This is a genomic window from Caballeronia udeis (genome assembly GCF_001544555.2).
Lineage (GTDB): Bacteria > Pseudomonadota > Gammaproteobacteria > Burkholderiales > Burkholderiaceae > Caballeronia > Caballeronia udeis.
The window spans coordinates 1-55,514 of the sequence record NZ_FCOK02000050.1; the positions used below are offsets into that span (position 1 = coordinate 1).

Annotated in this window: 59 protein-coding genes (1 of these 59 running past the window's edge); 28 read left to right on the forward strand and 31 right to left on the reverse strand. The window is 59.3% G+C overall.

Going from position 1 to position 55,514, the window contains the following annotated elements; all coding sequences use genetic code 11:
• Positions 1-198 precede the first annotated feature (198 nt).
• On the forward strand, positions 199-1,812 hold the full coding sequence (locus AWB69_RS28840; RefSeq protein WP_062090247.1) for an NAD(P)/FAD-dependent oxidoreductase: 1,614 nt from the start codon (positions 199-201) through the stop codon (positions 1,810-1,812).
• A gap of 122 nt (positions 1,813-1,934) precedes the next feature.
• Here the strand turns inward: AWB69_RS28840 and AWB69_RS28845 are convergent, their stop codons facing one another.
• Genes AWB69_RS28845 through AWB69_RS28855 form a run of 3 tightly spaced genes read right to left on the reverse strand, consistent with a single transcriptional unit; the run spans position 1,935 to position 5,649 of the window.
• Complete coding sequence (locus AWB69_RS28845) at positions 1,935-3,476, reverse strand: UxaA family hydrolase (RefSeq protein ID WP_062090248.1); 1,542 nt, start codon at positions 3,474-3,476, stop codon at positions 1,935-1,937.
• 12 nt (positions 3,477-3,488) lie between these two features.
• Positions 3,489-4,607, reverse strand: a complete 1,119-nt coding sequence (locus tag AWB69_RS28850) for a mannitol dehydrogenase family protein (protein WP_062090249.1) — start codon at positions 4,605-4,607, stop codon at positions 3,489-3,491.
• A 19-nt stretch (positions 4,608-4,626) separates the two neighbouring features.
• Complete coding sequence (locus AWB69_RS28855; protein ID WP_062090250.1) at positions 4,627-5,649, reverse strand: zinc-binding alcohol dehydrogenase family protein; 1,023 nt, start codon at positions 5,647-5,649, stop codon at positions 4,627-4,629.
• A gap of 171 nt (positions 5,650-5,820) precedes the next feature.
• On the opposite strand from AWB69_RS28855, the gene AWB69_RS28860 reads away from it, so the two are divergent.
• The gene (locus AWB69_RS28860; RefSeq protein ID WP_062090251.1) at positions 5,821-6,528 is read left to right on the forward strand and encodes a FadR/GntR family transcriptional regulator; all 708 of its coding nucleotides are present in this window, start codon (positions 5,821-5,823) and stop codon (positions 6,526-6,528) included.
• Positions 6,529-6,601: 73 nt separating this feature from the next.
• On the opposite strand, the gene AWB69_RS28865 is transcribed toward AWB69_RS28860, so the two are convergent.
• Positions 6,602-6,922 (reverse strand): hypothetical protein, encoded by a 321-nt coding sequence (locus tag AWB69_RS28865; protein ID WP_031362147.1) that lies wholly within the window; start codon positions 6,920-6,922, stop codon positions 6,602-6,604.
• Between the two features lie 447 nt (positions 6,923-7,369).
• Between AWB69_RS28865 and AWB69_RS28870 the strand changes: the two genes are divergently transcribed.
• On the forward strand, positions 7,370-8,266 hold the full coding sequence (locus AWB69_RS28870) for a class I SAM-dependent methyltransferase (protein WP_082913638.1): 897 nt from the start codon (positions 7,370-7,372) through the stop codon (positions 8,264-8,266).
• Between the two features lie 15 nt (positions 8,267-8,281).
• Here AWB69_RS28870 and AWB69_RS28875 read toward each other — a convergent pair whose 3' ends face one another.
• Complete coding sequence (locus AWB69_RS28875; RefSeq protein ID WP_062090252.1) at positions 8,282-8,836, reverse strand: DUF1415 domain-containing protein; 555 nt, start codon at positions 8,834-8,836, stop codon at positions 8,282-8,284.
• Entirely contained in the window at positions 8,833-9,483 is a 651-nt protein-coding gene (locus tag AWB69_RS28880) for a TetR/AcrR family transcriptional regulator (RefSeq protein ID WP_062090253.1), read from the reverse strand. The genes AWB69_RS28875 and AWB69_RS28880 overlap by 4 nt, the downstream gene beginning before the upstream one ends.
• Positions 9,484-9,613: 130 nt before the next feature.
• On the opposite strand from AWB69_RS28880, the gene AWB69_RS28885 reads away from it, so the two are divergent.
• The gene (locus AWB69_RS28885) at positions 9,614-10,897 is read left to right on the forward strand and encodes an MFS transporter (RefSeq protein WP_062090254.1); all 1,284 of its coding nucleotides are present in this window, start codon (positions 9,614-9,616) and stop codon (positions 10,895-10,897) included.
• 142 nt (positions 10,898-11,039) lie between these two features.
• On the forward strand, positions 11,040-11,636 hold the full coding sequence (locus AWB69_RS28890; protein ID WP_062090255.1) for a nitroreductase family protein: 597 nt from the start codon (positions 11,040-11,042) through the stop codon (positions 11,634-11,636).
• Between the two features lie 73 nt (positions 11,637-11,709).
• On the opposite strand, the gene AWB69_RS28895 is transcribed toward AWB69_RS28890, so the two are convergent.
• Positions 11,710-13,188, reverse strand: a complete 1,479-nt coding sequence (locus tag AWB69_RS28895; RefSeq protein WP_062090308.1) for an MFS transporter — start codon at positions 13,186-13,188, stop codon at positions 11,710-11,712.
• Between the two features lie 198 nt (positions 13,189-13,386).
• On the opposite strand from AWB69_RS28895, the gene AWB69_RS28900 reads away from it, so the two are divergent.
• Positions 13,387-14,637 carry an Hsp70 family protein gene (locus tag AWB69_RS28900; protein WP_062090256.1) on the forward strand — a complete coding sequence of 417 codons (1,251 nt, stop codon included), beginning with the start codon at positions 13,387-13,389 and terminating at the stop codon, positions 14,635-14,637.
• 133 nt (positions 14,638-14,770) lie between these two features.
• On the opposite strand, the gene AWB69_RS28905 is transcribed toward AWB69_RS28900, so the two are convergent.
• Positions 14,771-14,974, reverse strand: coding sequence for a cold-shock protein (locus AWB69_RS28905; protein WP_035936159.1), 204 nt, complete (start codon positions 14,972-14,974; stop codon positions 14,771-14,773).
• Positions 14,975-15,396: 422 nt separating this feature from the next.
• Between AWB69_RS28905 and AWB69_RS28910 the strand changes: the two genes are divergently transcribed.
• Positions 15,397-16,989 (forward strand): APC family permease, encoded by a 1,593-nt coding sequence (locus tag AWB69_RS28910; protein WP_062090257.1) that lies wholly within the window; start codon positions 15,397-15,399, stop codon positions 16,987-16,989.
• A gap of 105 nt (positions 16,990-17,094) precedes the next feature.
• Here AWB69_RS28910 and AWB69_RS28915 read toward each other — a convergent pair whose 3' ends face one another.
• From AWB69_RS28915 to AWB69_RS28945, 7 genes are all read right to left on the reverse strand, one after another.
• Positions 17,095-17,880, reverse strand: a complete 786-nt coding sequence (locus AWB69_RS28915) for a DODA-type extradiol aromatic ring-opening family dioxygenase (RefSeq protein ID WP_062090258.1) — start codon at positions 17,878-17,880, stop codon at positions 17,095-17,097.
• A 97-nt stretch (positions 17,881-17,977) separates the two neighbouring features.
• The gene (locus AWB69_RS28920; protein ID WP_231937277.1) at positions 17,978-18,559 is read right to left on the reverse strand and encodes a UbiX family flavin prenyltransferase; all 582 of its coding nucleotides are present in this window, start codon (positions 18,557-18,559) and stop codon (positions 17,978-17,980) included.
• A 35-nt stretch (positions 18,560-18,594) separates the two neighbouring features.
• A complete protein-coding gene (grxD, locus tag AWB69_RS28925) occupies positions 18,595-18,906 on the reverse strand; it encodes a Grx4 family monothiol glutaredoxin (RefSeq protein WP_062090260.1) in 312 nt (103 codons plus the stop codon).
• 176 nt (positions 18,907-19,082) lie between these two features.
• Positions 19,083-19,910 (reverse strand): peptide chain release factor N(5)-glutamine methyltransferase, encoded by an 828-nt coding sequence (gene prmC / locus AWB69_RS28930; protein ID WP_062090261.1) that lies wholly within the window; start codon positions 19,908-19,910, stop codon positions 19,083-19,085.
• A complete protein-coding gene (gene prfA / locus AWB69_RS28935; RefSeq protein WP_062090309.1) occupies positions 19,907-20,989 on the reverse strand; it encodes a peptide chain release factor 1 in 1,083 nt (360 codons plus the stop codon). The genes prmC and prfA overlap by 4 nt, the downstream gene beginning before the upstream one ends.
• Positions 20,990-21,088: 99 nt before the next feature.
• Positions 21,089-22,402, reverse strand: coding sequence for a glutamyl-tRNA reductase (gene hemA / locus AWB69_RS28940; RefSeq protein WP_062090262.1), 1,314 nt, complete (start codon positions 22,400-22,402; stop codon positions 21,089-21,091).
• Positions 22,403-22,452: 50 nt separating this feature from the next.
• Positions 22,453-23,202, reverse strand: coding sequence for a response regulator transcription factor (locus AWB69_RS28945; protein WP_062090263.1), 750 nt, complete (start codon positions 23,200-23,202; stop codon positions 22,453-22,455).
• Positions 23,203-23,403: 201 nt separating this feature from the next.
• On the opposite strand from AWB69_RS28945, the gene AWB69_RS28950 reads away from it, so the two are divergent.
• From AWB69_RS28950 to AWB69_RS28960, 3 genes are all read left to right on the forward strand, one after another.
• A complete protein-coding gene (locus AWB69_RS28950; RefSeq protein WP_062090264.1) occupies positions 23,404-23,667 on the forward strand; it encodes a hypothetical protein in 264 nt (87 codons plus the stop codon).
• Between the two features lie 77 nt (positions 23,668-23,744).
• Positions 23,745-25,565, forward strand: coding sequence for an aminopeptidase P family protein (locus AWB69_RS28955; RefSeq protein WP_062090265.1), 1,821 nt, complete (start codon positions 23,745-23,747; stop codon positions 25,563-25,565).
• Between the two features lie 16 nt (positions 25,566-25,581).
• Complete coding sequence (locus AWB69_RS28960; RefSeq protein ID WP_062090266.1) at positions 25,582-26,205, forward strand: HAD family hydrolase; 624 nt, start codon at positions 25,582-25,584, stop codon at positions 26,203-26,205.
• Here the strand turns inward: AWB69_RS28960 and AWB69_RS28965 are convergent, their stop codons facing one another.
• The 6 genes from AWB69_RS28965 to ychF form a co-directional block, all read right to left on the reverse strand.
• Positions 26,206-27,324: a DUF748 domain-containing protein gene (locus tag AWB69_RS28965; RefSeq protein WP_062090267.1), complete on the reverse strand. Its 1,119-nt coding sequence runs from the start codon at positions 27,322-27,324 to the stop codon at positions 26,206-26,208.
• A 69-nt stretch (positions 27,325-27,393) separates the two neighbouring features.
• Positions 27,394-29,061: an energy-dependent translational throttle protein EttA gene (ettA, locus tag AWB69_RS28970; RefSeq protein WP_062090268.1), complete on the reverse strand. Its 1,668-nt coding sequence runs from the start codon at positions 29,059-29,061 to the stop codon at positions 27,394-27,396.
• Positions 29,062-29,275: 214 nt separating this feature from the next.
• Positions 29,276-29,566, reverse strand: coding sequence for a DUF3761 domain-containing protein (locus tag AWB69_RS28975; RefSeq protein ID WP_062090269.1), 291 nt, complete (start codon positions 29,564-29,566; stop codon positions 29,276-29,278).
• Between the two features lie 88 nt (positions 29,567-29,654).
• The gene (gene dinD / locus AWB69_RS28980; RefSeq protein WP_231937278.1) at positions 29,655-30,356 is read right to left on the reverse strand and encodes a DNA damage-inducible protein D; all 702 of its coding nucleotides are present in this window, start codon (positions 30,354-30,356) and stop codon (positions 29,655-29,657) included.
• Positions 30,357-30,374: 18 nt separating this feature from the next.
• Positions 30,375-30,497: a hypothetical protein gene (locus tag AWB69_RS50435; protein WP_269447500.1), complete on the reverse strand. Its 123-nt coding sequence runs from the start codon at positions 30,495-30,497 to the stop codon at positions 30,375-30,377.
• A 136-nt stretch (positions 30,498-30,633) separates the two neighbouring features.
• Entirely contained in the window at positions 30,634-31,728 is a 1,095-nt protein-coding gene (gene ychF / locus AWB69_RS28985) for a redox-regulated ATPase YchF (RefSeq protein ID WP_062090270.1), read from the reverse strand.
• 264 nt (positions 31,729-31,992) lie between these two features.
• On the opposite strand from ychF, the gene AWB69_RS28990 reads away from it, so the two are divergent.
• The 4 genes from AWB69_RS28990 to AWB69_RS29005 all read left to right on the forward strand — a co-directional run bounded on the left by AWB69_RS28990 (position 31,993) and on the right by AWB69_RS29005 (position 36,652).
• Entirely contained in the window at positions 31,993-33,165 is a 1,173-nt protein-coding gene (locus AWB69_RS28990; protein WP_062090271.1) for a UbiH/UbiF family hydroxylase, read from the forward strand.
• 46 nt (positions 33,166-33,211) lie between these two features.
• On the forward strand, positions 33,212-33,943 hold the full coding sequence (locus tag AWB69_RS28995) for a DsbC family protein (RefSeq protein ID WP_031364561.1): 732 nt from the start codon (positions 33,212-33,214) through the stop codon (positions 33,941-33,943).
• A gap of 159 nt (positions 33,944-34,102) precedes the next feature.
• Positions 34,103-35,902: a M61 family metallopeptidase gene (locus AWB69_RS29000; protein WP_062090272.1), complete on the forward strand. Its 1,800-nt coding sequence runs from the start codon at positions 34,103-34,105 to the stop codon at positions 35,900-35,902.
• Between the two features lie 153 nt (positions 35,903-36,055).
• On the forward strand, positions 36,056-36,652 hold the full coding sequence (locus tag AWB69_RS29005; protein WP_062090273.1) for an FMN-dependent NADH-azoreductase: 597 nt from the start codon (positions 36,056-36,058) through the stop codon (positions 36,650-36,652).
• Between the two features lie 62 nt (positions 36,653-36,714).
• On the opposite strand, the gene AWB69_RS29010 is transcribed toward AWB69_RS29005, so the two are convergent.
• The 8 genes from AWB69_RS29010 to rpe all read right to left on the reverse strand — a co-directional run bounded on the left by AWB69_RS29010 (position 36,715) and on the right by rpe (position 43,950).
• Positions 36,715-37,488, reverse strand: a complete 774-nt coding sequence (locus AWB69_RS29010) for a uracil-DNA glycosylase (RefSeq protein WP_062090274.1) — start codon at positions 37,486-37,488, stop codon at positions 36,715-36,717.
• Entirely contained in the window at positions 37,485-38,141 is a 657-nt protein-coding gene (locus AWB69_RS29015; RefSeq protein WP_062090275.1) for a CYTH domain-containing protein, read from the reverse strand. Before AWB69_RS29015 ends, AWB69_RS29010 begins: the two co-directional genes overlap by 4 nt.
• A 21-nt stretch (positions 38,142-38,162) precedes the next feature.
• Positions 38,163-38,948 (reverse strand): indole-3-glycerol phosphate synthase TrpC, encoded by a 786-nt coding sequence (trpC, locus tag AWB69_RS29020; protein ID WP_062090276.1) that lies wholly within the window; start codon positions 38,946-38,948, stop codon positions 38,163-38,165.
• 12 nt (positions 38,949-38,960) lie between these two features.
• On the reverse strand, positions 38,961-39,992 hold the full coding sequence (gene trpD / locus AWB69_RS29025) for an anthranilate phosphoribosyltransferase (RefSeq protein WP_062090310.1): 1,032 nt from the start codon (positions 39,990-39,992) through the stop codon (positions 38,961-38,963).
• A gap of 14 nt (positions 39,993-40,006) precedes the next feature.
• Entirely contained in the window at positions 40,007-40,591 is a 585-nt protein-coding gene (locus AWB69_RS29030) for an aminodeoxychorismate/anthranilate synthase component II (protein WP_062090277.1), read from the reverse strand.
• Between the two features lie 15 nt (positions 40,592-40,606).
• Entirely contained in the window at positions 40,607-42,103 is a 1,497-nt protein-coding gene (gene trpE, locus AWB69_RS29035; RefSeq protein WP_062090278.1) for an anthranilate synthase component I, read from the reverse strand.
• 405 nt (positions 42,104-42,508) lie between these two features.
• Positions 42,509-43,258: a phosphoglycolate phosphatase gene (locus AWB69_RS29040; RefSeq protein WP_062090279.1), complete on the reverse strand. Its 750-nt coding sequence runs from the start codon at positions 43,256-43,258 to the stop codon at positions 42,509-42,511.
• Entirely contained in the window at positions 43,255-43,950 is a 696-nt protein-coding gene (gene rpe / locus AWB69_RS29045; protein ID WP_062090311.1) for a ribulose-phosphate 3-epimerase, read from the reverse strand. Before rpe ends, AWB69_RS29040 begins: the two co-directional genes overlap by 4 nt.
• Positions 43,951-44,236: 286 nt before the next feature.
• On the opposite strand from rpe, the gene apaG reads away from it, so the two are divergent.
• Positions 44,237-44,611 carry a Co2+/Mg2+ efflux protein ApaG gene (apaG, locus tag AWB69_RS29050; RefSeq protein ID WP_062090280.1) on the forward strand — a complete coding sequence of 125 codons (375 nt, stop codon included), beginning with the start codon at positions 44,237-44,239 and terminating at the stop codon, positions 44,609-44,611.
• 45 nt (positions 44,612-44,656) lie between these two features.
• Here the strand turns inward: apaG and AWB69_RS50440 are convergent, their stop codons facing one another.
• Both AWB69_RS50440 and AWB69_RS29055 read right to left on the reverse strand, forming a co-directional pair.
• Positions 44,657-44,779 carry a hypothetical protein gene (locus AWB69_RS50440; RefSeq protein ID WP_047898369.1) on the reverse strand — a complete coding sequence of 41 codons (123 nt, stop codon included), beginning with the start codon at positions 44,777-44,779 and terminating at the stop codon, positions 44,657-44,659.
• Between the two features lie 147 nt (positions 44,780-44,926).
• A complete protein-coding gene (locus AWB69_RS29055; protein WP_062090281.1) occupies positions 44,927-45,745 on the reverse strand; it encodes a hypothetical protein in 819 nt (272 codons plus the stop codon).
• A gap of 241 nt (positions 45,746-45,986) precedes the next feature.
• Between AWB69_RS29055 and AWB69_RS29060 the strand changes: the two genes are divergently transcribed.
• The 13 genes from AWB69_RS29060 to AWB69_RS29120 form a co-directional block, all read left to right on the forward strand.
• Positions 45,987-46,487 (forward strand): hypothetical protein, encoded by a 501-nt coding sequence (locus tag AWB69_RS29060; RefSeq protein WP_062090282.1) that lies wholly within the window; start codon positions 45,987-45,989, stop codon positions 46,485-46,487.
• Positions 46,488-47,087: 600 nt separating this feature from the next.
• The gene (locus AWB69_RS29065) at positions 47,088-48,338 is read left to right on the forward strand and encodes a hypothetical protein (protein ID WP_062090283.1); all 1,251 of its coding nucleotides are present in this window, start codon (positions 47,088-47,090) and stop codon (positions 48,336-48,338) included.
• A 227-nt stretch (positions 48,339-48,565) separates the two neighbouring features.
• Positions 48,566-48,784, forward strand: a complete 219-nt coding sequence (locus AWB69_RS29070; RefSeq protein ID WP_062090284.1) for a hypothetical protein — start codon at positions 48,566-48,568, stop codon at positions 48,782-48,784.
• Between the two features lie 4 nt (positions 48,785-48,788).
• Complete coding sequence (locus AWB69_RS29075) at positions 48,789-49,292, forward strand: hypothetical protein (protein ID WP_062090285.1); 504 nt, start codon at positions 48,789-48,791, stop codon at positions 49,290-49,292.
• A 3-nt stretch (positions 49,293-49,295) separates the two neighbouring features.
• Complete coding sequence (locus AWB69_RS29080) at positions 49,296-49,739, forward strand: hypothetical protein (RefSeq protein ID WP_062090286.1); 444 nt, start codon at positions 49,296-49,298, stop codon at positions 49,737-49,739.
• Positions 49,740-50,134: 395 nt separating this feature from the next.
• Positions 50,135-50,452, forward strand: coding sequence for a hypothetical protein (locus AWB69_RS29085; protein ID WP_062090287.1), 318 nt, complete (start codon positions 50,135-50,137; stop codon positions 50,450-50,452).
• Positions 50,453-50,524: 72 nt separating this feature from the next.
• On the forward strand, positions 50,525-52,741 hold the full coding sequence (locus AWB69_RS29090) for a lysozyme family protein (RefSeq protein ID WP_062090288.1): 2,217 nt from the start codon (positions 50,525-50,527) through the stop codon (positions 52,739-52,741).
• A gap of 2 nt (positions 52,742-52,743) precedes the next feature.
• Positions 52,744-54,000: a hypothetical protein gene (locus tag AWB69_RS29095; protein ID WP_062090289.1), complete on the forward strand. Its 1,257-nt coding sequence runs from the start codon at positions 52,744-52,746 to the stop codon at positions 53,998-54,000.
• Complete coding sequence (locus AWB69_RS29100) at positions 53,997-54,725, forward strand: hypothetical protein (protein ID WP_062090290.1); 729 nt, start codon at positions 53,997-53,999, stop codon at positions 54,723-54,725. The genes AWB69_RS29095 and AWB69_RS29100 overlap by 4 nt, the downstream gene beginning before the upstream one ends.
• Positions 54,726-54,767: 42 nt before the next feature.
• Positions 54,768-55,022 (forward strand): hypothetical protein, encoded by a 255-nt coding sequence (locus AWB69_RS29105; protein ID WP_062090291.1) that lies wholly within the window; start codon positions 54,768-54,770, stop codon positions 55,020-55,022.
• Positions 55,023-55,032: 10 nt separating this feature from the next.
• The gene (locus AWB69_RS29110) at positions 55,033-55,221 is read left to right on the forward strand and encodes a hypothetical protein (protein WP_062090292.1); all 189 of its coding nucleotides are present in this window, start codon (positions 55,033-55,035) and stop codon (positions 55,219-55,221) included.
• Positions 55,222-55,231: 10 nt separating this feature from the next.
• Positions 55,232-55,492, forward strand: a complete 261-nt coding sequence (locus tag AWB69_RS29115; RefSeq protein ID WP_062090293.1) for a hypothetical protein — start codon at positions 55,232-55,234, stop codon at positions 55,490-55,492.
• A gap of 9 nt (positions 55,493-55,501) precedes the next feature.
• A protein-coding gene (locus tag AWB69_RS29120; RefSeq protein ID WP_062090294.1) for a hypothetical protein crosses the window boundary here: on the forward strand, positions 55,502-55,514 show its 5' end (the start). Its footprint extends 332 nt past the window's final position; 13 of the gene's 345 nt are visible here — the first part of the coding sequence; its start codon is at positions 55,502-55,504; its stop codon lies beyond the right edge, outside the window.

Sequence of the window (55,514 nt, forward strand, 5' to 3'; positions counted from 1 at the left end):
AGGCTCCTCATGCGCTGCCAAGCAACTCCGCAGCTATACAAAAACCCCACCCCTCAAAGGTGGGGTTTTTGCGTTTCAGGTTCCACAATTGAACCAACTCGCGCTGAACATCCCGCCATCACCGGCTTACGCTTTCTTCAACACGCTAAAATAGCGCTTTAGCCGGATGTCCTTACGGCTTTTGCAAAACAGGTCCCCATGCTACGTCTAAGCGAAATCAAGCTGCCGCTTGAGCATTCGGAAAGCGAACTCGAGTCGGCAATTCGCTCACGTCTCGCGCTTATTCATGTCCCTGCCGATGGCCTGATCCGCTATACGGTATTCCGGCGTGCGCACGATGCGCGCAAGCGCTCCGACATCAAGCTCACTTACATTGTCGATGTCGACGTGAAGGACGAAGTCACCGCGCTTCGTTATCTGAACGATCAGCCGCATTGCAGTGTGACGCCGGACATGGCGTACAAGTTCGTCGCGAAGGCGCCGGCACAAATGACATCGCCGAGACCCGTCGTGATCGGCATGGGACCGTGCGGCTTGTTCGCCGGTTTGATCCTGGCACAGATGGGTTTTCGTCCCATCATCCTGGAACGTGGCAAGGCTGTTCGCGAACGGACCAAGGACACCTGGGGTTTGTGGCGGAAAAACGTGCTGAACCCAGAGTCGAATGTGCAGTTTGGTGAGGGCGGTGCCGGGACGTTTTCGGACGGCAAGCTATACAGCCAGATCAAGGACCCGAAACACTATGGCCGAAAGGTGCTCGAAGAGTTCGTGCTTGCCGGTGCTCCCGAGGACATTCTGTATCTGAGCCGGCCGCATATCGGTACCTTTCGACTGGTGGGGATGGTCGAGAAAATGCGTGCGACGATTCATCAACTCGGCGGCGAAGTACGCTTCGAATCGCGCGTTGAAGATATCGAGATCGAAGGAGGCAAGGTTCGCGGCCTCACGCTTTCCAGCGGCGAAACGCTACCTTGCGAGCACGTCGTGTTGTCGGTGGGGCATAGCGCCCGGGATACGTTCGAGATGCTGCGCGATCGCGGCGTCTACATGGAAGCAAAACCCTTTTCGCTCGGGTTTCGGATCGAGCATCCGCAAGGACTGATTGATCGGAGCCGGTTTGGCAAATTCGCGGGACATAAACTGCTGGGCGCGGCCGATTATAAAGTCGTCCATCACTGCAGTAACGGTCGAGCTGTCTACAGCTTTTGCATGTGCCCGGGCGGAACGGTAGTGGCGGCAGCGTCTGAACCAGGACGGGTGGTCACGAACGGCATGAGTCAATATTCGCGCAACGAGCGTAATGCGAACGCCGGGATCGTGGTCGGAATTACGCCGGAGGATTTTCCCGGTGGCCCGCTCGCGGGTATCGCGTTTCAAAGACGTTGGGAAGAGCGGGCGTTCGAGCTGGGCGGGGGTGACTACTCCGCACCAGCGCAGTTGGTCGGTGATTTTATTGCGAGACGGGCATCGACATCGCTAGGGACAGTCGAACCGTCGTACAAACCCGGCGTGCGTATGACCGACCTGACCAGCGCATTGCCGGAGTATGTGGTCGAGGCGATTCGCGAGGCGTTGCCGCAGATCGACAAAAAGATCCCCGGGTTCGCCATGCACGACGCGGTGCTGACGGGCGTCGAGACGCGCACGTCATCGCCAATACGGGTTCGTCGAAAAGACGATTATCAAAGCGTCAATGTCGATGGGCTCTATCCTGCGGGCGAAGGTGCTGGATATGCCGGTGGTATTTATTCGGCCGCAATCGATGGGATAGAAGTGGCCGAGGCGCTAGCGTTGAAAATGATGGCGGGTTGAGGCGTCGCGTCGACTACGGTTGGTACGTTGATTCACCAGCGATCGTTAGGTCACGCCCAAATAGCCGAGGCGCTGCCGCTAAACACGACGGCCGCTTAGCGCCTCGCGCCAATCGAAGACCCTCAGGTAATCACACCTACCTGCCACGGTACGAACTCGTTCTGCCCGTAACCGTGCGCCTCGCTCTTCGATGCCACCCCCGACGCGCAATCCAGCATCATCTGGAAAATAGCTTCTCCCAACTGATCGATGGACGCCGTTCCGTCGACAACCCCGCCGCAGTTGATATCGATGTCTTCTTCCTGCCGCTCCCACAGCGCCGTGTTCGTAGCGAGCTTTAGCGACGGCGAGGGCGCACAGCCGTAAGCCGACCCACGTCCGGTCGTGAAGCAGATCAAATTCGCACCCGAAGCAACCTGGCCCGTTGCCGAGACGGGGTCGTAGCCAGGCGAATCCATGAACACAAAACCCTTCGCATTAATAGGTTGAGCGTATTCATAGACCTCCACGAGCTTCGTCGTACCGCCTTTCGCCACCGCGCCTAGCGATTTTTCGAGAATTGTCGTCAAGCCGCCGACCTTGTTTCCCGCCGATGGATTGTTGTCCATCGCCGCGCCGTTTCGCGCGCAATACTCCTCCCACCACTTGATGCGCGTAAGGAGTTTTTCGCCGACTTCCCGGCTTACTGCACGTCGCGTAAGCAGATGTTCCGCACCGTAGACCTCGGGCGTCTCCGACAGAATCGCTGTGCCGCCATGCTGTACGAGACGGTCGACGGCCGCGCCTAGCGCCGGATTCGCCGAGATCCCCGAATAACCGTCCGAGCCCCCGCACTGCAATCCGACCACCAGGTGCGACGCCGGCACGGGTTCGCGTTTGACGCGGTTGGCATCGGCGAGCAGCTCTTTCACCATTGCAACACCGCGTTCGATGGTCTTGCGCGTGCCGCCGCTGTCCTGGATCGTGAAGCTGCGCAGTTTCGCGCCGTTGTCGTTTAAGCCAGCCGATCCGAGGATGCCCGAGATCTGATTCGTCTCGCAGCCCAGGCCGATGAACAACACCGAATGGAAGTTTGGATGCACGGCGTAACCGGCGAGGGTGCGACGCAGGATAGCGATGCCATCACCAAGTGAGTCGATGCCACAACCCAGCCCATGCGTCAACGCGATCACGCCATCCACGTTCGGATAATCGGCGAGCGCTTCAGGACGAACATCGCGGCGAAAGTGATCTGCTATAGCCCGCGCCACCGTGGCCGAGCAATTCACACTCGTCAGGATACCGATGTAATTTCGCGTGGCCACGCGTCCATCCTCGCGACGAATACCCATGAATGTAGCGGGTTTATCGACGAAATGGGTTTCGCGCATGTCGACACCGAATTCATGCTCGCGCTCGAAATCGGCCATGCCCAGGTTGTGGACATGCACGTGCTGGCCGCGCGAGATGGCATCCAGCGCGACGCCGATAATCTGGTTGTAGCGCTTCACGGGCTCGCCTTTGGCGATGTCGCGTGTAGCGATCTTGTGGCCCGGCGGGATCAGTCCGCTCACCACGAGGGGTTCGGCTTCAGACGTAATGCGTGCGCCCGACACGAGCTGGCGCGTCGCGATCACGACATCGTCGTTGGGATGTAGGCGGATAACAGTGTGATCAGCAGGCATGGTAGGTATTCCTCAAGACAGCGCAGCTATAAGCCGTCGCTGTTCAATATTCAAACCGAGTTGATGCGCAAGCTCGACAGCCTGTTTGAAGCGGCGTTGTTTTTTCTCTGCGTGATTTCGCGCGATGTCGGAGAGCCGGTGATCCAGGAACGGATTCTCGAAGCGGTCGCGGACATCGACGAGATAGGCGCGTGCGACGTCGTGTTCGCCGAGGGCATCGAAGACGGGGAGCACTTCGTCGCGCCACGTCGATTCCAATGTCGTGCGCCAGGCTTCGTTGCGCATGGCGTCGCGGACGTTGGTGTCGGCGGGGGCACGATCCTGGAGCCAGAGTTCGGCGAGCATCGTATGGCCGAGGTTGAGCAGCAGAAGCTTGAGGCGCTCGTAGCGGGCCAGATCGTCGGTGAGGACGATGTCCTCGTGCTCGCACGGCAGGACCATGCCGGGTTGGCGCTCGATTGCCCACAACGCGTAGGGCTCGGCAATGGCGCCAACAGGATGAATTGGCTCGGAGACAATGCGGTCGACCAGCGAATTTACCCAAATGCAATCGTTCTGCAGATAGCGGATGAAAGCGTCGTCCGCTTGCCGCTGCTTTGCAATATCGATAACGATATCGCGCAATGTATCGCCGTTGCGCGATATCAGTTCGCAAGGGAGCAAGGTCACCGGTTCTGCGCCCGCGATAAACCGGTCGTGCAGCAAGACCGCGAGCTTGACCGGAAAACCTCGTGGGACGGAGTTCTCCTGAAGGTTTCGCACAATGTCTTCGTCAAAGGAAGCGTAGCCGGTGTCGCCGGTATTCGACACGATCGCCTTGACGTCGTGCCGCACGCGTTCGCGCAGCGTCGACCAGTCATCCGCGGCGTTCAGGGCTTCAGTGATCGCGTCGCATTGAACGGTGACGTCAATGGTCGCATTGCCCTGCCGGCCGCGAATTCGCACGGGGTACACGCTCGAAGCCCGCAACGTATCGATCCGCGCCCGGCTTGCCGCATTCGATGTGCTCTGCACGACGGTAATCCGTCCGAGCGCCTTCGATGGCTCACGTCGCGCAGCTTCCGCAACGAACAAATCGACGTGCGCTTGAAGAAAACGGCTCGTGCCGAACTGGAGAATCGGATTACTCATCGTTGTCTATATCGGCGTGTCAGCACTCGACCAGTGCTTTGATCACACCTGCCGACGGATCGAGCAGCTTGGAGAATTCGCTCGGCAAATCGCTTAACTTGAGCGTATGCGTGTTGAGCGCCGCCGTCGGAATGAGGCCTGCACGCATTGCGGAAAGCACGGTTTCGAAGTCGTCTGGCGTGGCGTTACGGCTGGCAAGCAGGGTAGTTTCGCGTTTGTGAAACTCGGGATCGGCGAACGAGATCCGGTCGCTAACAATCGATATCAACACGTATTTCCCGCCATGTGCGACGAATTCCAGGCCGCGTTCCATCGCTTTCACGTTGCCCGTGGCGTCGAAGACAATATCGAAAAACTCGTTGCCGGTGAGATCCGCAAGCTGTTTTGCGTCTGCGGCGGCGCCGGTCGTATCCAGGCGCACAATATGGTCGGCATTCAGCAGCGTCTCGCAGAATCGCAACCGATCCTCGCGGCCATCCAGTACGGTCACTTCCGCGCCGCGAAGCTTGGCGAAGATCAACGCCGCCATTCCGATCGGCCCGGCGCCAACCACCAGGGCCCGCTGCTTCGGCTGCACGTCGGCTCGGGCGACCGCGTGCGCCCCAATGGCCAGGAATTCGATCATCGCGGCCTGATCGAGCGTCACGCCATCGGCTTTGAACACAAATGCCTGCGGTACGGCGAGTTGCTCGACCAGGCCACCGTCGGTATGGACGCCCAGGACGCGAATGTTCATACAGCAATTAGGCTTTTTAGCCCGGCACGCGATACATTTCCCGCACGCAAGATAAGGCATCACGTAGACCTGATCACCCTTCGCGACGCGTGCGCCAGCGGGCGCCGATTCCACGATTCCCGACAACTCATGCCCCATCACCCGCGGATACGATAGATACGGCTGATTCCCCGTGTAGATATGCAGGTCCGTACCGCACACGCCGACACGCTTGATGCGGATCAAGACGTCGTCGACACCGGGCTCGGGCGATGGCCGGTCAATCAGGACGAGCGAGCCGGGTTGTTCGCAGATAACAGTTTTCATGGGGATAGGATGATTTTTTTGGCCTTACCAGAATGCATGTTAATTTCATAAAACGGAACTGGTCAAGCCAATTGGCTTCGGGTAGGGGTTTGGCCTGACCATCAGCAGCATCCTTGTTTAGAATTCAGCCTCTCCGCCAATGCGGCCAGCCTGTCCAGGAAAGGAGCTTTTGTGGCTGTCAAACCCATTGAGACGCGTCGTCTCTACCTCCAGATCGCCGATAAACTGCGCGCGCTGATCGAGGAGCAAGGCTTTGCGCCGAATGGCCGCTTGCCGTCCGAGCGCGAACTGGCGTTGATGCTGGGGGTGTCGCGGCCGTCGGTGAGAGAGGCGCTGGTCGCGCTGGAACTGGAAGGTCGTGTTGAAATCCGGATGGGGTCGGGCGTTTATATCTGTGCGCCGTCCGCCTCTGGTTCGGGCCCAAATCTGCCGCCGGGAACGGAGTTCGGCGAAAGTCTGCTTGAAATCATGACTGCGCGAATGGTGATCGAGGGCGCTATCGCGGCGAATGTGGCTGCGTTTGGCAAACCGAAGGCGCTCAAGGCGTTGCGCGAGATTTACGAAAACATGGCGCGGGAAGTGGCAAACGGACAGATTCCGCTGGCCGCGGACCGTGCGTTTCACTTAGCTATAGCGCAGATGTCGGGAAACGATGTGCTGGTGCGCACGGTAGCGGGACTTTTCGATGAACGGCATAGTCCGCTGTCGTCGAAATTGCGTGTGCACTTTGAGGGGGAGGAAACCTGGGCGGCTGCGTTAAGCGAGCACAAGGACATACTGGACGCGCTCGAAGCACGCGATGCCATTCAGGCCCAGGCTTCGATGCAGCGCCATTTGAAGGCGTCGTACGAGCGGCTGATGACGCGCCGCAAGCATTGACATACATCAGGCCAGTCCGTGATCAATCGGGACTGGCCGCCGAACAACGTACAACCAGTATGCAAGCAGCGGTTCAACCAGGATAAGCCTCGTCCACTTTCAGCCCGGCGAGCTTGAAGATTACGCGCAGCGTCTGCGGCGCGATCTCGCGCCGCGAGGCGAGGGTCGTCAGCACGAAATCCATCACTTTCGCGTACTTGAGCATGGTCAGGCACGTTTCCATGTCGGTGGTGCCGTCGCGCATGACTTCTGCGAGCCGTAGCATTTCGCCGGAAATTTCTCGGGCCATTTCGAGTTCAAGCTGCTGCTTTTCGCTCCACTCGGGCATTGACGTGAGCTTTGCAAGCATTTCCTGAAACTGCTGTTCGGCTTTACTGTCTCGGATTGGGTCCATCGCCGTCCTCATTTTGTGTTCGCGTGTTCCCCGCGGGAACGCGCCGTGTGCGTTAGGTGTTACGTAACAGGCTGTACGTCGACATTCACCGGTGCGTTTCACCGGCCGTTGCCTCAAGCGTTGCCGAGGTCATCGATTCGTCGCGCCTGCCTTGCTACCAGGGCGTCTTGCTATGAAAGTCGCGGCCTTGTGCCGCCGTAATATCCGTCCATCCCGTTGGTTGTCCCGTTCTAAATGCACGAAATGTTCCATCTGAAACCGAGGCTCCTCAGTACCGTGTCGAGGCGACTCGAAACCTTTGTCAGTTCCCGATGCTGCGTCATGCGGGAGCGTCTATGCGCTTTTGGGTAAACTTGCCGATTTACATCGATACAACCAGCGGTTAGCGCACACTTCGCGCCGAAATTCCGCGTGCCCCGCCTACAGAATCACTACGGTATCCAGACGATGGCCAAGAAGTCCCGGGCGCCGAACGCGCCAATTGCATCAACGGATTCGTCCGACAAAACGCCGGAAACATCGGCCAAGCACGACATTCGTCCCGGTCAGTCCCTCGAACTTTTGAAGGAGCTGCACATCTTGACGCGCGACGGCAAGATGAATCAAGACAGCCGTCGAAAGTTGAAACAGGTCTACCACCTGTTTCAGTTCATCGAACCCCTGCTTGCGGAAATTCATGCAAAAGAGGGTTCGGTGACGCTGGTCGATCATGGAGCGGGAAAGTCTTACCTTGGGTTCATTCTCTACGATCTCTACTTCAAGGCTCTGCGCGATCGGTCACATATCTTTGGCATTGAGACACGTTCGGAGCTGGTTGAAAAGTCGGAGGAATTGGCCGCACGGCTGGGATTCGAGGGTATGTCGTTCCTGAATCTATCGGTGGCCGAATCGATTACGTCAGACCGTTTGCCCGCGACCGTGGATGTCGTCACTGCACTGCATGCATGCAATACCGCGACCGACGACGCGATTCATTTCGCTTTGCAGAAGAAAGCGAAAACCATTGTGGTGGTGCCGTGTTGTCAGGCTGAGGTGGCCGCAGTTTTACGTAAGAACAAAGGCCATTCGCTCTCGAAGAACGTGCTGACGGAGATGTGGCGGCACCCGTTGCACACGCGCGAGTTCGGCAGCCAGATCACGAACGTGCTGCGCTGCATGCAACTGGAGTCGCATGGGTATCAGGTCAGCGTGACGGAACTCGTCGGCTGGGAGCACTCGATGAAAAACGAGTTGATCATCGCGCAGTTCAAGGATCTGCCGCGCGGAAAACCGGCCCAGCGCTTGTCCGACGTGCTTGAAACGCTCGGTCTGGAAGAGATGCGCGAGCGGTTTTTTACGACCTGATGTTATGGCTCGATTTCAAGAGCTGACGCCGGGGTCGCGTTTCATATGTTCGAGCCAGCCGGCGTGGCCGAGACGGCGCAGCGTGGCCATGTTGCGCTCGTAGATATCGGCGGCATCGGGGAACGCTTCGACCGCACGTTCAATGCTGGCCTCACGTAGCAAATGGAAGATCGGATAGGGTGCGCGGTTCGTGAAATTTTCGATGTCGTCGGGTTCGGCGTCATCGAATTGATAGTTCGGATGAAAGCTCGCGATCTGTAGTTCACCTTCCAGCCGAAGCTGTTTCAGGAGCGTATCGGCGAAATGGAGGGCGTCGTTGTAGTCGCTGAAACGGCCGAGCGCGTGCGGGACGATCAACAACGTGGTGTCGGTTTGTTCCGGATCCGTGTCCGCCAGTTGCTTCAGTTCGGTTTCAATATCGGCGAGCACATCTTCTAACGTGTGCGCCTCGCTGACGGCGTAGCGGATCTGGTCCTTCACATACACGGCTTTGGCAAACGGACACAGGTTCAGGCCGATAACGGCGCGTGTGAGCCAATGCCGCGTTGAATCGATAATTTCTTCGTTCACGGTTCGATCCTGTCTTCACCGCAGGCCGCCTTCACGAGCAGTGCGGCCGTGGCGGGCGCTGTACGCATCGGTCCGCAGCCCGGGCCGAAAGTCTGACTCGCGGTGTACACGCCCTCTACCAGCAACGCGAGGGAATCGGCCAGAAATTGAGGATCGGCCGCACCCGCCGCGGTCGATAACTCCAGCAACCGGGCAATCAGATACTGCTTGTTGTGCGCCACCGAGACCCGCGCCGGATGCTCCCGGTCTGCGAATTCGCAGGCCACGTTCACAAACGGACAACCGCGATAATCCGGATTCGATGCCCGCTCTACAAGGTCAGTAATGCTTTGCACGAGCGCCTTGGCCGGTTGACCCGGATGCTTCGCGATGCTGCCTTCAATCCGTTCCCGGAAGCGCGTGTCCATGCGCGTGAGGTACGCCACCACCAGGTCGTCTTTTGACGAAAACTGCCGGTACACGCTCATCTTGTTCACGCCGGCGCGTTCGACCACCGCGTCTACGCTGATCGCCCGGATGCCATCGCGATAAAAAAGATTCTCCGCGGCGTCGAGCAGTTGTTCCTGCGCGGTAGCGCCGTCCATGTGCCGGCGGACCGGTTTTTTATTGGCGGCGGAGCCTTCATTCGATACGCGTACCACGCTCATATCCTTTACTTTCGAGGGGATTCTTGACATGTTACCGGGCAGTCACTAAGCTCGCAACCTAAATGTGACCGGACGGTAACGTCCGTCTGAACGTTGGTCGAAAGATAACCAGAAGAAACCGGAGCGAAGGATGAATTGGGCAGCCAGACGGCTTTCGGGCCGCATGCATTACGCGTGGATATCGGTGGGAGTCGTGTTTCTTGTGTTGCTCGCGGCCGCCGGCACGCGTGCAACACCAAGCGTCATGATGTTGCCGCTTGAACAGCAGTTCGGCTGGAGCCGCGCGACGGTCTCGCTCGCGATCTCCATCAACCTGGCGCTGTATGGCCTGACCGGGCCATTCGCTGCCGCCGCGATGCAGCGTTTCGGCGTGCGCCCGACGGTGCTGGCGGCGCTGGGGACGCTGGCGACGGGCGTGGGGTTGTCGACGCTGATGACTGCTCCGTGGCAAATGATCCTGATATGGGGTGTGCTGGTGGGCGGGGCTACCGGCGTGGCTGCCATCACGCTGGCGGCGACCATCGTGAATCGTTGGTTCACGTCGCATCGCGGACTGGCGATGGGGATTCTCACCGCCAGTTCGGCCACTGGTCAGCTTGTGTTCCTGCCGATGCTCGCGGCGATCACCGAGCGCTTCGGCTGGCGTCCCATGGTGCTGGTCGTGGCTGCCGCCGCAGCGGTGGTGTTGCCCCTGGTGGCGTGGCTGCTGCCCGAGCGTCCCGCCGATCTCGTGCTCCGCCCGTTCGGCGAAGCCCCTGATGCGCCGCCGCCTGTTCTCGCCGCGCAGAAGAATCCGATCACGCTTGCCTTCGGCACGCTGGGGATGGCGAGCAAGACGCGCGATTTCTGGTTGCTGGCGGGCAGTTTTTTTATCTGCGGGGCGAGTACGAACGGGTATATCGGCACGCATCTGATCGCGATGTGCGCCGATCACGGCATGACCGAAGTGCAAGGCGCGGGGCTTCTGGCGGCAATGGGCATTTTCGATCTCGTCGGCACCACGCTGTCCGGTTGGCTGTCCGACCGGTTCAACGCCCGCGTGCTGCTGTTCTGGTATTACGGCTTGCGCGGGTTGTCGCTGATGTTCCTGCCGCACGCGTTTGGTATCGACTTCTACGGCTTGCCGGTCTTCGCCGTGTTCTACGGGCTGGATTGGGTGGCCACCGTACCGCCGACTGTCCGGCTCGCTACTGACGTCTACGGCAAGGAGTCGGCGCCTATCGTATTCGGCTGGGTCGTGGCGGCACATCAGTTCGGCGCGGCGTTCGCGGCGCTTGGCGGAGGCATGCTGCGCGCAAGTCTCGGCACCTACACCGTCGCGACGATGATTTCAGGCAGCCTGTGTATTGTCGCGGCCGTGATGGTCTTGCGGATCAACAAGGCGCCGCGTTCGATGCAGGTGGTGGCGACCTGAGAGCGGCTCTGCGGGCCAGCGTGCCTGTGGAACAGCGAATTTTCAATGCCGCAGCGCGGGTCTGCCAGCTTGGTTATTCTTATGGTCTCGCAGCGTGCGTGTTAGCGCATGCTGTCCGGACCAACCAACCAGGGACTGCCGCATGACTGAAAAAATCGCACCTACTGAAGTCGCAATCGATGCGCTGCTGGCCGGCCGCTGGAGCCCGCGGGCAATATCGAACCAGGCGGTGAGCCGCGAGCAATTGCATAGCGTGCTGGAGGCGGCACGTTGGGCGCCGTCTTCGTACAACATGCAGCCGTGGCGTTTCCTGACCTTCGACCGCAACCACGACGAAGCAGCTTTCCAGAAGGCTTTCGCCACACTGGTGCCGTTCAACCAAGGGTGGAACGCCAATGTGCCCGTGCTGATTTGCGTGCTGGCGAAGACCTTGACGCCCAAGGGCGATGTGAGCCGCACGGCTCAGTACGATGCGGGCGCAGCGGGTATGTCGCTGGTGCTTCAGGCACACGCGCTCGGCCTGGTGGCCCACCAAATGGCCGGTTTCGATACCAACGCGTTCCGCGAGGCGTTTTCGCCCCCGGACGACGTGGAAGTGATCGCGATGATTTCGCTGGGACATCACGGGGACCCCGCCTCGCTCGACGCAGCCCTGCTGGAGCGCGAAAACGCGCCGCGCGAGCGGGCGGCGATTGGTGAAATCGCATTCGATGGCGCTTGGGGCAAGGCGTTCAAATAAGCGGTCTTGAACGGCAGTAAATGCTGGAAAGCGCGGTGGTCGAATAGACGCCGCGCGATCGCACGAGAAACGCTTAGTCCTCCGCCGACGACAACGGCCGCGCCACGTCCTCCAGCGACTTGCGTTCCGCCGATACCCCCCAGACTCCTGCCACAACCGCCGCCAGCACCATCAGCGCAGAACCGATCAGATAGCCCGCAAACACGGCGCCGCGCTGATGCGTGTCAATGAGCCTGCCGAACAGCGCCGGCCCCACAATGCCGCCCAGCGCCGTCCCAAAGGCATAAAAAATCGCGATGGCCAGCGCCCGGATCTCGAGAGGAAACGTTTCGCTGACCGTGAGATACGCCGAACTTGCCGCCGACGATGCGAAGAAGAAGATCACCATCCAGGAAATAGTCTGTGTGGTGCTCGTGAGCCAACCCTGCTCGAACAGATACCCGCTGGCAGTCAGCAAAACCCCTGACATACCGTACGTAAAGGCGATCATCTTGCGCCGGCCGACGATATCGAAGAGTTTGCCGAGCATGATCGGCCCGAGGAAATTACCGGCCGCGAACGGCAACACATACCAGCCGATGTGATCCCCCGGCACACCGTAAAAATCCGTCAGCACCAGCGCGTAGGTGAAAAATATCGCGTTATAGAAAAATGCCTGGGCGGTCATCAGCGTCAATCCGACCAGCGAACGCCGCCGATGCACATGGAAGAGCGAGTGGAACACTTCACTGAGTTTCGTGTGATCGCGGGCGTGCAGACGCAGTGGTTTGACGGGATCCGTGGGCAATGTCACCCCATGTTCGCGAAACTTCCCCTCAATGCCCTCCACAATTGCCTTCGCCTCGTCCACACGGTCATGCGTGATCAGCCAGCGCGGACTTTCCGGGATCCATGTGCGCATGAAAAGGATCAGCAATCCCAGGATCGCGCCGATCAGAAAACACGCGCGCCAGCCGTAATCGGGGGGCAGCAAGCCCGGATCGAGCAGCACGATCGAACCCGCCGCGCCCAGCGCCGCGCCCACCCAGAACGTGCCGTTGATCGCCAGGTCCGTCCAGCCGCGCACGCGGGCGGGGGTGAACTCCTGGATCGTGGAATTGATCGCGGTGTATTCGCCGCCAATCCCCGCGCCGGTGAGAAAGCGAAACAACACAAAACTGGCGAGATTCCATGAAACGGCTGTCGCTGCCGTCGCCGCCACGTACAGGAACAGCGTGATGAAAAATAGCTTGCGACGCCCGAGCCGGTCCGTAAGCCAACCGAAACCCAATGCCCCGATCACCGCGCCCGCAATGTAGGCGCTGCCGGCGAGCCCGACATCGGCGTTCGAGAACTTCAGCACGTGGCTGGTTTTCAACGCGCTGGCAACTGCGCCGGCGAGTGTGACTTCAAGCCCGTCGAGCAGCCACGTGATCCCGAGCGCCAGCACGATCAGCGTATGAAAGCGGCCCCATGGCAGACGGTCGAGCCGTCCGGGCAGATCGGTTTCGATAATCCTTGCCGGCGCTTCCTTGTCTTCGCCAACGGCGGGAACAGTCGTGCTGTTGTTCATACATTTGGCCGGTAACGTGGGAATGACCGGCTGCACGCGCCTCCGGCAGAGAGCATTAATTACCGGGTTTTCGAGCAAAATCCGTTCCCCCGGCAATGTTTTTGATTGACGGTTGATGTACTGCGCGTTACGTGCTAAAAACGCGCTCCACTTTTTGTTTGCGACGTCGGCGGCGTTCACGCTGCCGTCGCTCACCTCATGACCTATTGCGCGATCGATTTCGGCACGTCGAATTCAGCGGTCGCATTGCCCGACGGGGCATCGATCCGGCTTGCGCCGGTCGAAGGCAGCGCCACCACGCTGCCGACCGCTGTCTTTTTCAACACGGACGAGGACGAGCAAGCCTACGGGCGGGCCGCGCTCGAGTCTTACATCGACGGCTTCGACGGCCGCCTGATGCGCTCCATGAAGAGCATTCTCGGCTCGCCGCTGGCTGAGACGAGCACAGACCTGGGCGACGGCTCCGCGATCCGCTACGTCGACGTCATCACGCTGTTCCTGCAGCATCTGAAGCAGAAGGCGCAGGCCGTTTCCAGCACGCCGATCACGCGGGCGGTGCTGGGCCGCCCGGTATTTTTTGTCGACGACGATCCGCGTGCGGATCAGCTCGCCCAGAACCAGCTTCAGGCCGCGGCGCAAGCCGTTGGCCTGACGGATATCCATTTCCAGTACGAGCCGATTGCCGCTGCTTTCGACTACGAAGCGCGCCTGACGAAGGAAGGGCTGGTGTTGGTGGCTGATATTGGGGGCGGTACGTCGGACTTCTCGCTGGTGCGGGTCGGACCGGCGCGCGCAAAGTTGTTGTCGCGAAAAGACGACGTGCTCGCGCATTACGGCGTCCATGTGGCCGGAACGGACTTCGACCGTCGCGTGGAGCTCGCGACGATCCTGCGTGAGCTGGGTTATCAGTCGATGGCGCCTGAAGGTCGCGAAGTGCCGAACCGCGTCTATTTCGACCTCGCCACCTGGCATCTGATCAATACCGTCTACGGGCCGAAACGCGTCAACGAACTGCAGTTGATGCGGCACCTCTACAGCGACTCGAAGCACCACGACCGCCTGATGCGTGTGGTCGGGCGCCGTCTCGGGCACGCGTTGGCGTCGCACGCGGAGGCCGCGAAGATCGAAGTGGCGGCGGGCGGTGAGACCACCATCGGGATGGAGGAGGTGGAAGAGGCGCTGCGTATCGGCTTCACCGAGCAGCAACTCATCGATGCAGGGCTGGAGGAGACGCGGCGGATCGTGGCGGCTGCGCGGGAAACGGTGCACCGCGCCGGCGTGGCGCCCCAGGACGTGGGCGCGATCTACTTCACGGGCGGATCGACCGGACTCGGTTTCCTGTCGCAATCGCTCTCTGACGCGTTCCCCGAGGCTGAGGCGGTCTTCGGCGACCGGCTGGCCAGCGTGGCGACCGGGCTCGGCATTTATGCGCGCCGGCTATTTGGCTGATCGGTATTACTTGCTATTACAGTCCGGACAATCATTTAAAGTAATTTCTCATTAATTACTGATAAACCCGTGACATAAAAGAAAAAACCCCGCGAGTGCGGGGTTTTGTCTGCTATTCAAGCGGCAATAAAACTTAGGCCGGCTTGATGTTTGCAGCTTGCTTGCCCTTCGGGCCGGTCTTCACTTCGAAGGTAACCTTCTGGTTTTCCTGAAGCGTCTTGAAGCCTTCCACACGAATTTCAGAGAAATGTGCGAACAGGTCTTCACCGCCGCCGTCCGGCGTGATGAATCCAAAGCCCTTTGCGTCATTGAACCACTTGACGGTACCGGTTTCCATGTTACTTGTTCCTAAAGATGTTGAATAAGGCCGAAGCCCGAATGTGCATGAAAATCAAGGAAGGGGCAATGGGACCAACCGGAGTACCGTGATGGGCGAACTACGAAAGACCAATTCACTCGCCACTTGAAATCCTGCAAGAAGGTTTATACGGCGAATCAAACCCAAGGTCAAATAATATCCGACCGTAAACAGGGGTTTTTGAGCCGGGTTCACGACATCGGAACGTCACATTACGAATCTTTCGGTAGATATTTTCCTATGCGCCGGATTCGTTCAAACCTCAGTCGTAACAGATAGAGCGTTAAGCGAGCACACCCGTTAAACTACGCGCCACGTTGGTGCGGGGCACGAATTTAGCTGAAGGTTCCGCATTAACCCCGCATAAGGTATTTGAAAGTTTTCTGACTGAAGGAGACGTAGTGAAAAGTTCTATTCAACGGAACATCGGGCCGGTTGCGCTGCTGCTGACCGGCCTGGGTTCCATCATCGGCTCGGGCTGGTTATTCGGTGCCTGGAAAGCAGCCAAGATTGCAGGACCTGCGGCTATCGTCGCATGGGTTATTGGCGCGGTGGTCATTCTTGCCATTGCACTGACTTATGCCGAACTGGGCGCAATGTTCCCGGAGTCTGGCGGAATGGTCCGGTATGCGCGTTATTCGCATGGGGCACTGGTTGGATTCGTCAGCGCATGGGCAAACTGGATTGCAATCGTTTCAGTGATTCCCATTGAGGCGGAAGCATCGATTCAATACATGAGTACCTGGCCATATCAATGGGCGCATGCACTTTTTGTCGATGGATCGCTTACACCGACCGGACTAGGTTTATCGGCATTATTGGTGATCGTATATTTCCTCCTGAATTACTGGGGGGTTAAATTATTCGCCCGCGCCAATTCCGCCATTACCGTATTCAAGTTCATTATTCCCGGTGCGACTATTCTCGGTCTTATGCTGACCGGTTTTCACAGCGAGAACTTTGGCACGAGTTCGAGTTTCGCACCTTATGGCTGGTCCGCAGTCCTGACTGCGGTTGCTACCAGCGGTATCGTATTCAGCTTTAATGGTTTTCAGAGCCCGGTGAATCTGGCTGGCGAAGCGCGTAATCCGTCGAAGAGTATTCCATTCGCGGTGATCGGCTCGATCCTGATGGCACTTGTAATCTATGTGTTGCTGCAGGTGGCGTATATCGGTGCGGTCAGTCCCGGCGACGTGCTGAAAGGCTGGAGCCACTTCAACTTCGCATCGCCATTCGCGGAACTTGCACTGGCGCTTAACCTGAACTGGCTCGCGTTCCTCCTTTACGTCGATGCGTTTGTCAGCCCGAGTGGTACCGGCACGACCTACATGGCGACGACCTCGCGCATGATCTATGCGATGGAGCGTAACAACACGCTGCCGAAGATCCTGGGCCACGTCCATCCGCTCTACGGCGTGCCGCGCCCGGCGATGTTCTTCAACCTTGGCGTCGCGTTCGTCTTCATGTTCTTCTTCCGCGGCTGGAGTTCGCTGGCGGCGGTGATTTCGGTCGCCACCGTGATCTCGTACCTGACTGGCCCCGTGAGCCTGATGGCGTTGCGCCGCGCGGCGACAGACCTGCATCGGCCGTTGATGATCAAAGGCATGTCGATCATCGCGCCGTTCGCGTTCGTGTGCGCCTCCGAGGTGTTGTATTGGGCAAAGTGGCCGCTGACCGGCGAAATCATCCTGCTGATGGTGGTCGCGTTGCCGGTGTATTTCTACTATCAGTCCAAGACCGGTTTTCACGAGTGGAGCGATGATCTGAGGGCGGCGTGGTGGCTGATCGCGTATTTGCCGGCGATGGCCGTTGTTTCGCTCATCGGCAGCACGGAATTCGGCGGACGCGGATTATTGCCCTACGGCTGGGATATGGCGTTGGTGGCCATCATGTCGCTGGGATTTTATTATTGGGGCGTGCAAACCGGGTATCGGTCCCAATATCTCGAAGAACGCGAAAGCCACGACGATATCCTCGCCGAGGTCGGTGCGTGATAGCTGGCTCATAAAACATCGCTATCTCAATTAAAAAAACCCGCTTGAGCAATCAAGCGGGTTTTTTATTTCGATTCGTGGCAAATCGCCGCATTTTGTGGGGATTTAGGCGTCGCTGAAAATGTAATTTGTCATGGCCAACGTTTTCTGAAATGTGCCGAGCGACTGAATGCCGAGTTCGAAATCATCGTCGGCTGCCCCTAGTGCACCGAAAATAGGCAGCAAATGTTCATCGGTCGGATGCATCAGCACCGCGTGGGGCGCCTGTTTCCGGTAGTCGAGCAACGCTTCAATGTCCCGTTTCTCCAGCCGGTCCTCGAACCAATCGGTGAATTCGGTCACGCGCGGATCGGCGTCTTCCGGCCGCGCGCTGAAATCCGCCGTCCGCAGGTTGTGCGTGATCTGTCCCGATCCCACGATCATTACGCCGTCGTCCCTCAGCGCCCGCAGTGCGCGGCCCACTCGGTAGTGGTGAGCCGGATCGAGACGCGGTTGTATGGATAACTGCGCGACCGGAATTCCCGCGTCCGGGTACATCAGCAACAGCGGCACCCATGCGCCGTGATCGAGACCGTGCTCAGTAATGGCCGCTGGAATGCCCGCTTGCGTCAGCAGCGTCGCGGCTTGCTTGCCAAGACCCGGCGCACCCGGCGCGCGATACTGGATCTCGTAAAGGGCAGGCGGAAATCCGTAGAAATCATGGACAGTCTCCGGCTGCTCGGCAACGCTCGCTACCGGCTGCGACGTGCCCCAATGTGCGGAAAGCATGAGTATCGAATGCGGGCGCTCGAAGTGCGTTGCGAACGAGGCGAACTCGACGGAAGGCATCGACGGGTCAATCGGCAGCGTCGGCGCACCGTGGGATATGAAAACGGTCGGAAGGCGGGTCATGGCAGCAAATCTCGAAAAGAGGCGTTACCACGACTATAAAGACTCGCGATGCGTTGATAAACAGCCGGCGAGGCAATGAATTGTGTCGCCGGTGTTGTTAATTATCCGCGTCTTTCAGTCCTGGCCAGGCTGCCGCGATCGGGCTTCCGAGCGCGAACATGTCGATCACGCGGTCGACTGTCTGATCGACCATTTCATCGATAGAAGCCGGACGATGGTAGAACGCCGGCAACGGCGGGAAAATGACGCCGCCCATTTCGGTGACCGAGGTCATATTGCGAAGATGCGCGAGGTTGAACGGCGTTTCGCGCACCATCAACACCAAGCGGCGCCGCTCTTTCAGTACGACATCGGCGGCGCGTGTGATCAGGTTGTCCGATAGACCGAGCGCGATGCTCGCCAGCGTTTTCATCGAACAAGGCGCGACGATCATGCCGTCGGTAGCGAACGATCCCGATGCGATGCTCGCCCCGACATCGCGGACGTTGTGCACCACGTCCGCGAGCGCGTGGACGGTGGTTTTATCGAAATCCAGTTCGTGCTGGATGTTCAGCCAGCCGGCAGCGGAAATGAGCAAATGCGTTTCTACGCTGCCGATGCGGCGCAGCTTTTCCAGTAACCGGACGCCGTAGACCGAACCCGTTGCACCCGTGATGGCGACAATCAGCCGTCGCGGCACGGGCGCTGCAGGCGAAGAACGTGCGACGGACAATCTCAGGCGGCTGCGAACAATTGTTGCAGCTCACCGGATTCGTACATTTCCATCATGATGTCCGAGCCGCCGATGAACTCGCCGTTCACGTAAAGCTGCGGAATGGTCGGCCAGTTGGAGAATTCCTTGATGCCCTGGCGGACGCCGTCGTCTTCGAGGACATTGACTGTCTTGATATCGGTCACGCCGCAAGCCTTCAGGACCTGGATGGCGCGGCCGGAGAAACCGCACATGGGGAACTGCGCGGTGCCCTTCATGAACAGCACGACGGGTGCTCCTTCGACGATTTGCTTGATGCGTTCTTGCGTATCCATGGTCTTTCCTGCGAGGCGTTGTAATGCGGGTTGATTTTGGGTCGAGCGGTGAGGCATGCGCTACTTCAAGCGAAATTTCACGCGCTAACAAGCTGAAATGATAGCGGATTTCAATCTGGGCGGCTGAAAGCGGTTGGGACGTCTTGTGGCCCGTTTGCAGTCGCTTGACACGTGCATCAGGCCGTAAAAAATCCTCCGCTGACACGTTCGATACCAGCCAGGTCGCGCTCCGATCGTACGTCGGAAAAACCGCGTGCCGTCAGCTGTGCGCGTACGTCTGCGGCCTGATCGTAGCCATGTTCGAGCCAGAGCGAGCCGCCAGTCGCCAGGAAAAACGGCGCGGTCTGGATGATTGTGCGGATCGCGGCGAGCCCGTCGGCTTCATCGGTGAGTGCTGTGCGCGGTTCGAAGCGCAGATCGCCTTCGGACAGATGCGGATCGTTTTGCGCGATGTACGGCGGATTGCTCACGATCACGTCGAAGCGCAGCGCGGGTTCGAGTGCATCCGTCCAGTTGCTTTCCAGCAGGGTGATCTTGCGCTCAGGGCTGAGCAACCGTGACGCATTGCGGGCGGCTACAGCCAGCGCTTCAGCTGATCGGTCGACTGCCCAGACCTGGGCATCGTCGCGAGCAAAAGCAATTCCCACCGCGATCGCACCGCTGCCCGTGCCGAGATCGAGTACACGCGGCGCTTCGATCCCTGCCATCTGCTCAAGCGCAATTTCTACCAGCAGTTCCGTTTCCGGCCGCGGAATCAGCACATCCGGGGTGACCTCGAACTCAAGCCCGAAAAATTCCCGCGTTCCCACGAGTTGAGCAATCGGTTCGCCTGCCGCGCGTCGTTGTGCCAACGCTTCGAAGCGCACGACGCTTTCCTCGGCCAGTTCTTCGTCATCGCGCGTGATCAATTCGGTCCGCCGCCAGCCGAGCACGTGTTCGAGCAGGATCCGCGTTTCGAGCGCAGGTAGCGCAGACGCACGCAACAACCCGGCAACCGTCGTCATTCCGAATCGCCCAGCGCCGCCAGCAACTCGGCCTGATGTTCGCTGACGAGCGCGGCGACGAGTTCGTCAATATCGCCATCCATGATCGCGTCGAGCTTGTAGAGGGTCAGGTTGATCCGGTGATCGGTCATCCGCCCCTGCGGAAAGTTATACGTGCGAATCCGTTCCGAGCGATCACCCGAGCCGATCAGGCTCTTGCGCGTGGCCGCTTCCTTCGCGTGCTGCTCCTGATTCTGCTTGTCCATGATCCGCGCGGCGAGCACCTTCAGTGCGCGATCCTTGTTCTTGTGCTGCGAGCGGTCGTCCTGGCATTCCACGACAATTCCCGTCGGCAGATGCGTCACGCGCACAGCCGAATCGGTCTTGTTGATGTGCTGGCCGCCCGCGCCGGATGCGCGAAAGGTATCGATACGCAAGTCAGCCGGATTGATTACCACTTCGCCAATTTCATCGGCTTCGGGCATCACCGCGACCGTGCAGGCCGACGTGTGGATGCGCCCTTGCGTTTCGGTCGCCGGCACCCGCTGCACCCGATGCCCGCCCGATTCGAACTTCAGTTTCGAGTACACGTTCAGGCCCGCGATCCGTACGATCACTTCTTTGTAACCGCCGAGATCGGAGACGCTTTCCGACATCATCTCGACCGTCCAGCGATTGCGCTCGGCGTATCGAAGATACATGCGCAGCAAGTCGCCGGCGAACAGTGCAGATTCGTCGCCGCCCGTGCCCGCACGGATTTCGATGAAGATATTGCGGTCATCGTTGGGGTCTTTCGGCAGCAGCATGGCTTGCAGATCACGCTCGATAGCCGCCATCCGCTCGCGCGCCTCGCCAATTTCCTCTTCGGCGAAATCGCGCATGGACGGGTCGGAGAGCAATTCCATGGCGGTGGTTTCGTCGTTCGACGCTTGCCGCCACAACGCGTATTGCTCCACGACCGGCCCGATTTCGGCGTTTTCCCGCGTGATCTTCCGATACTGGTCCATATCGGCGGTCACATCTTCGCGGCTCATCAGGTCATTGAGTTCGGCCAGCCGGGTAGTGAGCTGGTCGAGCTTGTTTTGCATGCTCGTTTTCATGGAAGGCTGGAGCAAAGCTCCGGAGAAGACTGCGATCAGGAACGCGACCGCAAAGATGTTCACATGCGGCGCAACTGCAGAAGAGACGAAAGAGGGGCGCTAAGTTTCCGACGGATCGGACGGTTCGTTCGATCCGGACGGATGGCCGTGCTTGTAAAGCCCGCCCATCAGGTCGATGAGCTGGTCGCGATTCTCGTGGCTGGCACGGCTGAGCGCGTGCGTGGGACCGTGGATCAGCTTGTTGGTCAGCGACTGCGACAGCGCTTCGAGCACCGCCGCCGGGTCGTCGCCACGCGCGAGCATCTTGCGGGCGCGTTCGACTTCCGCGCGGCGCAGTGCGTCGGCTTGCGTGTGCATGTGGCGGATCACCGGCACGATGCTGCGTGCGTCGAGCCATTGCATGAAATTCTGCACACGGGTGTCGATAATCGATTCCGCCTGCGCCACCGCCGCTTGCCGGGACGCGCTGCCCTCGCGAACAATCGCGCCGAGGTCGTCGACGGTATAGAGGAATACGTCTTGCAGCTTGCCCACTTCGGGTTCGATGTCGCGTGGCACGGCGAGATCGACCATGAAAATAGGCCGGTGGCGGCGTGCCTTGACGGCTCGTTCGACCGCGCCAAGCCCGATGATCGGCAACGTGGATGCCGTGCACGACACGATGATGTCGAACTCGTGCATGCGCGCGGGCAATTCGGAGAGGGGAATGGTACGGCCGTTGAAGCGTTCGGCGAGCTTTTCGCCGCGTTCGGCGGTGCGGTTCGCGACCACAAGTTCGCGCGGCTTTTGCGCGGCAAAGTGCGTCGCGCAGAGCTCGATCATTTCACCTGCGCCAATGAACAGCACGCGCTGGCCCGAAATGTTTTCGAAGATGCGCTGAGCGAGACGCACGGCCGCCGCGGCCATGGAAACCGATTGCGCCCCAATTTCAGTGGTCGTGCGCACTTCCTTCGCCACGGCGAAGGTGCGCTGGAACAACTGGTTCAGATACGTGCCGAGCGCGCCGGCTTCCGACGCCGTGCGCACCGCGTCCTTCATCTGGCCGACAATCTGCGTCTCGCCGAGCACCATGGAGTCAAGCCCCGAGGCGACACGAAACGCATGCCGCACCGCTTCAGATTGCGGCAGCGCGTAGACGTGCGGCGCGAGTTCGGACACCGGCAGGTTGTGATACTTGGACAGCCAGTGGATGGCGGCGTCGCGCGCGGCTTTGTCGTCGGTGGCGCAATACAGCTCGGTGCGGTTGCACGTGGACAGGATCGCAGCCTCCGGCGCTGCTTTCCCCAGCGGCCCCAGCCACAGGTCTTTCAGCGCGCCGAGCGCCGGTTTGATCTGTTCGAGCGGAAACGCCACGCGTTCGCGCAAGGCGACAGGCGCAGTGTGGTGGTTGATTCCGATCGCGAGGAGCTGCATGTTATGGGCCTGATCCGATGGCCTTGGATACCTTGGAATTTAGCCCGATATTATAGCCTTTCACGAATTTCTTCAGTCCCAGCCTGGAAACCTACGCCAGACAAGCCGCCTGGAACGCCTTCCGCTTCAATCCGGTCCAGCTGGTAACCGTAGCCGTAGAGCGGCGTCAGCCGGTAACCGTTGTCCGGGCGGAGGTTCAACTTCGTGCGCAGACGGGACGCGTGGGTATCCAGCGTCCGCGACGCCATGTCGCTCCCGCGCGGCCACACCACTTCCATGATGTGCGCCCGTGACACGGCGCGCGACTGGTTCGTGAAGAGCAGCCGTGCGAAGCGGAATTCCTTCGGCGTGAGCAGGACGTGCTGATCCGCGAAACTCACGCTTAATTCCGAAACATTGAACCGATATTCGCCGAAGTGCTCGGCAACGGGCGTGCGAACCGCGCTTCGGCGCGCCAGCACTTCCACGCGAGCGGCCAGTTCGGTGCAGCGGACGGGCTTGGCGACGCAATCGTTCGCGCCGGCTTTCAGGCAGGCAACCATGTCCGACTCGTTCTGGCTTGCCGCGATCAACACAATGGGAAGCTGTGGCGCCAGCTGGCGCACGCGTTCGATGATTTCCGCGCCGATCATGTCGCGCGTTTCATTGGCCGCGATCAGCAGGTCGAATGTGTCGTGCCTCATTCGATCCAGCAACACGGGTGCCGTGGGGAAGAAGTGGCAAAAATGGCCGTCCAGGACTAGCGTCCGGCGGATGAGTGCGGCGTGCTGGACGTCCGCGTCAATAATGGCGATTCGCATGATTTCCGACGTCGCCGCGTGCGCTGAGGGCCGGCCGGACGGCGCGGCACATGCTTGCCATCGCCATTCCAGCCCCCTAAACTCAGTCGCTACGCTGCAAACGCCATCCAGACCTTCTAGGTTTACAGAACCGAAAATGCTAGTTCACCGATCCGATTCAACCCATAGGTTTAGTCTTAATTCCATTGGAATGCGCTGCTAATGGGGTGGCCTGGGATCGTATTTCTCGGTTTGGTGGTCGGGCTGGCCGCCGGATGGCTGCATCCGCTGCGGCGGTCGGTCTCAAGACCATTCGGCCGGATATGGGCGGCCGGACTCGCGGGCGTGGTGGCGGCGATGGTCGCGAAAATGCTCGGCAATATCACCGGCGCATTCCACGACGGCGATTCTCTCGAATGGCTCGTGTGCGTGCTGTTCGCGCTGGTCACCGTGACCGTTACGGTAGGTCTGGCGGCGCGTAGCTGATCTCCCGTTGACCGCTGGTGATCCTGTGGTTCGACGTAACAGAAGGTTCGACGTAACAAAATTCTGCAGGTGACTCCATGAACGATCGACTGAATTCCCCCGATGGCCAGACTTTTGCCCGGCGTATCGAATTGCTGCGCGGCGCGATGGCGCGTGAGGCGCTGGCTGCCGTGCTGGTGCCGTCGTCGGACCCGCACATCTCCGAGTATTTGCCGGAGCACTGGCAGGGGCGGCAGTGGCTGTCAGGATTCACCGGTTCGGTCGGAACGCTGGTCGTGACGGCAGATTTCGCCGGCGTGTGGGTCGACAGCCGGTATTGGACGCAGGCCGAGGCGCAACTGGCCGGCACGGGAATCGCGTTGATGAAGATGATGGCCGGGCAGCAATCCGCACCGCACGTGGACTGGCTCGCCGCGAACGTGGCGGCCGGCGAGACGGTGGCAGTCGATGGCGCCGTGCTCGGCGTAGCAGCGGCGCGGACGCTGAAAGATGCACTGACGGAGCGCGGGATCTTGTTGCGCACGGATCTGGACCTGCTCGATGCCGTCTGGCCCGAGCGGCCGGGTTTGCCATCGGAGAGTGTGTACGAACACGTCGCGCCCCAGGCGAGCGTCGCGCGTCCGGAGAAACTGGCGGAAGTGCGGCGCGTCATGCGCGAGAAGGGCGCGCAGTGGCATTTCATCTCGACGCTCGACGATCTTGCGTGGCTGTTCAACCTGCGCGGCGCTGATGTCACCTATAACCCCGTGTTCGTCGCGCATGCGTTGATCGGACTGGATGACGCCGCATTGTTTGTCGGCGACGGCAAGATTCCTGCTGACCTGAAGGCTTCTTTGCTGAGGGAGAACGTGCGGGTTGAGCCGTATTCCGCCGTCGCGAATGCTCTTGCTACGTTGCCTGCCGGTTCGACGCTGCTCATCGATCCGCGCCGGATCACGTTCGGCTCGCTTGCGAAAGTGCCGGCTGAAGTGAAGGTCGTGGAAGCGGTGAACCCGTCGACATTCGCCAAGTCACGCAAGACCGCTGCCGACGCCGCACACATCCGCGCGACCATGGAACAGGACGGCGCGGCGCTGGCGGAATTCTTCGCATGGTTCGAAGATGCGCTCGGGCGCGAGACGATCACGGAACTCACCATCGACGAAAAACTGACGGCCGCGCGTGCCCGCCGGCCGGGTTTTGTGACGTTGAGCTTTGCGACCATAGCCGGCTTCAATGCGAACGGTGCAATGCCGCATTACCGCGCGACCGAAGCCTCGCATTCGGTGATCGAAGGCAATGGCTTGCTGCTGATCGATTCGGGCGGCCAATATCTGAGCGGTACGACCGATATCACGCGCGTGGTGCCTATCGGCACGATTACGGCTGAGCACAAACGCGATTTCACGATCGTGCTGAAGGGGACCATCGCGTTGTCGCGGGCGCATTTTCCGCGCGGCATTCGTTCACCCATGCTCGATGCCATCGCCCGCGCGCCCATCTGGGAAGCAGGTGCGGATTATGGCCATGGCACGGGGCACGGCGTCGGTTATTTCCTGAATGTGCACGAAGGCCCGCAGGTCATCTCGCACTATGCGCCGGCCGAGCCGTACACGGCGATGGAAGACGGCATGATCACATCGATTGAACCGGGGCTTTATCGGCCGGGGAAATGGGGTATTCGCATTGAAAACCTCGTGATGAACGAGCCCGCAGGAAAAACCGAATTCGGCGATTTCCTCAAGTTCGAAACGCTGACGCTGTGTCCTGTCGACACACGCTGCATCGACCTGACCCTGCTGCGCGACGATGAACGCGCGTGGCTCAACGACTATCACGCGACGGTCCTCGAACGCGTTTCGCCGCATGTGTCCGGCGCGGCGAAAGCGTGGCTCGAAAAACGTACGCAAGCAATCTGAACGGAGCGACAAACGGATGGCAATCAAGGCAGTGGTGTTCGATTTCGGCGGCGTGCTGATCGACTGGAATCCTGAGTATGTGTACAGCCGTCTGATTCCCGATGCCACCGAACGGCGCTGGTTCATGGACAACGTGGTTGTGTCGGACTGGGTGCTGCAGCAGGACGCAGGGCAAACCATTGCCGACGGCAATGCTGAACTGGTTGCCAGGTTTCCCGAGCACGAAGCCCTGATCCGCGCGTTTTACGAGCGCTGGCAGGAAATGGTGGCGGGTGTGCTGGAAGACGGCGTGGCGCTGGTCGACAAGCTCGAAGCCGCGGACGTGCCGCTGTTCGGCCTGACCAACTGGTCCGCTGAAACCTTTCCCTGGGCGTGGGAGCGATTCCCGGTGCTGCAGCGGTTTCGCGAAGTGGTGGTGTCGGGCCGCGTGCTGGTCGCCAAACCCGATCCGGCGATTTTCGCGCTGATGTGGACTGAAATTGAAAAACATCTTCCGGGCATTCAGCCGGAGGAAGTCGTTTTTATCGATGACAACGCGAAGAATATTCGTGCCGCAACCGCGCTTGGCTGGAATGCGGTGCATCACACGAATGCTGAGCAGACCGAAGCGCGCTTAAGAGCGCTCGGTTTGCCCGTGTAATCATTTTCCGAACAGGTTCTTGAGCGTGTCTCCGATGCTCTTGAGCACGCCACCGGTGTTTTTAGCCACCCCTTCGGGGTTTACGCCGACCGCCTTCGCGAATCCCGCTGCAAGCTTTTTCATCAAGCTCTCGTTGAGCGAGAACTTGGGGTCGCGCAGATCGCCGTCGAGCTCGAAATCCAGCTTGATCTGATCGTGATTTTTCAGCGCGGCGATCGCGATTTTGGTCGGGATGCTGAGGAAAGTGTCGAGCGGATTGCCGTCATCCGATAGCTGCAGCCGGTTCAGCGTGACCGAACCCGGCGCGTGGATCTGGTAGTTGTGCACGGTCGCGTCGAGCGTGAGATCGAGCGTGCCGCCCGTGACGGCGGTCTTCGCACCCGCTTTCTTCAGCAGATACGGATCGAGCGTCGCGATATCGACATTGCGCAACGTCGTGTGCGTCTGCGAATCCCTGCTCGCTATTTTCATCCAGCCGTTGAACGCGACCGTGCCCGTGTGCGACGGTCCTTTGATCGACCCGCTCATGTCGAGCTTGGTTGGCTCGACGAGCGCGGGAAGATGCAGGTTATCGACATTGGCTCGCGCGTCGGAAATCAGGACCTTGTACGGCGGTGTTTGCACGGATTCATCGAAGAACTCCATCGCGCCGCGCTCAAACGTGACGTGATCGATCAGCCGGTCTTCCTGCGCGTGTGCCGCGGCTTCGCTTGAACCCGCCTGGGCCTCGCGCGTCGACTGGCGGAGATTGGGCAGCAACTCGATGCTGCCATCGGGGAGACGGGCGACGGAGAGGTAAAAGCCGTCTACCGTCACATGTTGCACATGCACGCGGTGGCTCAGGAGGGCGCGCATATCGACGTTCACCGTCACGCGTTCGGCGCGCAGCGTGTCGTCCGTGGGCCAGCCCTTCGGGCCCCGCAGGCGCACGTGGCTCAGCGTGATACGCGCATACCCGACATCGATATCCTCCACCGAGCCGAGCGGCCCAAGCGTTTCGAGCACGCGCGCCTTCATTTCATGCGCGACGAAAAACCCGCCGCCGACGACCGCCAACAGCAACACCGCGATGACTGCGCCCGCCCACAGCGCCACGCGTCGCGCCTTCGTACCCGCCATCCCGATGTCCCCCCATCCAGGCCGCCCGTGCGGGCGGCGATCCGGTGCGTTGTTGGCCGCTGGCCGTGCTTATCGGACGATCGGCTTATAGCGCAGGCGTTTCGGCTTGGCCGCTTCCTCGCCCAGACGATTGCGCTTGTCGGCTTCGTACTCTTGATAGTTGCCGTCGAAGAACGTCACTTGTGAATCACCTTCGAACGCGATGATGTGCGTCGCGATCCGGTCAAGGAACCAGCGATCGTGCGAGATCACCATCACCGATCCCGCGAATTCCAGCAACGCGTCTTCCAGCGCGCGCAGCGTTTCGACGTCCAGGTCGTTCGACGGCTCATCCAGCAGCAGCACGTTGCCGCCTTCAATCAGCGTCTTCGCCAGATGCAGGCGGCCGCGTTCCCCGCCCGAGAGCGCGCCGACAGTCTTTTGCTGATCGCCGCCCTTGAAGTTGAAGCGGCCGATATACGCCCGTGACGGCGTTTCGTACTTGCCGACCGTCAGCACGTCCGCGCCGCCCGAAATCTCTTCGAACACAGTCTTGTTGCCGTTGAGCGCGTCGCGGCTTTGATCCACGTACGCGAGCTTGACGGTCGGCCCCGTGACGATTTCCCCCGAATCCGGCTGCTCCTTACCCGTCAGCATGCGGAACAACGTGGATTTCCCCGCGCCATTTGGCCCGATGATTCCGACAATCGCGCCGGCCGGGATCTTCATGTTCAGGTTATCGATCAGGAGACGGTCGCCGTAAGCCTTGCTCACGTTCTTGAACTCGATCACTTCATTGCCCAGCCGGTCGCCGACAGGGATGAAGATTTCCTGCGTTTCGTTGCGCTTCTGGTATTCCTGGCTGTTGAGTTCCTCGAAGCGCGCGATCCGCGCCTTCGATTTCGCCTGGCGTCCCTTCGGGTTCTGGCGCACCCATTCCAGTTCCTTCTTCAGCGCTTTCTGACGAGCGGATTCCGTCGATTCTTCCTGCTTCAGCCTGTCCTGCTTCTGGTCGAGCCAGCTGCTGTAGTTGCCCTTCCACGGAATGCCGTGGCCGCGGTCGAGCTCGAGAATCCATTCGGCGGCGTTATCGAGGAAATAGCGATCGTGGGTGACCGCCACGACTGTGCCCGGGTAGCGCGTCAGGAATTGTTCGAGCCAATCCACGGATTCGGCGTCCAGGTGGTTGGTCGGTTCGTCGAGCAGCAGCATGTCGGGTTTTTGCAGCAGCAGCTTGCAGAGCGCCACACGACGCTTTTCGCCGCCCGACAAGTGTTCGATTTTCGCGTCCCATGCGGGCAGGCGCAGCGCGTCGGCGGCGACTTCGAGTTGTTGCTCGGGCGTGCCGCCGTCGCTGGTCGCGAGGATGGCTTCGTATTTGGCCTGCTCAGCGGCGAGGGCGTCGAAGTCGGCGTCGGGTTCGGCGTAGGCCGCATAGATGGCGTCGAGTTTTTTCTGCGCGCTGAAGACTTCGCCGAGGCCGTCTTCAACGGCTTCGCGCACGGTTTGCTGCGGATCGAGTTGCGGTTCCTGCGGCAAGTAGCCGATGTTCAGGTTCGGCATCGGCGTGGCTTCGCCTTCGATTTCCTTGTCGACGCCCGCCATGATGCGGATCAGGGTCGACTTGCCGGAACCGTTCAGGCCGAGCAGGCCGATCTTGGCGCCGGGGAAAAACGACAGGGAGATGTCTTTCAGGATCTGGCGCTTGGGCGGCACGATCTTGCCGACGCGGTTCATGGTGAAGACGTATTGGGCCATTTGCGGATTCGGTTGTCTTGAGGTTTGCGGTTTTCGGTTTTACGGCGGGCTTGGGCCGGACGGATTTCGGTTCTTGAGTCTCTGCCGGGAAACCCCTGGATTCAGTACGCGAGAATGCGTTTCCCGCAGCGCGCGGGAAGTGACGACATTGTACTTCGATGAATATGGCTGTCTGGCGGGCGTTTATCTGCTTTGACGCCGACGCCGGGTGTTCTCAGCGCCAGGCCGCTACGCCGCCGTGGCGCGAACACGTGCCGCTGCGATGGCGGCTGAAGCTCCACGTGCCGTCGCGGCATCGGGCGGTGGCGCCGTCCGGGGCCTCGCCCGAGCGCGAATGCGCCGGGGAGTGAACGGTTTCGCCGTCGTGATTGCGATAGGTCTGGTGGTTATCGAGGTCGGATTCGTTCGGGGCGGAGTAGGCGTAGGCGAACGAGGCGGCGCAATTGAACGCGAGGGCGGCGGCGAGGAGGACCGAGGCGGTGCGGCGATAGAAACGCGTTGTCATTGTTTTTGTTTTGGACGCGAGAGCGTGAATCCTTGCGCTGGTCGTGTTGGATCGCCGCATTATCGGTCCTGCGATCCTCCTGAAGCAATCAGGAATCGAGCGCTTCCGGATTCTTCGCGCGTGTCTTGTCTTCCGATGCCAGCCGGCGCGCGACCTTTTTCACGTCCTCCGCCGCAGGCAGGGTTTCCGGCCGGATGCCGCGTTCAAGCAGGGTCTTGCGAACCGCGCCATTGTTGTTGATGTGCTCCCTCGAGATCGCTTCTTCGCTTCCAAGCTTGTTCTCGCGGGAATTGAAGATCGTGATTTCGGCCGCGAAGTCCTTTGCTTTGAGAACGATCGTGGGGGCGAAGTCGGCCAACGGCCGCTTGGCGGGGACCTTCCAGTGCGACTTCATTTGCTGGGTCGATTTTTCGAACAAGGCGCGATCGCCTTTGCTCCGAATCATGCCGAAATCGTCATTTCCACCGGTTTGTTCGAAAATCACTTCGGATAGCTCCTTTTCCGTGCTGGTCAGTTTTATACGGGCGACCAGACGTTCCGAGTCGAGCAGACGTTGCTCGATCAGCTCGGCCCGGCGGGTCTGGACGGCGAAATAGGTCTGTGCAAACGCAATCTCGTGCTTCTTGGGATCGCCGTTTTGCGCGACCAGATAACAGGCGTAGCGAGTGAGCATGATGTCATCGACTTCGCGCTGGCTGCCTGAGCCCAGGTCGACCATTTTCCTGACGTCAGGAAAATGGTCTGCAGCCGCATGCCCAGACGTTTCGCAGGCAATTTCGGCTTTGTTCACAACCTTGACGAAGTTCTTTCACTTGGCATACCCAAGCAGGTGCTGAAGGTCGCGGGCAAGCCAGAATTCAACGCCGCTGCTGGTCTGCTGAGCGTGCGCTTCGAAATGCTCCGTCAATGAGTAAATCAGTTCGGTCTTCATGTACCCCGTCCAAGGTGGGTTGCGCGCGGTTGGTGAGCAGGTCGGCCGGCGCAAAGCAATAAAAAGCGGAATCCCTTTATCAGGGACCCCGCTTTTAATGACAACCTCAAACAACCTCGGACGACGAATTATTACATCAGACGTTAAACAGGAAATTCATCACGTCGCCGTCGTGCACGACATATTCCTTCCCTTCGGCCCGCATCTTCCCGGCTTCCTTCGCGCCTTGCTCGCCCTTGAATGCGACGAAGTCATCGAAGGCGATTGTCTGCGCGCGAATGAACCCGCGCTCGAAGTCCGTGTGGATAGCGCCGGCGGCCTGAGGCGCGGTGTCGCCGATATGAATGGTCCACGCCCGCACTTCCTTCACGCCCGCCGTGAAATACGTCTGCAGGCCAAGCAGCTTGTAACCCGCGCGTATCACGCGATCCAGGCCCGGCTCTTCCATGCCGATATCGGCGAGAAACTCTTGCTTGTCGGCGTCGTCGAGATCCGCAATTTCCGCTTCGATCGCCGCGCATACCGCCACCACCGGCGCGCCTTCGGCCTCTGCGTGCTTGCGCACTGCGTCCAGATGAGGATTGTTCTCGAAACCATCGTCCTTCACGTTTGCCACATACATGGTCGGCTTGGCCGTGATCAGGCACAACGGCTTGATCAGCGCGAGTTCGTCTTCGCTCAAGTCCAGCGCACGCACGGGCTTCGCCTGATCGAGTTGCGCCTGGATCTTTTCCAGCAAGGGAACGAGCTTCGCCGCTTCCTTGTCGTTGCCCGAGCGCGCCGACTTGGCGTAACGGTGATGAGCCTTCTCGACCGTCGCCAGATCCGCCAGCGCCAGTTCCGTATTGATGACTTCGATGTCCGCGAGCGGGTCGATCTTGTTCGCGACGTGAATCACGTTTTCGTCTTCGAAGCAGCGCACGACGTGCGTGATGGCATCGGTTTCGCGAATGTTCGCGAGGAACTTGTTGCCCAGGCCTTCGCCTTTGCTCGCGCCGGCCACGAGGCCCGCGATATCGACGAATTCAACGATGGCCGGCACCACGCGCTCGGGATTGACGATCCCCGATAGCGCCGCCAGCCGCGGGTCCGGCACTTCGACCACGCCGACATTCGGCTCGATCGTGCAGAACGGATAGTTTTCGGCCGCGATGCCGGCCTTGGTCAGTGCATTGAACAGTGTGGACTTGCCGACGTTAGGCAAGCCGACGATGCCGCATTGGAGGCTCATGGAATCCTTCGAACTGGTGAAACGGCGTGCGCCGCGCGGGTCAACGCTGGATGCGCGTGTCGTGGGCTTCACAACCCCCCGGACAACCCCCGGGATCCACGCGCATAGCGGGCGGCCACGTCGTGCGGGCCGGAAAAACCGCTATTGTAGCGCCACGGGCGGGTCGGCTGGGCGGGCGGGAACGGCAGCTACAGGGCGTCGCACCCGCTGAAACACCGCATTGCGCATCGAATCCCGGCCTACCCCGGCGGCTATAATGGCCGTATGACTTTCCAATCACGAAATTTTCATACGGTCGTGGTCGGCGGCGGGCTCGTCGGCAAGACGGCGGCGCTTGCGCTGACGCAATCCGGCCTGCGCACGGCGCTGCTGGCAACGCCTGCCGCGCCCGCGCCCGCCGCCGACAGCTTCGATTCCCGTATCTACGCGCTGTCGTCGAGCTCGCAGGCGCTGCTGGAACGGCTGCGCGTGTGGCAGGCGCTGGAGCGCGAGAAGCTCGGGCCGGTGCTGGACATGCGCGTTTTCGGCGACGCCTTCGCCGAGCTGCATTTCTCCGCATTCCAGGCTGCCGTGCCGCAATTGGCGTGGATCGTGGAATCGTCGCTGATCGAACGATCGCTCGACGCGGCGCTGCGTTTCCAGCCGAACCTGACGTGGATCGATTCGCGCGCTCAGGGCCTGACCATCCACGACGACGCTGCCCATCTGACCCTATCAAACGGCGACACGCTCGAAGCGGACCTGGTGGTCGGTGCGGATGGCGCGCATTCCTGGGTGCGGGCGCAGACCGGCGCGAAAATGCTGCGCCGGGATTATCGGCAAACGGGCGTAGTCGCGAACTTCAAGTGCGAAAAGCCACACGGCGAGACGGCTTACCAGTGGTTCCGCGATGGCGAGATCATTGCGTTATTGCCGTTACCCGGCGATCACGTCTCGCTCGTGTGGTCCGCTAAAACCGAACACGCCGATAGCCTCCTCAAACTCGATCCCGCCCAGCTCGCGGCGGAAGTCGAGAAGGCTACGCAGAACATGCTCGGCGCGCTCGAGTGCGTGACGCCGGCGCAGGGCTTTCCGCTCGCGCTGCAAACCGTGGACCGGCTGATCGGCCCACGCGTGGCGCTGGTGGGCGACGCTGCGCATCTGATTCACCCGTTGGCGGGCCAGGGCATGAACCTGGGTCTGCGCGATGTCGCCGCGCTGGCCGAAACCCTCGCCGCCAAGGAAGCATTCCGTTCGGCCGGCGACCCCGTTTTGCTGCGCCGATACGAACGCACGCGTCGCGAGGACATCCAGAAATTGACGTTCGCCTGCGACGGCTTGCAGAAACTCTTCGCCATGCCCGGCACGCTCGCTCGCGGGCTGCGCAACACAGGCATGGCGCTCGTGGGTGCACAACCGCTTATCAAGCGCTGGCTCGTGTCTGCGGCGCTTGGTTAAGACTGGCCAAGAACATCCCACCTACTTCAGATTGACGGAAACTCGAATGAAAATCACTCTTCGCCGCGCCCTGGTCGCCGCTGCCACGCTGGCCGCGGTGTTTGGTATCGGTATTGCGGCACAAGCCGATCAAACCACCGACAAGATCAAGGCAACACTGCAATCGCGCATTGGCGACGCCGATATCAAAAGCGTGGAGAAGTCCCCGGTTCCGGGACTCTACGAAGTCAATCTCGGCGCGCAGATCGTCTACACGGACGCTACCGGCAACTATCTGCTGATGGGCGATCTCGTCGATACCCGCACGCGCACGAATCTCACTGAAGCGCGTCTGGCGGAAACGAACAAGATCGATTTCGCGAAGCTGCCGTTCGAGAACGCGGTCAAGGTGGTGAAGGGCACGGGAGCGCGCAAGATCGCAGTGTTCTCAGATCCGAATTGCCCGTACTGCAAGCAGTTGGAAACCACGCTCAAGTCCGTCGATAACGTCACCGTCTACACCTTCCTGTATCCGGTTTTGTCGCCGGATTCGTCGGTCAAGTCGAAATCGATCTGGTGTTCGAAGGATCGCTCGGGCGCGTGGGAAGGCTGGATGCTCGACCACACGGCGCCCACGGCCGCCGCCAGTTGCGACACGACCGCCATCGACAAGAACCTGAAGCTTGGCCAGTCGATGAACGTGACCGGTACGCCGACTGTTTTCCTGGCCGACGGACGCCGTTTGCCCGGCGCGGTGCCGGCAGATCGATTGGAGAAGGAATTGTCGGCTGTTCACTGAAATTCGCGGTCGATTAGTCGACCAACGACGAAAGAGGCGCGCGACGCGCCTCTTTCGCTTTCATGAAGTTGCGCGACCCGTTTCGCCACAGACCGCGCAGGCACTAAACGCCGGGCCAGACAATCACGCCCGGCGACAAGAACAAAAGGACCTCGACGCATGAACGCCATCCGTTACACCATCGTTCCGAAAAATCCCGCAGCGCATTTGTTCGAAGTGACGTTGACCGTCGCGCAACCCGATCCGTCCGGTCAGCGCTTCGTGTTACCGGTGTGGATTCCGGGCAGCTACATGATCCGCGAATTCGCCCGCAATATCGTCACGCTGCAGGCGTTCAACGCCGCCGGCCGAAAGCTCGCCATCGATAAAACCGACAAACACGCGTGGCAAACGGCGCCGCACGATGGCCAGATCACGCTGCGTTACGAGGTCTATGGCTGGGACCTGTCGGTACGCGCGGCACATCTCGACGACAGCATCGGTTTTTTCAACGGCACGAGCGTGTTTCTCGCGGTGGAAGGGCAGGCGGATGCGCCGTGTATCGTCGATATTCAAAAGCCTTCGGGTACGCAATACGCGAACTGGCGTGTGGCGACGGCAATGCCCGAGGCGCGCGGTACGAAGCGCCATGGCTTCGGCGCTTATGAAGCACCGAATTACGATGCGCTGATCGATCATCCCGTGACGCTGGGCGAGTTCGCGCTCGGTTCCTTCGATGCCCACGGCGCAAAGCACGACATCGTGATTTCAGGCCGCGTGACCGGGCTCGACATGCACCGCCTGGAAGCCGACCTCAAGCGTGTTTGCGAATCGCAAATTGCGTTGTTCGAGCCGCGTACGAAGAAGGCGCCCGTCGATCGTTATGTGTTCATGACGGTCGCCGTTGCCGATGGTTACGGTGGCCTGGAGCATCGTGCATCGACGGCGCTGATCTGCAATCGTGCCGATCTGCCTGTTACCGGGCGCCCGGACGTGACGGACGGATATCGAACGTATCTTGGCCTTTGCAGCCACGAATATTTCCATACGTGGAACGTGAAGCGCATCAAGCCGGCTGCGTTCGCGCCGTACGATCTATCGCAGGAAAATTACACGTCGCTGCTGTGGTTGTTCGAAGGCTTTACGTCTTACTACGATGACCTGATGCTCGTGCGTAGCGGCCTGATCAGCGCGAGCGAGTATTTTTCGCTTCTGGGCAAGACGCTCGGCGGCGTGTTGCGCGGGTCGGGGCGGCTCAAGCAGACCGTGGCTGAAAGCTCGTTCGACGCGTGGGTCAAATATTATCGGCAGGACGAAAACGCGGCGAACGCTATCGTCAGCTATTACCAGAAGGGTTCGCTTGTCGCGCTCGCTTTCGACCTGTCGATCCGGACGCAAACCGAAGGCAAGAAGTCGCTGGACGATGTCATGCGCCTCCTGTGGCAACGCTACGGGCGGGATTTTTATCACGGCAAGGCGCGGGGTATCGAAGAAAGCGAAGTGGAAGCCTTGTTTGCCGAAGCCACCGGCGCCGACTTGAAAAAGCTCTTCCGCGAGGGTGTCCACGGCACGCGCGATCTGCCGCTCGATACATTGTTCGAGCCCTTCGGCATCAAGTTCGCGCCCGATGTCGCGACCAACGGCACGGCGGCGAAACCGTCGTTCGGTGCGCGGATTCGCAATGGCGCGGATTGCGTGCTCGCGGCTGTCCATGAGAACAGCGCGGCGCAGAAGGCGGGGTTATCGGCGGGAGACGTGCTGGTCGCAATCGACGGCGTGCGCGTAACGGGATCGAATCTCGACACGCTGCTTGCGCGCTATTTGCCGGGCGCGAAGGTGGAAGTGCACGCATTCCGGCGCGACGAGCTGCGCGTCGCGCAGGTCAAGCTCGATCCGCCGGAAGTATCGCGTTATGTGCTTTCCACCGCCGATGGCAGCGGTCCGTCGAAGCAATGGCGCGAACGCTGGCTGAAAGGTTGATGGGCTAAACGCAGCGATGAAGGCGGATTGTTCTATTGCTGCAACAATCCGTCATGAGTGCGCAGCTTGTTCCCGGCGTCGTAAAAAAGAAGAATGCGTCCTGTCAGAGCGCGATCCGTGCTCGAACTCAACAGACCAGACAGAGGAATCATCATGACGACCATTCTTCAAATCAATTCCGCAGCCCGCTCGCAAGGCGCCCAATCCACGTTGCTGGCCGACGAAGTGTCGGTGAAGCTGCAGCAAGCGCATCCGGGCGCGAAGCTGGTTGTGCGCAATCTTCTCTCCGACAATCTCCCGCACCTCAACGACGCCACGCTCGGCGCGTTCTTCACGCCCGCTGACCAGCGCACGGCGGAGCAGAGCGCAATCAATGCCAGGAGCGAAGCGCTTATCGCCGAACTGCAAGCGGCTGATGTGGTCGTGATCGCAGCGCCGATGTACAACTTCGGCATTTCGTCGCAACTGAAGGCGTACTTCGACTGGATCGCCCGCGCAGGCATCACGTTCAAGTACGGTGCGAACGGCCCGGAAGGCCTGGTGACCGGCAAGAAGGTGATTGTTGTCTCGGCACGCGGCGGCAAGTACAGCGGTACGCCGAACGATTCGCAAACGCCGTATCTGAAGGCGTTCCTCGGATTCCTGGGCATGACCGACGTCAGCTTCATCTTCGCCGAAGGCCTGAACATGGGCCCGGACGCTGCCGGCGCCGCCTTGGCTACCGCACGCGACTCGATCGCCGCGCTGTAAGCGTTTGGAATAGCAGGACAGTTGTAAAAAACCCGCCGTGTCGTGAGACATCGGCGGGTTTTTTATGCTGGCGCGTCAGGCAAACGCCAGTCGATGGCGGGTCGCCCGTGTTGCTCCAGATACGTATTCGCCGCCACAAAATGCCCGCAGCCCAGAAAGCCGCGATGCGCTGACAGAGGAGAAGGGTGGGGCGCCTCCAGCACGCAGTGCGCTTTCCCGGATGCCACCGCCGACGCAATCAACCCCCGTTTCGCCTGCGCATGCGCGCCCCAAAGCATGAACACAAGATGCTCGTGCCGAAGGGCAAGTTCGTGAATCAGTGTGTCGGTGCAATGCTCCCAGCCACGTTTCGCGTGACTGCCGGCTTTGTCGCGTTCCACCGTCAGTGATGTGTTCAGCAACAGCACGCCTTGCTGTGCCCATGCGTCGAGGCAGCCGTGAGCGGGCGCTGTGAAGCCGAGGCTCGCGTTGATTTCCTTGAAGATATTTTTCAGCGATGGCGGTGGCCGAACCGGAGCCGGCACTGAAAACGCCAGGCCGTGAGCTTGCGGCGCACCGCGATCTTCGCCGTGATACGGATCTTGTCCGAGGATCACGACCTTCACATCGCCGGGACGAGTCAGGCGCAAGGCGCGGAAGACATCGGCGGGATACACGGTCTTGCCGGCGGCGCGCTCCGCGTCGACGAACGCGCACAACGCGGTGTAATGCGGACTCTCGGTGAAAGTCTTCAGATGTTTGCGCCAGTCCGCCGGCAACGCGTCGAACTGACTTTCCAGTGAGGTGAACGGTTGGGCTTTCGATGCCTCAGCTTCAAACAGCGACGCCTGACTCATTTCACGCCGCCGTTGGACCCAGCCGCTTTGGGCTCGCACAGGTCGTAACCCCGGCGTGCTTTGCTGGCGTCCTCGGGTTGAAGATAAAGGAACGCGCCGCGCATTTGCGCCGCAAGGGTGTCCAACGCATTCTCGTTGCCGGACTTCAGCTCGAGTTCGAGCTCGCTGATTGGCGTAGTGCGGCGCTCGCCGTCCACGTCAGCCGTCACTTCGCCGAGATCCAGCGCCGCTTCAATCTTCGCACCGTCAATCTCGACGTCCCAGATCACGCGCGAAAAATCCGTGCGGAACAGGGCGATCAATTCGGGCGCGGCGTCGCTGAGCGCGTTGGCGGCGTTTTCCTCGTCGCAGATTTCAAGCAGGGCGGGAATTTCCAGCGACTCCCCGGCAACCGGCAGTTCCCACTCGTGCCGGTTGTGCAAACCCTCCTGGGATTCACCAGCGGTCTTGTACGTTTGCAGCCACTGATCCGGGGTACCACGCAGGCGCACCGCACTCTTAGCCTTGGCGAGCGCGTGATCCGGGGTGTCGAAGTAGACGTTGGTGAGCTGGATCCTGCGACCTTCCTGACCGGTGCGTTGCGTCAGGTCCTGCGCTATTTCGCCGTGTTCGGACGTAGGCAGCGCCAGTTTGATCTCGCGTTCAATACTCAAAATAAACTCCGTGCAACAGCGTCAGAAGAACATTCGCGCCAGTTCGGTACCGGGGTCGTCGGCACGCATGAACGCTTCGCCGACCAGGAACGTCTGCACGTCCATGGCGCGTAGCCGGTCGACATCGACGCGGCTCAGAATGCCCGATTCGGTCACCACTATACGGTCCTCGGGAACCATGTCCAGCATCCCGATCGTTGTTTCAATCGACGTCTCGAACGTGCGCAGGTTGCGGTTATTGACCCCGATCAGCGGGGTCTTCAGGGTGAGCGACTGCTCGAGTTCGTCGCGGTCGTGAACTTCCACGAGCACCGCCAGGCCGAGCGAGTGCGCATACGCTTCCAGATCACGCATGTGCGAGGGCTGGAGTGCGGCGGCGATCAACAGAATGCAGTCGGCGCCCATCGCGCGGGCTTCCAGAATCTGATACGCATCGACGATAAAGTCCTTGCGCAGAACCGGCAGGCTGCACGCGGCGCGCGCTTCTTCGAGATACGCCACACTGCCCTTGAAGAACTGCACATCGGTCAGCACCGACAAACACGCGGCGCCGCCTTGTTCATACGATTTCGCGATATCGGCAGGGACGAAGTTCTCGCGCAATATGCCCTTCGACGGGCTCGCTTTCTTCACTTCCGCGATGATTGCCGGCTTCCCCTCGGCGTGCTTCGCGCGCAATGCGCCGACGAAGTCGCGCGAGTCGCGTGTACTCGCCTGCAAACGCAGTTCCTCCAGCGACACGCTTTCCTGTGCGACGCGAATTTCGCTACGTTTGACTTCGATGATGCGCTCGAGAATGTCACTCATGTCCTGGCCTCGTTATTTGGCGAATTGCTGCGTGAAGCGCACAAGTTCGTCGACTTTTTCACGCGCCTGGCCGCTCGCGATCACCTCTTTCGCCAGCGCCATGCCGGCTTCGATAGATTCCGCCACGTTGGCTGCATACAGCGCCGTGCCCGCATTCAGCGTCACGATTTCGCGCGCGACGCACGGCTTGTTGTTCAGCGCGCCGAGCAGCATGGTCTTCGATTCCTGCGCGTCCGCCACCTTCAGCGTCCGGTTCGACACCATCTGCAGGCCGAAGTCTTCCGGGTGAATCTCATACTCGAGCACTTCACCGTTGCGCAGCTCGCCCACCACCGTTGCCGCGCCCAGGGATACCTCGTCCATGCCGTCCTTGCCGTACACCACCAGCACGTGCTTGGCTCCGAGGCGCTGCATCACGCGCACCTGGATGCCGACGAGATCTTCATGGAACACGCCCATCAACTGATTCGGTGCGCCGGCCGGGTTGGTCAGCGGGCCAAGGATGTTGAAAATGGTCCGCACGCCGAGCTCACGGCGCACCGGCGCGATGTTTTTCATCGCCGGATGATGGTTCGGTGCGAACATGAAACCCATGCCCGTTTCGGCAATGGACAGCGCCACTTGTTCCGGCTGAAGATCGATATTCACGCCCAGCGCCTCGAGCACGTCTGCGCTGCCCGATTTACTCGATACCCCGCGACCACCGTGCTTCGCAACCTTCGCGCCAGCGGCCGCCGTGACGAACATGGTGGCCGTCGAGATGTTGAAGGTATGCGAGCCATCGCCCCCGGTGCCGACGATATCGACAAGATTCTCGCTATCCGGCACGCTCACGTGATTCGCGAACTCGCGCATCACGGTGGCTGCCGCCGCGATCTCCCCAATGGTTTCCTTCTTCACGCGCAAACCTGTGATGATCGCGGCGGACATCACCGGCGACATCTCGCCGCGCATGATCATGCGCATCAGGTGCAGCATTTCGTCGTGGAAAATCTCGCGATGCTCAATGGTCCGTTGCAACGCTTCCTGGGCCGTAATAGTCATGATCGGATCTCGGTTCACGCGCGAATGCCTTGCGCCGGGCTCTTGACGAAGTTTTCGAGCAGCGCGTGGCCGTGCTCGGACAGAATCGATTCCGGGTGAAATTGCACGCCCTCGACCGCGAGTTCCTTGTGACGCACGCCCATGATTTCACCATCGGGCGTCCACGCCGATATTTCCAGGCAATCCGGCAGCGACTCGCGTTCGATCGCGAGAGAGTGATAACGCGTCACGCTGAAATGTTTCGGCAGATCGGAAAACACCCCGCGGCAGTCGGTTTCAATCGTGCTTACCTTGCCGTGCATGATGGTTTGTGCGCGCACGACGCGTCCGCCAAACGCCTCGCCAATCGCCTGATGGCCGAGGCAGACGCCCAAAATGGGGATCTTTCCGGAAAATTCGCGCAGCACGTCGAGCGTGATGCCCGCATGTTGCGGATTGCTGGGTCCCGGCGAGAGGCAGATCCGCTCGGGATTGAGCTTCGCGATTTCATCGAGGGTAATTTCGTCGTTGCGGTAAGTCCGCACATCCTCGCCCAGTTCGCCGAAATACTGGACCAGGTTATAGGTGAACGAATCGTAGTTGTCGATCATCAGCAGCATGGTCTGTCTCCGGGATCAGAAGTCACTATCGAGGCCGTCTTGCACCTGCTCGGCGGCGCGCAGCACTGCGCGCGCCTTGTTCTCCGTCTCCTGCCATTCCGACTCGGGCACCGAATCCGCGACCACGCCCGCTGCCGCCTGCACATACAAGTTGCCCTTGTGGATCAGCCCGGTGCGGATCGCGATGGCGAGATCCATTTCGCCCGTGAACGACAGATAACCGCAGGCGCCGCCGTACAGGCCGCGTTTCACCGGCTCCAGCTCGTCGATGATTTCCATCGCCCGCACTTTCGGCGCGCCCGACAGCGTGCCGGCGGGGAAGGTGGCGCGCAGCACGTCGAAATTCGTCGTGCCGGGTTTCAGCTTGCCCTCGACCGAACTCACGATGTGCTGGACGTGCGAGTACTTTTCGATCGCCAGCTTGTCCGTCACCACCACCGATCCCGTCTGCGCAATCCGGCCGACGTCATTACGCGCCAGATCGATCAGCATCACGTGTTCAGCCACTTCCTTCGGGTCGTTCAATAGTTCGGTCGCGAGTTCGGCATCGCGCTCGGGCGTGTTGCCGCGCGGCCGCGTTCCGGCGAGCGGGCGAATCGTGACAATGCGTTCCTCGCCGCGCTTTTCCTGGCGCACCAGAATTTCCGGCGAGGCTCCCACCACGTGGAATTCGCCGCCGAAGTTGTAGTAATACATATACGGCGATGGATTCAGCGAGCGCAACGCGCGATACAGCGACAGCGGGTTATCGCGGAACGGCTTCACCAGCCGCTGGCCGACCTGAACCTGCATCAATTCGCCTGCCGCGATGTACTCCTTCGCTCGGCGCACCGTGTTCAGGTAATCGTCCTTCGCAAACTCGCGATACGTCTCCGTACGCACGCTCGCCGACGTCACCGGCGGCTGCACGGTCGTGCGCAAACGGGCACGCAATTCGCGCAGGCGCTGCTTGGCTTTTGTATAGGCTTCGGGCGTGGTCGGGTCGGCGTAGACAATCAGGTAGAGCTTGCCGGCGAGGTTGTCGATAACCGCCATTTCCTCGGTCAGCAGCAACTGGATATCGGGCAGGCCGAGATCGTCGCGCGGGGCCGAATGAGCCAGCTTCTTTTCGATATAACGCACGGCGTCATAACCGAAATACCCGGCGAGGCCGCCACAAAAACGCGGTAGCCCCGGGCGCTGCGCAATCTTGAAGCGCTTCTGGAATGCTTCAATAAACGTCAGCGGATCAGCTTCACTTGTTTCAATGACGTTGCCGTCCTTCACCACTTCCGACACACCGTTTTGCACGCGAATCATGGTGCGGGCCGGCAAGCCGATGAACGAGTAACGCCCGAAGCGCTCGCCACCCACCACTGATTCCAGCAGGAACGAGTTGGCGCCATTACGCTCGGTCTGAGCCAGCTTGAGATAAAGCGAAAGCGGCGTTTCCAGGTCGGCCAGCGCCTCGGCGATCAGCGGAATGCGGTTGAAACCTTCATTCGCCAGCGATTGGAATTCGAGTTCGGTCATGTTCTGATCCTTTACGTGTCGCTTGTTGGATTTGGCGACATCGAGCACACACGGGGCGTTGCGGACAATTTACCGCACGGCCCGACCCACTATCGGCTTCGTTTGTGCATCGCCTGATGCTTCAATCGCTGTCCCGATCGTTCGGACTGTAGCCGCGTTGCTAACACGGTACGGCCACAAAGCGAAGTTTGGGCGCAGCGGATGATGCGGATCAGGCCAGGCATCAAGGTAAAACAAGTCGGTGGGATCGGCGCGCGGAATGCGCAGCGAAACAAAAAACGGTTGCCAAAGACGAGCTTCAGCGACCCTCGGGCGAGGTTAGCGCGACCAGCGACGCCAGGGCCAGGCTCCCCGGTCGATGCTGCTCAGACTCCGTTTTTTGTTCAGAAACATGAGGATTGAGAACTAGTCAGTCGATGTTGTCGCGCCGGGTGCAGCGGGCGCGGCCATGGTTGCTGCTATTGCCTGTGCGGCAGTTAGCAGGGAAGAAACTATACCATCGGATTTCACGAGGTGCACGGGTTTGCCGTGGTTGTAACCGTAAGGCACCGTAAGCGTCGCCATGCCCGCTGCACGGCCAGCCAGCGCGTCATTCTCCGAATCCCCGATAGCGACGGCTTCGCGCGGCAGCACGTCAAGCCGCTCGCAGGCAATCAGCATGGGCGCCGGATCTGGCTTTTTTTGCGGGACGGAATCGCCGCCGAGTACCACCTTGAAGTATTCGGCCAAGCCGAATTTCACCAGCAGTTCGACAGCGAACCTGTGCGGCTTGTTCGTCACGCACGCCAGCGGCAAACCGAGATCCCGTAACGCTTTCAGGCCTTCCGTGACTTCGGGATAGAGGGTGGAGCGCTGTCCGTTGATACGTGCGTATTCCGTCTGATAGATCGCGAGGGCGTCTTCGAACTTCGTGCTTGCTTCCAGCGCTGAAAACCGGACGGCCAGCACGCTGCGGATCAGGTTCTCCGAACCCTTTCCTATATAGCCAATGACTTCGTCCCGGTCCGCAGCTTTTGTGCCGATACGCGCCAGCATGCCGTTGAGCGCCGCGACGAAATCGTCGGCGGTGTCGATCATTGTCCCATCCAGGTCGATGATCGCCGCGCGCAGCGTCTTGTTCGTGAACGCCGGAAGCTCCGCCGTGAGTTCGCTCATCGCGCTTCTCCGGTATTCACTTTGGCCAGTTCGGCGCGCATTTGCGCGATAACGTCGTGGTAATTGTGGTGGCCGAAAATGGCCGATCCGGCCACGAACGTATCCGCGCCGGCTTCGGCGATTTCCCGGATGTTGTCGATTTTGACGCCGCCGTCCACTTCAAGATGAATCTCGCGTCCGGTCCGCTCGCGGTATTCGTCGATACGCCGGCGCGCTTCACGCAGTTTTACGAGTGCTTCGGGAATGAACGACTGGCCGCCGAAGCCCGGGTTCACGGACATGATCAGCACCAGATCGACCTTGTCCATCACGTAGTCGAGATGACTCAGCGACGTGGCCGGATTAAAAACCAGACCGGCCTTGCAGCCGTGATCGCGAATCAGCGACAGCGTGCGATCGATATGATCCGAACCTTGCGGATGAAAGCTGATCACATTGGCGCCGGCTTTTGCGAAATCCGGCACGATACGATCGACCGGGCGCACCATCAGATGCACGTCGATAGGCACATCCGTATGCGGGCGCAGCGCTTCGCAGACCATGGGGCCAATTGTCAGGTTCGGGACGTAATGGTTGTCCATCACGTCGAAGTGGATCCAGTCCGCGCCGGCTGCGACCACGTTGCGGACCTCTTCGCCGAGAATGGCAAAGTCGGCGGACAAAATACTGGGGGACAGGCGAAATTGCGTCATGACGTCGGCCGGTTGCAAGCGGAAAATGCATTTTACAGTGTGACGACCTTTTTAACCGCTGACCGAATGGCCTGCGTCCCGTCCTGCGGCCTCCCGCGGGTGTTTCGCGCGCTTGACAAAGCCCTTGCAGGCAGCGGCGTTCTGTTGCGGGCACCGGCTGCATCAAGCAGAATGCGTCACCTGACATTCACGCAAATTCGCGCAACCCGCGCCGGACCTCTGTCTTTGAGAGGGCCAGGGGTTAGGGGTTAGAACCCGCGCAGCACATTTTTGAATTGGAAAAGCGATGAGCCAGTATGAATTCAGCGTATCCGTCCAGACGCAATATCTCCCTGAACAATCGGATCCGGACGCCCACCAGTTTGCGTTCGCTTACACTCTGACCATCCGGAACACGGGCCAGGTCGCGGCACAACTGATCTCGCGCCACTGGATCATCACTGACAGCGACGACGTGGTTCAGGAAGTAAAGGGACTTGGCGTGGTCGGCAACCAGCCGTTGCTGCCGCCGGGGGAGAAATTCGAGTACACGAGCTGGGCGGTCATTGCGACGCCCGTCGGTACCATGCGCGGCTCGTATTTTTGCGTGGCCGAAGACGGCGAGCGTTTCGAGGTGCCGGTTGCTGAATTTGCACTGCACATGCCGCGTACGCTGCATTGAACCAGCGCCAAAACACGTGCGGTTATGCCGCTTGCGTTTCTTCTTCTAGCGCCTGTTTTTCTTCTTGCCCGAAGCCGTCCATACGACGATAAAGATCAGCAGAAGCAGCGCCACGAGAGACTCGAGCGCAAAAATAAGCATTGGGTATTCGTCGAATAGATCAGACATGGCGGTTCTCATCAAGAACTATCATAACAGGCTTGAAATCCTTATGTAGTAAGGCTTTGTGGCTTATCTGAATTGGGCTTTTACCTCAATTTTACCCCAAAAAGCGGGGTCAGATAGGCCGTAATCCCTGCGCAATCAGTTGCGCGCTCATGCCGCAGGCTGTTCCGGCTTTGCCTTGACCGTTTTCTTACCGGGCTTGACCGTAACCTTGGCTTCCGAGCTAAGCAGCGTATCCACCGCCCCGAAAAACTCTTTCGGGAACAGCTTGTGCACCAACGCCACCGCCGCGCCAGCCCCCAGCCCTTTGAGATAGGCCACCGCTGCCCCTTCGCCATCCACCGGGTTCGTGGCGGGCGCGGCCTTGTTCGGTATATCTTTGGCATCCACGTCTTGTACGTCATCAACAGGCGCGGGGTCTTTCGGTACGTAGCCGTGATCTACAGTAGTACCAGCGGCCTTTTCCGCCTTGTTCGCCCGCCTGACCGCTGCCGACCTTCTGGCCGCTTCTACCTTGGCCGCGTCTTTCGGCACTAGCCCCGCGACGAGACTTTTAACCTCCAGCACCGACTTCCCGGAAAGCTGTTGCACGAGTTCCGGCGCGTTGTCGTGCGTAAGCATTTTGGCGACATGCTGAAGAACGGAGAACGGCAAAGTCTCGACCACGCTGTATTCAATTTTCTCATTTTCCAGCCGTTCAAAGACCCGAATGAACCCGTTAGCCTGTGCAACGTCTACCCTCAGTTCTTTCTTCACGTAGTCGGTGAACGAGTCATACCAGAATGCCTTGTCATGCTCGACGTTGATCTTGTGCTTGACGCGCGACAGCAGCGCACCAAGTTCGTAACTCGACCGACTGACGTTTTCTGCCGCCTTTTGGGTTTCGCGCATCAGTACACGCGCACTCATGCTGCCGACTTTCACAACGAAACTGGAAGGGTTTGCTTCTACTACACTGGTTTGTGCCATGACTGACTCCATTCAGTTGGGGGTGATCCTGCTAAACGATTAGCAGCGACCGCACCTCGATAGTAGGAGACAACATCGCGGTTTACAACCGATATGCGATTGTCAAACCAGATAGAAAAGTGGTTTACCACACGCAAAAGAACAAAAAAACGCATAAGCTAGAGCGCGCGCTGGTTTGGCAACCGGTGTATCGACCCGCCAGCAGTCAATTGCACTGACACACATACTTTCGAGGGCAACAATGAAAATCATTTGTGCGGTCTTGCTGGTGGCGCTTGCTGGTGTAGGCTGGTGGCTCAGGACCGAAGTTGACGCCACTCGACGGCAGGCCGCTGAGATTCAGCGTTTGACGGCCAAACTAGCGGACAAGAGCCGTGAAGAGGAGTTCAAGCTACAGCAGAAGTGCGCAACGGAAGCCCAACAGAAGTTTCACCGGCTGGGGTATTCGGAAACGGGCGTACAACCTCAAGATGTGCTTGGTGCTGATTACCAAAGTCATTACAACACAGCGCAAAACCGGTGCTTTATGACCCTAGAAGTAACGATGACCGGCGGACTTCAGTCCATGGGGCTGTTCGACGCCCTTGAGAACCGTACCTACGCTCAATACGACTGGCTACCGGAAAAAGACGACGTTTCAAAGGGATTCCGCGACTGTCATCTAACCCCAACATCGACTGATGACCGGAGGTGTATATCGGAGCAAGAGTATCGGGCATTCGTCGCTCACTACATGGAGTGACGCACTTTGCACCGCTACACGTTTGACAAACAATTGCGCGCACTACGGGCGGTAACAAACTGTTACAAACTCGTATTCCTCAGAGCTTTTCGAAAACGGTCGTTTTTTGCCCTTTTTTGTCCATCTGCGTTTTTCGCCGAAAACACGATTCTTAGAATGTCCTAGCATTGAATCACCCGATGGCACGGCAACCAGACGGAGCGGAAGATAACGGCATGTGGGTGGTATCGAACCTCAGTTAGAACGTTTTTGCAGGGTGTCAGTGGTGTTGTTCCGTCCCACATCCGGGACTTCACCATGGTCCGCCAGACCCTCCCTGACAAAAGCGTTTTATCTGGGGTTTTTTGCATTCTGGCGATGGCAGTTGCAGGACCGAGCCGCGAACGCGGACGGCATATACAGCAGTACACACAAGCACAGTAGGTAGTCTGTCGTTCATCTAGAGCACAGACACGGCAAAGCTGAAGCGGCAAAAAAAATCCCGGTTTCCTTCGCAGGAGCCGGGATTGAATTGTCCTGTGTTAGCGCACAGGCCGAGAGATAAGCCTTAAGTTTACTCGCTCTCGGACGCCCCCGCAAACCGTGTTCTGGGAGATAACCATGAGCAACAACGCCCCCGCCGAAGTCGTGGCCGTCCACGATGCTGAGCAATTCAATTGCGCATTAGACAAACCGGATAGCTGTGCTATAGCGCCAGCCAAGCAGCACCGCACCGCCGTAGGTCTTCCGTCCGATTCCGACCGTCATTACACCCTTGCCGAGCTAAAGGCGTGTGGGTTCGATGCGCTGGCCGCGACCATCGTTCATCACGTCGCGTACAACACAAAGCGTCACAAGTGCGCCAAGGCGTACACGTCATCGTACTGGATGGAGTTCTTTGGCGGGTGTTCAAAACAACAGGCGAGAACGGCAGTCAAGAATGCACTTGCCGCCAAAATCGACGGCGTACCGTTGCTGCAAATCAGTCATGGGTACTTCGCCAAGGTATGGAGTCCGCACTACCTTTACGTGGGTCCGGGTGTTGATTTCAACACCCCATGGCATGCCGATATCAACACCCCAAGTACAGAAGGTAACCAGCAGAAGGTAACCAAAGTCAAAAAAGACTTAGAAGATAGCACTGCCCAAAAAACAGGCAGTGCCGAACCCTCGAAGGTTCAACAGGCGGAGACAGGGAAAGGCAAGTCAAAGGCCAAACCAACCCCTGACGCCGTTGTGAAGCCCTTGAAATTTTCCCCTAAAGCGGGTGAATTCCTGCACATGGCATTCAGGACGCTGCAACAGCAGTACGACATGCCGTTCCCTGAGCTTGGTTCCCTGCTGCACGTGCGTGACTGCGCATCAGCCGAGGCCATAGGGTGGGCGCTGCAACAACTGGATTGGAATGAACAGCGGTTTGCCAAGTGGATCACCACAGAGGGCAACTGGCATGAGTTTGATGCGCTTGTGCAACCCCTGTCTGAGCCTAATCCGGTCGTGCGGTATCTGAAAATCGGCTACCTGCGCGCGCATCTGGCCGAAGCGTTTGCGCTGTATCAGCAACACCTCGACGTTCAGAAAGCGAAGTACACCAGCAGCCAGCAGATCAAATTGAACGCCATAGCCCCACAGGCGATGAAACTGCCGATTCCGCTGTATGAGGAAAATCCCAGCTTGGTGGCCGCGATGTTCGGACATGCGGACTACTGGCACGAACAGCAGACAGACGGCCTACTGGGTGGCAAGACGCTGGCGCAATACCTCGCTAGTTGGCAGTGGATCACGCCCGCCATGTTGGAGTGGCTCGACAACGAAGCGGTGAGAGAGCGTGTGGAGGAACTGCTGGCCGTCCACGATACCGCAGCGGCTTGAACCTGGCTTTTTGTCGGGCCTGTTGGGCGGTGGTTGGTCTTGGGATGAGGGTGGAGCGTGGCAGGCCGTCACAAGCCTGCTAAATCGTTTAGCAGAATCCGCGCACTCAATTGCGTAGAACTAACGAATGTGGGCGACCACGCACTCAACGCGCATAAGGTGCCCACGCGATTTGTGGTCAATATACTTGGAAGTAACAGGTGTTACATCACAAGGAACTGCCGGTCATGAACGAGTCGCGCGCACCACACAGAGAAACGCCTGATTCAGTTCTCAAAGGGATTCTGGCAGCGGTGGCAAGTGGCTTGGCGCTGGATACCGCATGTACCAACGCCGGTATCAATCGCAAGACCTTTTACATGTACTTGCGTGACGACAGGCAGCTAGTGGCCGACTACGCCGAAGCCACAAAATTGCAGGTACACAGCAGATTTTCGAAGGAGTAACGAAATGGCAGTTCGTAAACGTCCCGCTTGGGATTTGAGCCTTAGTGAAATTGAGGCCCGCGCCAAAAGTGCGCGAGTGGATGCGCTTTTGCGACCGCAGCAAGCCCGCGCGGACGCCGTAAGTGCCGCCGACCGGGAAATACTTCGCGCCGTGGCTCAGAACCTGACTGCCGATCAAGTTATTGCGATCAGTGCGGCGATGCAGCGCGGCGAAGTCCCGGACCTTACGAGCTATCTCAGTAACGTACGCGCCGACAGCACGATAACGGGTGACGGTTTGAGAATGGTCGTTCATCACGACGACAGCGGGAGACCTGTTCGTGAGTTTGAGAACACCGGCAAGCGCAAGGTGTGGATGGACACGTTTCGTGATCCACCCACTTTGATGATTCGAATCAACAAAAAAGCAGGACAGCCGGACAGCGAAGACAACAATGCCTATCAAGTGCGATGGGAAGAAGACCAGCGAAAGCTGGCATCTGGTACGTACACTTTGCCGGAGCTTTGAACCATGCGCCAAGACCTCGCCACTGTCGTTCAATACGATCAAATCGCCGCCGAATATGCGCCAGTGGTGCAAGTCGCTGGACTGCGAACCGCAATCATCGACATTTGCCGGAACGATGCCGCGACGCCCGATCAACTCCGTAAAATGTTGATCCATCAATTGCAAGCTACTTTGCCTAAGTCGGTTCCGGCCAGCATTCGGGGCAACCTGTCGCCACAGGCACCCGCCGATATGGTCGCCACGACTGAGGCAAAGGTACGTTCCGCTGTGTTCGAGACCGCGCATCAATCGCCGGAATTGCGGGCTGTTGTTTCGAAAGATCGGGTAGGCCGTGAGCAGACCGAATTTTTCGGGCAAAAACGGTCATGGATGACCGCATATTCCAAGCCGCCCCAGTTGATGAAATCAATCAACGGCCAGCCCGTTCGCCTGCCGGTAATCGTGTAGTGAGTTGATGGTGACTGCCATGATCAAGCCGCTTACCAAGAGATGCGCAACGTGCTTGCTGGACAAGCCGTTGATTGCATTTGGTCATTGTCGTGCCCGTGTTGATGGCTTTCAACCGCAGTGCCGAGCATGTCGGAAAGAACTAGCAGCGGATTACTACAGGCGGCACCGGGAACAAATTCTGGCTAAAGCCCGCGCACGTCAGAAGCAGCAAGGGAGCACGTCATGACCGCACGTACCGCGCGCTGGCCGCAACCCATACCGCGACGCCCGGTTAAGCAGCGCCGTTTTGAACCACCAGCGGGTGGGATCACCCTAGCGCAGATTGCCGCTCCCGGTCGCGCAGGCATGACGGTAGATCAGTACTGGAAAATGAAGGGCAAGCGAGGTGTGAAATGATTGATATCCCAAAACTCGAAGCACTGCTGTCTTGCGCTACTGATATCTGGACCGTGCGAATTCCACAATTCCGCATGACCCACGGTGTGGGCGAGGAAGTTGAACGGAACGTGGCGAACATGTTGATGGTGGTAGCCAATTGTTTGGATCAATCTGTGCAGATTCTTAAAGAAGGGCAGTACGAGGACTCGGTTGCACATATCAGTGGACTTGTCAGGCGCGCGCTGGCCCAAATTGAAGATTGCCACGAAGAAGCGGCGGGGTGGGCAGTAGCCAATGCCGTGGTGGAAGCCGCGAAATCGACCAAGCATTGATCTATAGCACCGACGTGCGGATTGTCAGTAGTCCGCAATTGATTGCGCAGCATCACACATGAGGGGCTGGCCGTGGCAGACAAAAAAATCCTTGAGATTCCTGTTGAAACTGAGCAATGGGATTCTTTTGTGGAATCTTTCCACAATTGGCAGTCCGAGCTAGAGAAGACTAACGGCGCGTGGGCTGGCACAAATCGCGGCGTGCGGGAATTGGGCACGGCTTTCGATCATGTGGAAACCACATTCAATGATCTAGTTGAGAAGGCGACCGCCAGCAAGTTTTCTAGCCCCACGAATGGGGTGTTCACGCGCGTCGATAAGACCTCGAAGGAAACTGCAAAGTCATGGCAGAACATAGCCAAGGAAATCGAAAAAGCAGGGCGTGGCCTGACTGGTATCGCACGTAATGGCGGCATGGGGGTATTTGGGCTGTTCGGTGCTGCCGGTGTACTGGCTGGTGGACTCTACGGCGCGACGGCGGGCGCTGCCAACAGCGTGGCTGGTGACTTTAAAAGTGGTCGCCAACTCGGGCTTGAGCTTGGCAAGGAAAAGGAATTCGGCATTGCCGGTGAGCCTTATGGCCTTGGCCGTGACGCACTCGAAGAAGCCGCCAATGCAAAGGCAGACCCGACGAAACAACTGCCGTTCATGAATGCCGGTGTTAGCGCTCAGGACTTTGCTACCAAAGATGCCGCAGAGCTTGCATGGCAGAAGGCCCGTGGTGAGGCCCAGTTATACAGCCAGTGGGAAAAGACCAGCCCCCAGTTCGCAGTAGCGCAGGCGCAATCATACTTTCCCGGAGAGAACCCGGACCAACTTCGCTTGCTGGCGGACGCACTGGATAAAGGAGACCTTGACAAGGCCCAGCAGCAGTACGAACAGAACTGGCAAAAAGTCGGTTACACCCAGCAGCAAGGTGAGGACGCCACGAAATTCAAGCAGGATCAGGCGCAAAAATGGGCTGATATCGAAACAGCATGGAATAAAGATATTTTGCTGCTGGCCCCGCACTTGGACAAGTGGAGTACCGCAGCCGAAAAGCTGGTGGTGGGCTTTCTCGACAACAGCGCGAAGACCGTCAACGACCTTGCAAACGCTGGTGACAACCCGACACCACCCGGTACTGAGCCGCCGCCAGCAGCATCAAATGACATTCCGGCACGTATCACGCGCGGCACCGCCATGGTGGGCCAGTGGCTACAAGAGCATGGCCTGACCAACCCATTCGACGGTGCAGGCGCTGGCGCTGGCACCCCAGCAGGGCAACCGGGTTTCACCGCAGACCCTGACAAAGCCGCGCACATGGCAGCGCTCGAAAACATTTGGAGCATGCCCAAGGGACTTTTGCAGGCTGATGAAAATATCGAAAGCAGCGGTGGCACGAACAACATCAACCCGAATAACCCGAATGTGCTCGGTGCATTCCAGTTCGATCAACCGACCGCCGATAAATACGGGGTAATTCGCACCGACGAGTATTCGAGCGAGGCAGGCGCGGCACGCTATCTGGCTGACCTGAAAAAGCGATATGGGTCATGGGATAAGGCCGTGGCAGCGTTTGACGGTTTTGCTGGCCTTGACCGCGACATTGCTAAATACGGCGATGCGTGGAAGGACCACATCAGCGAATTCCAGAAAAGTGGCGAGACCTCGAAGTATCTGCGAAAACTAGCCGACCAAGGTATCGACCTTAGCGGGGGGAAAACGCCGTTCGATGACCCGAAGAACATCGCGCTTGCGAAGGCCAGCGACCCCAACAGTGGGAAGCACGACCGCAGCAGCCAGCAAAAGCCTTTCGATGACCCGCAGATCATCATGCCTTCGAAGACCGCCGACCCAAGCGGCGCGCCGACACCCTTCGAAGACAGTAAAGCCTTGAAGGCCGCGAAGGACGTGGAATTTAACAACGGGCAAAACGATCTTGGCGGCACGCGCAGCCCGTTCGATGACCCGAAGAACATTGAGACCGCGAAGGCCATCGATCAGCTAAACGATCCACGAATCGTACCGATGGATGCTGTCGATCAACAGGCGCTGGATGCCCAGTCGAAAACGCAGGCACAGAGCGATCAGGAGTACGTATCAGAGACGTTGATCGACCGGTTAAAACGTGGATTCAGCACGATGGGTGACTATCTCAGTACGGGCGGTGGAGCGCAGTTCGCTACCCCCAGTGCGCCCGCACGCACCACAACTCAGACGACGCCGCAGCAGTTCAACATTCAAATGCAGGTTACAGCGCCAGCCGGTAGCGACGTGCAAGTAACGGGCGCGCAATTGGCGCAATGACCATGAGGTACTACTCGATTGCCCTTGTTAATCCGACCACTAGCCAAGTGTTAGTGCCGAACCCCAATGCTAACGGCACGGCCTTTGTGTTGTCGAATGACAAAAATGCCGTGACATTTACCAGTCTGAATGCCGGGGCTAGTCCGCAAACCCAAGGCGGAAGCAATCCCGCTGCACTCCGTTGCGAACTGGATATCACTAGCACGCCCCTGCATTCGCCAGATGCCCACGCTAAGCCGTTCGTGAGAATCAGCGGTGTGCCGTTGTCGATGGTGGCACAGGCCGCCGATTTGAACGGCATGTTCATCAGCATTAGCGGTGGCATGGCGAAGGGCTTGCCGCTGGCGAATCCACAGCAGGCTGGTTTGTTGGCAGCGGGCCAGGTATTGCAGGGGGTAGGCGAGTGGGTAGACACCGACATGAGCCTGACGCTCTACCTTGCACCGGGTGGTGCTAGTGCGGACTACAGTAATGTCAGTGGCAGTGCCAGCGCCATGCAACCGGTCACCGGTAGCACGCCTGCCAACTTGGTGTTTCAGTGGAACGCAGGCCAGAGCATGAGCACCGCCATTGCGAATTGCTTGGTGACAGCCTTTCCTCAATTGTCGATAAAGATGCAGATTAGTAACGCACTGGTGTGGGGTTCCGGCGTACCCAAAGTAGCGTTTTTTGAAAACTTGCAGCAGTTCGCGCAGTTCATCAACGAGGCAAGTAAAAGCGTGCTCGCAGGGCCGAATCCTGCAAACACCATCTATGCGCAGTCCGCCAATCCTGCTTATCAGGGCGTCACCATTCTGTTGACGGGCGGCACGCTGGTTGTGCAGGACTTCACGACCCAGACCAACCCGATAGCAGTCGATTTTGAAGACCTAGTTGGTCAACCCAATCAGAGTGCGCCGGGTAAGGTGCAACTCATGACGGTCATGCGAGGCGATATCGCCATGAGCGATTTTGTGCAGCTACCGCCGAGCCTTGGCACTACCAGCGCGTTCGGTACGTCCAATGGCGGGGTTAGCGCGTTTGTTTTCGGTAACGCCAGTAACAGCCCATACAAGGCAAACAGCGCGTTTCAGGGCGTGGCACTGGTGACCAAGGTTAGGCATGTGGGCGATAGCCGCAACGCCGCTGGCAAGGCATGGGTGAGCACGTACGAACTGGCGTTCGCGCAACCAACTACCAGCCCGTTACTGTCGTCTATACCCTATATTTATAAGTCCCCCAGTGGGAACAGCTACGGGTTCACCGGGAGTACGCCATGACTATCGCGTTCTTGCGCACGCCCTTGGTATCGACATTGCCGGTAGGCGTGCGTACACAGATTGGCGACGCCATGCAGTTACTGGGGAAGGCACTGCCATGTCATGTGACTAGCGTAGCAGGCCCGCTTATCACTGTCGCATTCGACCTCGCACCTAGCGTGTGGACGTTGCCGCAGATCACCGTCCCGCTGTTCGGACCTGAATACGTGCGCTACCCGATTCAACCGAAGGACAAGGGTTATGTCATTCCGGTGGCGTGCCCGGTGGGATTCAGCAGTGGACAGGCCAGCAGTTACCCGGACATGAGCCAGCCGGGTAATCTCGAAGCACTATATTTTCAGCCGATTGGTAACGCCAAGTGGCAGGCAGTAGATGGACAATCGGTAGTCATCTACGGACCCAACGGGGTGACCATCAGGGACACCAATAGCGGGGCCGTGATCGTGCTGCACCCGAACGAAATAACGGTCACCATAGGCGCGTGTGTGACGACTATCACCGGCAGCACCATCACGATGAATGCCCCGACCTCGATTACCTTGCAGGCACCGAATATCGTACTAGATGGCAATCTTACGCAGGGCACGAGTGGTGCTGGCTACCCGGCAACCTTGCAAGGGCCGGTCACTGTTGTTAATGACGTGACAGCAGCGGGAACATCGGTACATACGCACAAGCATAGCGGTGTAACTACAGGTGGCGGTGATACCGGAGCACCAGTTTAGATTTTCGTAATCGCAAGTTTTAGCATAACTAAGGGAGTCATCATGAGCGGAATCGTTACAACCAATGCGCCGTACCCGCCAGCCACCACGCAGATAGGTGACTCGCAGAACGGAACCCTCACGGGCATTAGCTGCGATGGGCCGTGCGTGTGCACGATCTACAGCGCGGCAGGCGTGGCGCTGCACAGCATCAGCAGCCAGCTAGACGTAAATGAGGCACTGAGCATTGCCTTTACCGGTGGCCCGCCGACCATCACGCAGAACACACCCAGCGCTATCAACGTCAGTTTTTCTTAAGGAGTAAGTCATGGACAAGTCATCAGGACGCGACAGCAGCAACAGCGGCAGCGACAGTGCGAAACATCACAAGGGCACTGCGCACGCGCAGTACAAGAGCACCGCCAACGTAGTCCCGGCAGTGCCGACCACCGCGCCGAGCGCGCAGACCGTGCGCGACTTGAAGCCCTTCCCGGTTCCGGGTTCGGCAGCGCGTTAAGGAGCGAATCATGACAGCAGATCAGATCAATAGCGCGGTTGCGGCCTTCCGCGAACAGGAAATGACGAAGGTACACGCCAAGGTCAACAGCACCCCGTTCTGGCGGCAGAACGAACGTCTTGCAGCGGAGTTGCAGGCATTGGACGCGCGGACAGAACGTTACCGGGCATCGCTTGGTGTGCCTGACGATCAGCCCGAAGTCACGCAATCAATTGCGCAGGATCAAGCTGATGAACCGCCCGTGCCCACTGTAAAACCGGGCGCGAAGTAAGGAACAGCCATGGAACAGACCA

Excerpts from the sequence above, each read along its gene's own strand:
- AWB69_RS28840 (WP_062090247.1), top strand. The coding sequence starts at position 199 with ATGCTACGTCTAAGCGAAATCAAGCTGCCGCTTGAGCATTCGGAAAGC.
- AWB69_RS28845 (WP_062090248.1), bottom strand. The coding sequence starts at position 3,476 with ATGCCTGCTGATCACACTGTTATCCGCCTACATCCCAACGACGATGTC.
- AWB69_RS28850 (WP_062090249.1), bottom strand. The coding sequence starts at position 4,607 with ATGAGTAATCCGATTCTCCAGTTCGGCACGAGCCGTTTTCTTCAAGCG.
- AWB69_RS28855 (WP_062090250.1), bottom strand. The coding sequence starts at position 5,649 with ATGAAAACTGTTATCTGCGAACAACCCGGCTCGCTCGTCCTGATTGAC.
- AWB69_RS28865 (WP_031362147.1), bottom strand. The coding sequence starts at position 6,922 with ATGGACCCAATCCGAGACAGTAAAGCCGAACAGCAGTTTCAGGAAATG.
- AWB69_RS28870 (WP_082913638.1), top strand. The coding sequence starts at position 7,370 with ATGGCCAAGAAGTCCCGGGCGCCGAACGCGCCAATTGCATCAACGGAT.
- AWB69_RS28880 (WP_062090253.1), bottom strand. The coding sequence starts at position 9,483 with ATGAGCGTGGTACGCGTATCGAATGAAGGCTCCGCCGCCAATAAAAAA.
- AWB69_RS28885 (WP_062090254.1), top strand. The coding sequence starts at position 9,614 with ATGAATTGGGCAGCCAGACGGCTTTCGGGCCGCATGCATTACGCGTGG.
- AWB69_RS28890 (WP_062090255.1), top strand. The coding sequence starts at position 11,040 with ATGACTGAAAAAATCGCACCTACTGAAGTCGCAATCGATGCGCTGCTG.
- AWB69_RS28895 (WP_062090308.1), bottom strand. The coding sequence starts at position 13,188 with ATGAACAACAGCACGACTGTTCCCGCCGTTGGCGAAGACAAGGAAGCG.
- AWB69_RS28900 (WP_062090256.1), top strand. The coding sequence starts at position 13,387 with ATGACCTATTGCGCGATCGATTTCGGCACGTCGAATTCAGCGGTCGCA.
- AWB69_RS28905 (WP_035936159.1), bottom strand. The coding sequence starts at position 14,974 with ATGGAAACCGGTACCGTCAAGTGGTTCAATGACGCAAAGGGCTTTGGA.
- AWB69_RS28915 (WP_062090258.1), bottom strand. The coding sequence starts at position 17,880 with ATGACCCGCCTTCCGACCGTTTTCATATCCCACGGTGCGCCGACGCTG.
- grxD (WP_062090260.1), bottom strand. The coding sequence starts at position 18,906 with ATGGATACGCAAGAACGCATCAAGCAAATCGTCGAAGGAGCACCCGTC.
- prmC (WP_062090261.1), bottom strand. The coding sequence starts at position 19,910 with ATGACGACGGTTGCCGGGTTGTTGCGTGCGTCTGCGCTACCTGCGCTC.
- prfA (WP_062090309.1), bottom strand. The coding sequence starts at position 20,989 with ATGAAAACGAGCATGCAAAACAAGCTCGACCAGCTCACTACCCGGCTG.
- hemA (WP_062090262.1), bottom strand. The coding sequence starts at position 22,402 with ATGCAGCTCCTCGCGATCGGAATCAACCACCACACTGCGCCTGTCGCC.
- AWB69_RS28945 (WP_062090263.1), bottom strand. The coding sequence starts at position 23,202 with ATGCGAATCGCCATTATTGACGCGGACGTCCAGCACGCCGCACTCATC.
- AWB69_RS28950 (WP_062090264.1), top strand. The coding sequence starts at position 23,404 with ATGGGGTGGCCTGGGATCGTATTTCTCGGTTTGGTGGTCGGGCTGGCC.
- AWB69_RS28955 (WP_062090265.1), top strand. The coding sequence starts at position 23,745 with ATGAACGATCGACTGAATTCCCCCGATGGCCAGACTTTTGCCCGGCGT.
- AWB69_RS28960 (WP_062090266.1), top strand. The coding sequence starts at position 25,582 with ATGGCAATCAAGGCAGTGGTGTTCGATTTCGGCGGCGTGCTGATCGAC.
- AWB69_RS28965 (WP_062090267.1), bottom strand. The coding sequence starts at position 27,324 with ATGGCGGGTACGAAGGCGCGACGCGTGGCGCTGTGGGCGGGCGCAGTC.
- ettA (WP_062090268.1), bottom strand. The coding sequence starts at position 29,061 with ATGGCCCAATACGTCTTCACCATGAACCGCGTCGGCAAGATCGTGCCG.
- AWB69_RS28975 (WP_062090269.1), bottom strand. The coding sequence starts at position 29,566 with ATGACAACGCGTTTCTATCGCCGCACCGCCTCGGTCCTCCTCGCCGCC.
- AWB69_RS50435 (WP_269447500.1), bottom strand. The coding sequence starts at position 30,497 with ATGAAGACCGAACTGATTTACTCATTGACGGAGCATTTCGAAGCGCAC.
- ychF (WP_062090270.1), bottom strand. The coding sequence starts at position 31,728 with ATGAGCCTCCAATGCGGCATCGTCGGCTTGCCTAACGTCGGCAAGTCC.
- AWB69_RS28990 (WP_062090271.1), top strand. The coding sequence starts at position 31,993 with ATGACTTTCCAATCACGAAATTTTCATACGGTCGTGGTCGGCGGCGGG.
- AWB69_RS28995 (WP_031364561.1), top strand. The coding sequence starts at position 33,212 with ATGAAAATCACTCTTCGCCGCGCCCTGGTCGCCGCTGCCACGCTGGCC.
- AWB69_RS29000 (WP_062090272.1), top strand. The coding sequence starts at position 34,103 with ATGAACGCCATCCGTTACACCATCGTTCCGAAAAATCCCGCAGCGCAT.
- AWB69_RS29005 (WP_062090273.1), top strand. The coding sequence starts at position 36,056 with ATGACGACCATTCTTCAAATCAATTCCGCAGCCCGCTCGCAAGGCGCC.
- AWB69_RS29010 (WP_062090274.1), bottom strand. The coding sequence starts at position 37,488 with ATGAGTCAGGCGTCGCTGTTTGAAGCTGAGGCATCGAAAGCCCAACCG.
- trpC (WP_062090276.1), bottom strand. The coding sequence starts at position 38,948 with ATGAGTGACATTCTCGAGCGCATCATCGAAGTCAAACGTAGCGAAATT.
- trpD (WP_062090310.1), bottom strand. The coding sequence starts at position 39,992 with ATGACTATTACGGCCCAGGAAGCGTTGCAACGGACCATTGAGCATCGC.
- AWB69_RS29030 (WP_062090277.1), bottom strand. The coding sequence starts at position 40,591 with ATGCTGCTGATGATCGACAACTACGATTCGTTCACCTATAACCTGGTC.
- trpE (WP_062090278.1), bottom strand. The coding sequence starts at position 42,103 with ATGACCGAACTCGAATTCCAATCGCTGGCGAATGAAGGTTTCAACCGC.
- AWB69_RS29040 (WP_062090279.1), bottom strand. The coding sequence starts at position 43,258 with ATGAGCGAACTCACGGCGGAGCTTCCGGCGTTCACGAACAAGACGCTG.
- rpe (WP_062090311.1), bottom strand. The coding sequence starts at position 43,950 with ATGACGCAATTTCGCCTGTCCCCCAGTATTTTGTCCGCCGACTTTGCC.
- apaG (WP_062090280.1), top strand. The coding sequence starts at position 44,237 with ATGAGCCAGTATGAATTCAGCGTATCCGTCCAGACGCAATATCTCCCT.
- AWB69_RS50440 (WP_047898369.1), bottom strand. The coding sequence starts at position 44,779 with ATGTCTGATCTATTCGACGAATACCCAATGCTTATTTTTGCGCTCGAG.
- AWB69_RS29055 (WP_062090281.1), bottom strand. The coding sequence starts at position 45,745 with ATGGCACAAACCAGTGTAGTAGAAGCAAACCCTTCCAGTTTCGTTGTG.
- AWB69_RS29060 (WP_062090282.1), top strand. The coding sequence starts at position 45,987 with ATGAAAATCATTTGTGCGGTCTTGCTGGTGGCGCTTGCTGGTGTAGGC.
- AWB69_RS29065 (WP_062090283.1), top strand. The coding sequence starts at position 47,088 with ATGAGCAACAACGCCCCCGCCGAAGTCGTGGCCGTCCACGATGCTGAG.
- AWB69_RS29070 (WP_062090284.1), top strand. The coding sequence starts at position 48,566 with ATGAACGAGTCGCGCGCACCACACAGAGAAACGCCTGATTCAGTTCTC.
- AWB69_RS29075 (WP_062090285.1), top strand. The coding sequence starts at position 48,789 with ATGGCAGTTCGTAAACGTCCCGCTTGGGATTTGAGCCTTAGTGAAATT.
- AWB69_RS29080 (WP_062090286.1), top strand. The coding sequence starts at position 49,296 with ATGCGCCAAGACCTCGCCACTGTCGTTCAATACGATCAAATCGCCGCC.
- AWB69_RS29085 (WP_062090287.1), top strand. The coding sequence starts at position 50,135 with ATGATTGATATCCCAAAACTCGAAGCACTGCTGTCTTGCGCTACTGAT.
- AWB69_RS29095 (WP_062090289.1), top strand. The coding sequence starts at position 52,744 with ATGAGGTACTACTCGATTGCCCTTGTTAATCCGACCACTAGCCAAGTG.
- AWB69_RS29100 (WP_062090290.1), top strand. The coding sequence starts at position 53,997 with ATGACTATCGCGTTCTTGCGCACGCCCTTGGTATCGACATTGCCGGTA.
- AWB69_RS29105 (WP_062090291.1), top strand. The coding sequence starts at position 54,768 with ATGAGCGGAATCGTTACAACCAATGCGCCGTACCCGCCAGCCACCACG.
- AWB69_RS29110 (WP_062090292.1), top strand. The coding sequence starts at position 55,033 with ATGGACAAGTCATCAGGACGCGACAGCAGCAACAGCGGCAGCGACAGT.
- AWB69_RS29115 (WP_062090293.1), top strand. The coding sequence starts at position 55,232 with ATGACAGCAGATCAGATCAATAGCGCGGTTGCGGCCTTCCGCGAACAG.